The following is a 57,671-nucleotide window of genomic DNA, read 5'->3' as shown; positions in this document are numbered from 1 at the left end:
CACTGCACTTCGTCGACGGCAAACCGGCATTGGATGTTCGGGTCAACGGGCAAGTCAAGCGTTTGCAGTCCGGTGTCGCTGTCTCGGGAAAGATCGAACTGACCGCAACGCTGTCTGCCGAAACGATGACGCTGGCCATCAACGGCGATTCGCCGATCAGCGTCGAGTCCCCCGGATTGATTCCAGTTCAACCAGTCGACCGCCTCAGCGTTGGCTTCGACGATCAAACCTCCGCAGGCAACTACTCATCCCCCAACCGTTTCAACGGACAAGTCCTCCGTCACAAGGTTCGGGCATTGAAGATTGAACGGGCAAAAGATGAATGAGCGACCCGAAACGTACTTCCTCTAATACTTCCCCACGACCATCACCCAGCTTAGCGAGTATCCCCCATGCGACCCCTCTTATTTTTTTGCCCCCCAATTTTTTTGCCCCTCATCTTCCTAACCTCCACTCTCGACGCCCAAGAGATCGTGGACACGTGGAAATACAAGCTCAGTGGTCCGGCCAAAGAGTGGCGAGCGGTTGACTTTGACGACTCGGGATGGAAGGAAGGTTCCGGCGGGTTCGGCGTTCGTTCGACGCCGGGGTCACGAGTCGGGACGAACTGGGCGACGAAGCAGATTTGGTTGCGGAAATCGTTTGAATTGGGTTCGGTGCCCGCCAAACCAGCGCTGCTAATCCATCACGATGAAGACGTCGAGGTTTTCATCAATGGCAAACTGATTGCCAAAAAACAGGGATTCACCAAGCAATACGAAGTGATGCCGATCCCAGAGAACAAACGCTCGGTGCTCCAAGAGGGAAAGAACGTGATGGCCGTTCGTTGCATCCAAAAAACGGGCGGTCAGTTCATCGACGTGCATTTGGTTGACGCCGACCACGTGCCCAAGTTGCCGCCCGGCCAGCGCAACACGAAACCATTCGAGTCCGAATTGATCACCGAGTGGGGCGCGGAGGTCACGGCCGAAAACGCGTGGACTGAATACCCGCGTCCGCAAATGAAACGCGACAACTGGACGAACCTGAACGGCAACTGGGACTACGCCGTCACTCCGATCGAGCAAGCCGACGCACCGACAAAGTGGGATGGCGAAATTCTTGTGCCCTACTGCTTGGAATCAAAACTCGGCGGCGTCAAGCGGTTGCTCGATGCGACCGAAGCCCTTTGGTATCACCGCACGTTCGTCGCCAAGAAATCGGACGATCAGCGATCGTTGCTGCATTTTGAAGCCGTCGATTATCGCTGCGAAGCGTTCGTCAACGGCCAGAGCGTGGGCACACACATTGGCGGCAACACGCCGTTTTCATTCGATGTCACCGATGCGATCCAAGATGGCGAAAACAAATTGGTCGTTCGCGTAGAAGACGCCACCGAAGCGTGGCAACTTCGCGGCAAGCAAGTCTTGAACGCTCGTGGCATCTGGTACACGCAGGTGTCAGGCATCTGGCAAACCGTTTGGATGGAACAAGTCCCCGCCAACTACCTGCAAGACGTCAAAGTCTCCACCGACGCCAAGGCAGGCAGTATCACGGTCAAGCCAATCGCAACGACTGGCGGCAAAGCCAAAGTCGTCCTCAAAGATGGCGACAACGTGGTCGCCGAATCAACAGGCTCCGGCACCATCACCGTCACGGTGCCCGACGCCAAACTCTGGTCGCCAGATTCGCCGCATCTTTACGACATCGACGTCACGTTGCTCAGTGATTCAGGCGAGGCACTTGATCAAGTCACGACCTACGCTGGTATCCGCGATGTCGGCAAAGTCAAAGGCGCCGATGGTCACTGGCGATTCACGCTCAACGGCGAGACCATCTTTCATTGGGGACCGCTCGACCAAGGTTGGTGGCCCGACGGTTTGCTGACGCCGCCATCGGACGAAGCGATGTTGTTCGATATCGAGTGGCTCAAAGAAGCCGGGTTCAACATGATCCGCAAACACATCAAGGTCGAACCGCGTCGTTACTACTACCACTGTGATCGGCTGGGCATGATGGTTTGGCAAGACCAAGTCAGTGGCGGCGTCGGTCGCAATCAAGGCTGGCCCGAATGGACGCGACTGAAACCGAATCCGGTCGACGCGAAGTGGCCGCCCAAACAGCACCAGCAGTACATGGCCGAACTCGAGGAGATGATCGGCTCGTTGGAAAGTCATCCTTCGATCGTGTGCTGGGTTCCGTTCAATGAAGCCTGGGGGCAGCATCAAACAGTAGAGGTTGGACAGTGGACATCCAAGCGTGACCCAAGTCGTTTAGTCAATGTGGCCAGCGGCGGCAATTTCTGGCCGGCCGGTGACATCGTTGACCACCATCAATACCCACATCCCGGATTTCCGTTCGACCTGAACACCAACGGCCGCTTCGACGATTACATCAAAGTCGTCGGCGAATTCGGCGGCCACGGGTTCCCCGCGCAGGGACATCTGTGGGATGCCAACACGCGGAACTGGGGCTACGGCGGATTGCCAAAGAACGAAGCTGAGTACAAGCAGCGGTATCAGACTTCGATCAAGATGCTGGATGAGTTACAGAGCAAAGGCATTGCCGCGGGCGTCTACACACAGACCACAGACGTCGAAGGCGAGATCAACGGCTTGATGTCCTACGATCGCAAGGTCATCAAAATTCCAGCCGACGAGTTGGCCAAAATCTCAAAGCAATTGTTCGATGATCAACCGCCGACCGAAAGCGACAAACAAGCCGCGATGGCGGACCAGTTCAAACCGTCGGCCTTCATCGAAGTGCCAACGGATCGCAAGCCGAAACCGGTTATGAATGCCGAGACGATTCGTGCTGGACTGCAATCGCACGACAAGGCTCTTTACATCAAATCAGGTTGGATCCGCGATCCTTACATCACGCTGGCACCGGATGGTTATTACTACCTGACCGGGACTCAGCCCAACGAAGGCGATCCGCGAGAGCAGACTAATCCTTACAACATCGGACTTGGTGATGCGAGCATTGTCGGCAATCAAGTTCGCGTCTATCGCAGTCAGGATTTGATCGAATGGGAATCGCTCGGGGCGATCTTCGATGGCGATTCGATCTATCGAGGTGACAAACGCAAAAGGAAATCCGCACAGCGCATTTGGGCTCCCGAAGTTCACTGGATGCCGCAACTGAGCGAGAGCGGGCGTTGGGCGTTGGTTCATTGCCCGAAACAAGTTTCAAGCCTCGCGTTGTCGCCCGGCGAGACACTTCAAGGTCCGTGGACACACCCGATGAACGGCGACATGGGCCAACGGCATGACCCGTCATTGTTCACCGACGATGACGGATCAGTATGGATGCTCTGGGGGAACACTTATGTCGCCCCGTTGAACAAAGACCTGACGAAATACATCGGCAAAACCGTTCGCATTGATCCGTCGGGAACACGTCCCGGGCCTGATGGCGTGGACATTCGCCGGATCGGCCACGAAGGTGCAACAATGATCAAAGTTGGTGGCAAATACGTTCACTTGGGCACCGCATGGTCGACCGACCGCGGGCGGCAAGGTTCTTACAATTTGTACTACAGTGTCGCCGACAAGATCACCGGACCGTACGGCCCGCGAAAGTTCGCCGGTCGCTTCATCGGCCACGGTACGCCGTTTCAAACCAAGGATGGCAAGTGGTGGTGTACCGCGTTCTTCAACGGCAACGTTCCGCCGCTTCCTCGCGAAGGCATTGAAACCACGGACATCGGCGACAACGCCAAAACGATCAACGAACAAGGCGTCACGATCGTGCCGATGGATGTTCGCATGCTCGACAACGGCGAAGTCTACATCCGCGCCAAAGACCCCGCCTACGCCACCCCCGGCCCCGACGAAGCTCAGGAGTTTTGATGATGGACCTCGGAAGATTGGGCAAAAAGATTTGCGGGCAAAAAAATTCAGAACCGAGTTGTCCGCTAACCCCTTCACTTTCGTCCCTCCCATTTTTTGCCCTAAATGCTTCCTGACAAACACTCCCCCGACCGGACCGCCTCGATGACTCGATTGAAAATATTCCATCTACTACTTCTCGCACTGATCGCGGCGATGTTGCCCAGCAATGCGACCGCGGCGGAACAACCCAACATCATTCTCGTGTTCATCGACGACATGGGATGGGGAGACTTTTCGTGCTTCGGCAACGACGACGCTGATACGCCGCACATCGACCGGCTGGCCACCGAAGGCATCCGCTTTGAACAATTCTACGTCAACTCGCCGATCTGCTCGCCCTCACGAACCGCGATCTCCACCGGCCAGTATCCGCAGCGTTGGCGGATCACGTCGTTCTTAAACAACCGCAAGGACAACAACCGCCGCGGCATGGCGCAGTGGCTTGATCCGACGGCACCGATGCTGGCCCGATCGCTGCAGCAAGCCGGTTACGCAACGGGACACTTCGGCAAGTGGCACATGGGCGGCCAGCGCGACGTCAACGAAGCCCCCGCGATCACCGAATACGGGTTCGACGAATCGTTGACCAACTTTGAAGGCATGGGGCCGAAGTTGTTGCCGCTGACGCTAAAGCCAGGCCAGCAGGAGCCCGGTAAAATTTGGGGCAAAGCCGAGAACTTGGGCGAGGGCTATCGCTGGATGCTTCGCAGCGAGATCACCACCGGATTTGTTGACGCAGCATTGCCGTTCATCGACAAAGCGGCCGATGCTGGCAAACCGTTCTACATCAACCTTTGGCCCGATGATGTTCACGCACCGTTTTGGCCACCGGTGGAAACGTGGGGCGATGGTTCCAAGCGACGGCTTTACTTGTCCGTCTTGGAGTCAATGGACCAGCAATTCGGCAAACTGTTCGATCGGATTCGTGACGACGAGGCTCTTCGTGACAACACGTTGATTCTTGTTTGCTCCGACAACGGCCCTGCGCAAGGCGCTGGCGAAGCCGGACCGTTTCGCGGTTTCAAGACCCAGCTTTACGAAGGCGGCATTCGTTCGCCGCTGATCGTTTGGGGGCCAGGTATGGTCAAGAAGCAAAACCACGTCGACAAGCAATCGGCGTTCTCCGCCATCGACCTCGTCCCGACTCTGCTGAAACTGACAAACACTCCGTTTCCCGATGATGCCGCATTTGATGGCGAACCTCTCGTCGACACGTTGCTCGGCGAAGGAGGATCACGTCAGGCACCGATCTTTTTCCGCCGCCCTCCAGACCGCGATGCCTTCTACGACGACAAAGACCTGCCAGATTTAGCCGTCCGATCGGGCAAGTGGAAACTACTTTGCGAATACGACGGCAGCGACGTGCAACTGTACGACTTGAGCGGCGACTCAGCCGAGTCGATAAACGTTGCGAGTCAGCATCCCGAGGTGGCCACCGACCTGAGCAAATCGCTTTTGGATTGGCATCAATCCATGCCGCCGGACAACGGCCCCAACCTTTAACGACAACTTTTTAACAACGCTTTCTATACAGAACGACTGTGGTTCCCAACGGAAAACTATGAGCACTTTGAATCGACGAGACGCCTTGAAAGCGACCGCTGCCACGATCGCAGCCCCGATGTTCATTCCCGCGAGCGCACTGGGCAAAGACGGCGCGGTCGCTCCCAGTGAACGGATCAATGTTGGTTTGATCGGGCTGGGGGCTCGCTGCCGGCGTATCGCCACTGACACACTCAAGAATGTGCCAACGATTAACATCGCGTCAGTAAGTGACTGCCTTCCTTCGCGGTTGGACACGTTTACCGCTGCGGTCAGCCCCGATGCGACCTGGAAGCGTTACACCGAGTTCCGCGAAATGATCGAGAAGGAAAATCTCGATGCGGTGATGATCGAAACGGCCACGCACCAACGGGCTTGGATCGCTTGCAATGCCATGGCTGCCGGGATGGACGCGTGCATCGAAAAGCCGATGTCGCTGACCATCGCCGAAGGTCGCGAGATGGTTCAGTGCGCTCGCAAGCACGACCGCGTCACACAAATTGGAACGCAACAACGTTCCAACCCCATGACCAACTGGGCCTGCGGCTTGATTCAAGACGGCAAGATCGGAACCGTTCGGCGGGTCAAGACGATGAACTTTGTCGGCCCGGTTCCCATTCCCGGCGGCATGCCGAAACATCCGATGCCCAAAGGTTCCCAGGGGCCCGAAGGTTCCGATGGCACGAAGTGGTGGGACACGTGGACCGGCCAAGCCGATTTCCACGAGTACAATGCCAACCTGTTTTACAACTGGATCAACTACGTCGACTACGACGGCGGCGGGCGCAGCTTCGGCGTCACCGGTTGGGGTGCTCACGCGTATGACCAGATTCAAAACGGTTTGGGAACCAGTGACACCGGGCCGGTCAGCATCACGTTGATGGAGAACGTTCGTGATTTCGATACTGGCATGTCGGACTTCCATCGCCCGACCGACGATGATCCGGCCGCAGCACTGGCGGGCGAACCCAAAGAGATCGTCGGACCAGTCGGTCGCTGTGTGATGCGTTACGAAAATGGAACCGAGATTGATTTTGGTTTGACCAACGATCAAGGCCCATCGTTTGGTGCGGTCTTTGAAGGCACGCAAGGTAAAATCGAGATCAATCGCAACAAGGTTGCGTCGAACCCGAAAGAGTTGACGGCCAGCGACGAGAATCCGGGTTTGCTGAAAGGATCGCAGAACAATCCGCACATCCAAAACTTTGCCGATTGCGTGAAGAGTCGCAAGACGGCCAACGCGGACATCGAGTTCGGTCATCGCAGCACGACGATCTGCTACTTGTTGAACATCGCCCGCGCCGTCGGCAAGGTTGGCGAGGAGTTGAAGTGGGATCCGAAAACGGAACGCTTCACGAATTGTGACGAAGGCAACCAGCTGCTCAGCCGTGAACGCCGCAAAGGTTGGGAATTGCCGTCGTAATTCGCCAATTGATTTCGCTAGCGGAAGTCGTCGAGACTTTTGGTCGGCAGAGATCGAATCTTTTGACGAGTTCCGCTACATCATTGGTTAACCCCGCAATTTAGAATAACACGTCCCCTGAGCCAGCCACATCCATGACACGATCCCACACCAACATCACCCGTTTCTCCGCTGCGGTTTGCCTCACGCTGCTGCTCTGTTTCGGATCAACGCTTCAAGCGTCCCAACCCAACATCGTGTTCGTCTTTACCGACGATCTGGGCTGGGGCGATCTCGGCGTCTTCTATCAGAACGAATCCAAGCACGACAAAACGCACCAAACCCCACACTTCGATCGACTCGCCGCGGGCGGCTTGCAAATGCGAGCCCATTACTGCCCCGCACCGGTGTGTGCTCCCAGCCGTTCGTCGCTGTTAACCGGCGTTCATCAAGGCAACGCGGTGGTGCGGAACAATCAGTTCGATAAAGCTCTTGAAGACAACCACACGCTCGGTTCGGTGCTCCGCGAAGCCGGTTACCGAACTTGCATGATCGGCAAATACGGTTTGCAAGGCGGCCCGAAAGAGAAGCAACAAAACGGCACGCCGGCCGATTGGCCCGCGTATCCGACCAAGCGTGGGTTCGACGAGTTTTTTGGCTACGTCAGCCACTACGCCGGGCATCTGCACTATCCCAACGACCCGTGGGAACTGGCCAACGAAGGACACCAAGGAACGCCCGACTTGTGGCATTCGGACGAGTCAGGCGACCGCGAAATTAGTGACTCGTAGTCGAAGTGTTACACGACGGACCTGTTCACCGCGCGAGCCAAACATTTCTTGAAGACACATGTTGAAAGCCGCCCCGATCAACCGTTCTTTTTGATGCTCAACTACGACACGCCGCACGCGGCGCTACAGATCCCGACCATCCCGTATCCCGACGGCGGCGGAACGGATGGTGGGCTGCAATGGACCGGCGGGAACGACCCAACTTCGATTGACCAACCGGCGATCAACACAGCTGATGGCGAAGTCGACACCTTCATTCATCCCGACTATGCCGACCAAGATTGGTCGGACGCGGAAAAGCGTTTCGCGACGATGGTCCGTCGGATTGATTCCGCCGTCGGTGATTTGAACGAGACTTTGGAAGAACTCGGTCTGGCCGAAAACACGCTCGTCGTTTTCACCAACGACAACGGGCCGCACCACGAAGCCTATTTCAAAGGCGAATCGTGGGGATCGTCCAGTTACACGCCGCAAGCGTTTCAGTCCTACGGTCCGTACGACGGAACCAAACGAGATTGCTGGGAAGGCGGCATTCGGATGCCGACGCTGGTTTGGTGGAAGGGCAAGGTTGCCGCCAACCGAATCGACAACACACCGTCTCAGTTCCATGACTGGATGGCGACGTTGTGTGATGTCGCCGACGTCCCCGCACCAGCACGATGCGATGGCGTGTCGCTGTTACCCACGCTGACGGGAAAGGGCAAGCAACCCGAAAGCCTCGTTTACATCGAATACCTCAACGGCAGTAAGACCCCGGACTACGAAGACTTCCTGCCATCGCGACGATCCACACCTCGCAAAGAAATGCAAGTGATCCGGATGACGGCAGGCGATGGCAAGTCTTACAAAGGTGTTCGCTACAACATTCAATCCGCCGAGGATGACTTTGAAATCTACGACGTGGAGGCCGACGTCGATGAAGCGAATGATCTGGCGGGATCGTCCGAAGCGATGAAGCAGTTGCAGCGGCGAATGAAGGCGAAAGTGCTGCAACTTCGCAGCACGAATGATTCAGCCGTGCGACCTTATGACGACGCAGTGATTCCCGCATCGCAAAACGCATCGCCGGGCTTTCAGGTTTCCCGGTCGGACCTGCCCGACAACGTTTCGTATGTTCCGGCACCACGAGGCGAATCGCAGCCCGTCGCGGGCGATGTGATCCGTAACAATCAAGGAAAGCTGACGTTCGTCGCACCGTCCGCCGGTGTTTACGAAGTTCGAGGTGTCTTCGCGATCGCCAACAAAGGGGCGAACACAGTCAACGTGCAAACCGAATCGGCGTGTTTCATGCGGTTGCACGAAGCACACGCGATTGATCTGCCCAGCGGCGGTGAAGCGACCAGCACCAAACGCATCCTCGCCGTGGGCGATCATCCTTACACCCTGATGATCCGAGCAGAGAATGTTGGTGCAACGACCGTTTGGTCGATGAACTGAGATCACATTGCAGCCTGCTAACCACAATCCACTTAACAGAAAACACCATGCAACCGATGACCAATATCGGTTCTGCCGGTCGTACGGACTAGAGACAGCGTGAACGTCAGATAACCTCGACTATGTCGTGAAGGATTGCGGATTTTGTCGCATGCTCGGATTGTTCGAATCATCGGCACCAGCGCGAAACTCTCTCTTTTTGGAATTTTCGTGTAAGGATACAGAAACCGTGTGTTTAACTGCTGTCGGGTAAAATTTTGATTTCCCACAGCAGTTGACGGCTCCGTATGACACAGTTCCCCGAAACACGCGAAAGCCTGATCATTCAGGTCAAAGACCCGGACAATCGGGTTGCGTGGGAGCAGTTTGTCGCGATCTATCGGCCAGTGATCGTTCGGACAGCAGCGAAGCGGGGCATGCAAGCCGCCGATGCCCAGGATCTGGCTCAGCAAGTCTTGTTGGCAGTGGCTTCGGCAATTGGTGACTGGGAAAAGCGAGACGAGTCGACGCGATTTCGTCATTGGCTGGCCCGAGTCACACGCAATGCCATCGTCAATGCGCTCACTCGTGGAGCGAAAGACCGGGCGGCGGGTGGCTCATCGGTCCAAGAGTTATTGGCGCGGCATCGGCAACCCGATCCCGAAACGGAATCGCTGATCAACTGGGAATATCGCCGCCAGGTTTACCCATGAACTAAGCCAACCAATGAACACAATACGCCCCATATCTCTATCGCCGTAGAAATAGCGATTGGCGCACCGCTGTTCCTGGCGCTACAATTTCTATTGCTATAGATATGCAAGCCACCCCCGGAATCAGCCATGCCTCCGCTTACGCCTACTCAACCTACCGAGCTTGAGCTTCGAATTCTTAAAGTCTTGTGGTGCGATTCTCCAAAAACCGCCCGTGAGATTCGAGAGGCACTGGCGGCGCACTGCCGACACTTGGCGCATACGTCTGTGATCACGACTCTGCAGAAGATGGTCGCGAAAAGCCAGTTGACGCAGCTTGATCCAGTCGAGGGAAAGGCGTTTCGATTCGAGCCGTTGGTTTCCGAGGCGTCGGTGTCGAAAAAGATGCTTGGCGATTTGGTTGATCGTGTCTTTGATGGGTCGGCCGAAGCAGTTCTGCTGAATTTGTTTGACGTGTCGGAACTTGACCCGGAGTCCCTGAAGCGGCTGCGTCGTGCGTTTAATCAGAAGATGCGGGAGAAACAGCAATGAATGGTTTCTGGCATCATTGGCTTGACGGAAATTGGACACATGTCTTCGCTCTTTCGCTCGCCCATTTTCTCTGGCAAGGTGTGTTGGTTGGCTTGGTTGCGCTGGGTCTGGATTGGATGGCGCGTGGAGCATCGGCAAGTTCTCGATACCTTTTGCACTTGGTCGCGTTGGTCAGTTTGCCGGTGTGCTTTCTTTTGACGTTGAGTATTGTGGACCTCCCCGAGTCGATGCAAGCCGTTACCGTCGCGAGTGCAGGTGTATCAAACGATTCGGGGTCTTTTCCGTCAGAAATCAACCGTCCACCTGCAGCACAGTCGACCGGAGCGTATGAAATTCCGGATAACTCGACGGTCCAATCCACGATAACTGCCGTACCGGAAGAGTCTCAAGTAACCGTAGGCTCGCCGGCAACAACCGAGGCCCACCGCATCGGCTCCGCACTCGTCGCTCGAAACCAACATGCTTGGCTGCCGAGTCTTGCGCCGGCGATTGTCGCGACTTACCTGCTTGGAGTCGTGGTGTTTCTCATTCGACTAACGCTTGCCGTCTGGGGCGGGCATCGATTGAGATCGACCTCGCAGCCGATTGATGATGCGAATTTGTTCAACATCGTGGTCGATCAAGCACATCGTGTTGGACTGCGAATTGTGCCCGTCGTCGCGTTATGCGAAAGAGTTGCCGTGCCGACCGTCATCGGTGTCGTGCGACCGATGGTGTTGCTACCAGCTTCGATCATTACGGGACTTACTCCGGATCAGTTCTCCACAATCATCAGCCATGAGCTGGCACACATTCGACGTTATGACTTGCTAGTGACTTTGCTTCAACGCACCATTGAATCGTTTTTCTTTTTTCACCCGGCCGTCTGGTATCTAAGTCGGCGGATCAGTCGCCAGCGCGAAGTGTGCTGCGACGATCTGGTGGTTTCAACCGGGCATGGACCGATGGACTACGCCGGAGCCATGTTGCGAATGGCTGAATTGTGTGTGGCGGCTAACCCAACCGGAGCCATCGCAGCAACCGCGACGGGAACTGACGGTTCGCAATTCGAGTCTCGGGTAACAAGGTTGATGACAATGACACAACGAACGCAACTCCGATTGACACGCGTCGGCGCCGTTCTGATGGGGCTGTTGCTCATTCCGCTGATGACTGTGCCGCCGCTGATTGTGGGAGTTGTTCAGGCGGAGGAAACCGAGGATACGGACACCGTAACCGGGACCCTTCAGGTTCAAATGACGGTTCAGACGCCCAGCCCAAAATCGGACGAAGATGTTAATTTGGGAAAGTGGCAAGTTGCGGTCGACTGGAGGGTCCCGATCCGATCCGATGGCGGCCCCGGGAACGTGATCTCACAAGTCGACGGTGCAATCCTGCGAATCGAGTGGCAGGCCGTTCGGTGGCGCAACGGCGGACTTCAGTTTGATGGATTCAACTGGTCGATTGACAATCCCATCGATCGGCGTGACGGCGTTTCTCTAGGAGGCATTGGTGGCCGCGCAATTGCTCCTCAATTGTCGTGGTTCGGAGATGACTTTGAATCTCTGGCGTCGATGCAACTTGATACTGCGGGCGGAAAAGAATCGGATCGCACGTTGGTTTTTCGTGCGAGGAGTCTATCGAGAAATGTACTCCATAAACGACTGAACATTGCGGAGCTTACAGAATCGGAGAGGCAAAAATCAACTTTGCACGATGCTGAGGACGAGGCGAGATTTCAACGGCAAATGAATGAGCTGCAGACGCTGCGAACCAATCGAAAACCAACGGTTGACGAAGTGGACGGTATCGTTGAACGTTTGCTCGCATCGTATCCTCAGCGTGCGGGCGAAATACATGCTCAGGCGGCACATGTGCTGGGGCAAAGCGGCATAAAAATGTTCGCTGAGGATGTGTGCCACCACGCTTCAACGTCTTTGGCGACAGTGAGAGATCCCGTTCGACGCGCCCGGATGTTTATGTACCTCAGCAACGCGAAAGAGGTCCAGGGCCGGTTGGACGATGCGAACTATTGGGCTTTACGGGGTCTATTGGAACTCCAGCCGATGCAACTGCCTCAAGTCGCCCCGGAACTCCCGGGGCTGGGTGCCTATCGCGAACTGCTGGCTCCTAACGCGGATGCGGCGGATTCTCAATTGAGGAATGATCTTTTCCAGCGACTTGCGGAATCCGAACAGCAAGTCCGAGAGACTGCCAGGCGAACTCAACAGTTGGTGCAATTCCGAGATATCTACATTCAGATTCTGCGGAGGCTCAACAAGACTCCTGACGAGCAGGAGCGTTTACAGGAAACCCTGCGTCGGCGAATTGGTCTCAGCCTTCCTCTGAGTCAACTTTTGCAAGCAACATTCGAGACTGAAGTTACTGAGGTGCGAATCGATGACTTGCAGCCAGCTGTTACACCGGAACGAAACTCGCCTGCAGAATCGGGCTCGCGATTTCAAGCGGCCTACGATAGCGATCCATCTTTCGGCCGTGCGTCCATCAAATACACAGACCAGCGGGGAACGATCGCCAATTGGAATCTCGCACTACAGCAAGACGATCTGACGCGCGAGCAACAGGTCTTCGCCTGGTGGCGCATCGGGTCGCTGGCGTCATACAACTTTAACGCTGGCCATGGTGAAACGGCAGACAACGATCTGGCTGCCAAAGCGTTTCGAAAGGTCCTTTCCATTGGCCATGATCTGATATGCAGGGAAACGCTCAACGCCGCCACTGTGTATGCAACACTCGGCGGAGGCACGCGAGAAGATCAAGCCAGTCGCATGGAGTTTGCCAAACAGTGGCTGGCGACGCGAACCGACGCGATGGTTGTGCAAAGCGCATGGCTGGTCAATCACAACGGATATGCCATTGATAGACGCTTGATGCCCGGCGGCATGAACATGCAGACGGAAGCTGAAAAGGCGGAGTACCTCACCAAAGAACTCGCCAATGCTCGCGAGAGTGTGGCCGCCCGCGCAGCGATGGCAGTCGCGGAAGAAGACCGCCCAATGTTGCGCGATGCAGCTCTCAAAAGACTCGCAGATCGCCTCGTGGCTGCTGCTGGTTCACCGACATGGAAGCTTCATCATGTCGACAAACTACCAACGGTGCTGGCAGACGATTCACTCGGCTACCGGATCACGCTTCGCCGAACGTGGGAGGAATACTCGAGTCTGCCGCAACAAAAAGAAACGCCACCGGATGAGCTTGGACCGTTTGAACTCAAACATGAGGACTGGGAATTCGTGCTATTCCCCCGTGAGCGGCAAGACGCTAGCCGCCGGTCCGATGCGTCAACACCCGCAGCTAGCGGCTCGCGGCTTACGCAGTCGTCGCCGGCGGTTCTAGGATCAAAAATCCTCCGGAAAACCGCTTCCAGCCCTTATCACACTCAAGCCGTTTGCATAGGCGAGGACCATGGTTTCGTCTGGTACTCGCTCGGAACGCTTTTCGGCCAGGAGACGATCCGCGAGAAACTCAAACTCACCGGAGGCGACGATCGAATTGACTTGTTGATCGTTGGAACGCAGATTGAAGACGAGGGCAACATCACTGCCAACTCATGCGCACGACTGATGGAACGGTTTGGAGATGAAGCACTCGGACGAATTGAAACAGCGATCGAGCAAACGCAGGAGCCCACCGCACTTCGTAGGCTGATCGGATCACTCGCTTCCATTCGTACCGATGCTGCCACCACGCTGCTGATGCGGCTGCACGAGTCGGACAACAAAGACACAAACGCAGCAGCCGACTATGCCCTGGTTCATCGACCGTTGCGTCCGGCGGCAAAGTCCGCGTACTTGGATATGCTCATGCAGCATCGGCATGTCGATGTCGCTTGTGAAGGCGTCATTCACTTCAGGTGGAAGGAAGCATTGCCGATTCTCGTGCATATGACCTCGCATCCCGAAAGCTTGCGAGAGTTGTCATGGACGATTCCCGCACGCCGTGAATTAGAAGGCAAACCGATCGAATACAAGCTCATCGGAGCAAAACGAACGATCATTGCCGCCCGGACCGATCCCAATGATGTCCGAGACGCATGGCAAACACTCTCTGACTCCGAGGACTTCGAGGCGGTTGTCCTGATCGGCATCGAACTGGCAACCTACACCGCCAAAGGTCCCCAAAAGCGAATCAATGACTTCGGACTTCGGGTGCTGCTAACCCGACCTCGCGATGAGCTAACCGCGTATCTGAAAGGCATTGGCAAGGTCATGCCTGCAGAGAACGCCAAACAAGTGCAGCAGTTGCTTCGACAGTTGCAGCAATCGGAGCAACTTCAGCGTTTACAGTCTCACGGCATCCTCGTGACTCCCGGCGGGATCGGTGGTGCGACTCACCGGTATGTCGTCCCCAGCGATTTTCTGGGCGGGTATGCGATTGACGATTTGTTGCAGTACTGCGTGAGCTTTAGCCCCAAGTCAGAAATCGTCTTCTTAGGACCGGTGATTACGGATGATCAGTTCCGTCAGTTTCACTTGTTGCTGCCCGAATCGCACGTTCGTCGCATGGCGGCCGTTTGGTTGAACATCGTCGCCACCGTCTCCGACGATGAACGCGAACGCAAAATCCTGCGAGTTTCTGACCTCGGTTCACCGGCGCGAGAGATCGGATTGCAGGTCGATGACGTGATCGTGGGCATTGGTCCGTTCCGTTGGCCCAAGTCCGATTCTCGCGACGCCTACAACGCGGCGATGCTTACGCAGCGTCCTGGACATGAATCAAAGATTGTCGTGGACCGCGATGGAAAGCTCCTCACCTTTCCCGTCAAGTGGGAAGAGTCCATGGCACATCGCTTGTTGTGTAGCGATGGCATGCCCACGACGCAACGCGGTGCAAGTCAATCTGCAAACCCCGACGTTGATGAAGCTTCGACGACCAACAACATTCAGGGACTCACAGGAAAGTGGCAGGCGACAGAGGAATCACGCCATTTGCTTGATTCAAAATTGGTCGAAGCAAACCAGACGGGTTTTGTCATCGCGATCGACAAGCAATTCGGCGAGTCTTATCGAAAAACGTCGGACACATACGAGAATCAGTACCGGGAATTCCTAGAACAAAAAGGACATTCTGCCGTTGTGTCGGGAATAATCCGGTTTGATTACGGGGGCGAATCGGAACTGATGATCTCCAGGAAAGACGGCCATCTCTATCTCTGGTACGGAGTCGTCGCCGGCGGTAATCCACGCATCTTCCTGCGCGGCGGAGCCGACACGACTTCCGTTGATTCCCTCGCAATCGAGTGGACTTCATCGTGTAGTGACAGCCCCTTGGATTTGGACACAGACTACGCGATGGTCGTCTATCAGCGACCTCGCCCGACGCCCCCCAACCAAACAGAAAAACCGAGGAAACTGAAATGAAAAGTATCAGTGCTGCCATCATCGTCGTTGTAGCCGCTGCTTTGTTGTTCGGAAGTGCTTTCATTGCTCACGACGACACGGCTCTGTTTATTCAAGTCGTCGGCTGTATTGTCGGCATAGCCGGGATTGCCGGCTGGTTCGTTTCATTGCAAACGACAAAGCTTGTTGACGATTCCAAGTGACGTCCTCACGCTTCAGCGCGATCGCCGTCCTGCCACTCGGGTAACCAACAGAAAAGGAACCACCATGAATGTCCTGCTTAGAATTGCACTTTCAATGTTTGTATGTTCCGTCGCAATTGCGGAGGATGCTCCGAAACACACGCAGGCCTTGCAAGGCACGTGGGTGCTTTCGCATGGAGTCTTCAGTGGGAAATCTCTAAAGCAACAATTGCTTAAGGAGGGCGTTGGCAATCTTGAGGTCAACTTCTCCGATGACGTCATGACCATGTCTGGTGGTGGCAGCCCCGATCACACCTATCAGTTTACGCTCGATCCGGCTACGGATCCGAAATCGATGCAACTTGTCACGATTGAGACTCGCGGCAAAGCACCGAAGGGGTCGAAGCTTCGTTGCATCTATAAGATCGATGGCAAGGAGTTGACTCTCTGCATGCCAGCCGACTCCTCTGTTGATCCTCCGAAGGATTTTAGCGCCCCTGAAGGATCTCGTCTGACATTCCTTGTCTTGGCTCGCGATGCCGCAGGCACGGCTGTTGCTGCGAAACCGATCGCGGAGGAAGATGCCAAGGCACTGCAATTTGCCAATCAGGCCCTTGCCGCACTTGATGCTGAAAGGTTGAGTATGGAAGCAGGCGCGAAAGCGGGACTCGTCTCAAAGACGCGAATCGACGAGCTTCGTTCCGAATTGTTCGATGCCCGGCTTATTCTGCTTCGGCTTCAGGGAGATGAAGCGGGAATCACCATGCTCCTGCAAGATGAAATCAAGCTTGAAAAGGCGCGATTCGAACGATTGAAAGCCCTGGCTTCCCAAGGCTACGTCGGCGCCGGAAAGCTGCGCGAGGGTGAGTTGCGGTTGCTCAGCGTGCAACAGCAGCATGCACTTCACGAAAGGAATCAGACGAAAGCTGACGAAGTATTGCGTCGAGCCCTCGAGATCGAACAACAACACCTGCAACGACTGGAATCACTATCTTCGCAAGGAGTCGCAAATCGATCCGTGATTGCTCAGCACAAGCTTCGCATCGCTCGTCTGCTCGCGGATCGGCAGATTGAAACAGCCGAATGCCAGTGAACGTCGCCGACAGGCTGCCCCCGCAATCAATGGATACTGACGTGGGAAGTTTTCTTGAATTTTCGTGTAAGGATCTCCAAATCGAGTGTTTAACTGCTGTCGGGTAAAATTTTGCTTTCCCACAGCAGTTGATGGCTCCGTATGACACAGTTCCCCGAAACACGCGAAAGCCTGATGATTCAGGTCAAAGACCCGGACAACCGGGTGGCGTGGGAGCAGTTTGTCGCGATCTATCGGCCAGTGATCGTTCGGACAGCAGCGAAGCGGGGCATGCAAGCCGCCGATGCCCAGGATCTAGCTCAGCAAGTCTTGTTGGCGGTGGCTTCGGCAATTGGTGACTGGGAAAAGCGAGACGAGTCGACGCGATTTCGTCATTGGCTGGCCCGAGTCACACGCAATGCCATCGTCAATGCGCTCACTCGTGGAGCGAAAGACCGGGCGGCAGGTGGCTCATCGGTCCAGGAACTATTGGCGCAGCACCGGCAGCCCGATCCCGAAACTGTCTCTTTGATCGACTGGGAATATCGGCGCGAACTCTACCTGCAAGCGGCCAGGATCGTTCAGCAAGATGTCCAGCCCGACACTTGGCGGGCGTTTGAGCTGACGGTCATCGACGGGATGAGCAACCGGAATGCTGCGGAGCAACTCGGCAAATCCCTTGGAACTATCTACACGGCTCGTTGCCGCATCATGCAGCGACTGCGTGACGTGATTGCCGAACTGGAGGTATCAGAAGTATGAATCAGCAAATTTGTGATCCGAATCGACTCTCGTCGTTTGTGCGTGGAGAACTGAGCGACCAGGCTGAGCGGGAACTCGCTTCGCATCTGGACGAATGCGAATCGTGCGGTCAAGCACTTGAGCAGCAAGTTGCCGAGGCCTCCGCATGGCGCGAAGCCAGCGTCTTTCTCGGTGAATCAGTCGCACAGGCACACGAAGCCGAGTTTTCAGACACTCAATCGCGTGACGCGCAGATCGAGCTGGTCTTGTCGCAGCTTTCGCCCACTGACGATCCCGATTCACTGGGGCGCATTGCAGGCTATGAAGTCACCGGCGTGGTTGGCAGCGGTGGGATGGGCGTCGTGCTGAAGGCTCACGATCAATCGCTCGATCGCGTGGTGGCGGTCAAGGTGATGGCTCCGCATCTGGCGGCCAGCGGATCGGCTCGCCAGCGTTTTGCAAGGGAAGCGAAAGCGGCCGCTGCCGTGCTGCATCCCAACGTGATCGCGATTCATGGGGTCTCCAACGAACAGGCGTTGCCTTATCTGGTGATGCCGTACGTGGGTGGCGAATCACTTCAAAAACGCATCGACGTTCAGGGACCATTGCCACTGGTCGATATTCTGCGGATCGGTGCTCAAGTTGCCGCCGGCTTAGCCGCTGCTCACGAACAGGGCCTTGTCCACCGTGACATCAAGCCCGGCAACATTCTGATGGAACAAGGCGTCGAACGCGTCACCATCACCGACTTTGGTCTGGCCCGCGCAGTAGATGATGCGTCAATGACTCGCAGCGGCGTGATCGCCGGGACGCCGCAATACATGTCGCCCGAGCAGGCGCGTGGTGAACCGATTGATCATCGCAGCGACCTGTTTTCGCTTGGCAGTCTGCTGTACGCGATGTGTACCGGCCACTCGCCATTTCGAGCGGAAACCAGTTTCGGAGTCATGCATCGCATCATGCAGGATTCACCGAGACCAATCACAGAAATCAACCCGGAGATACCGGTTTGGCTGGAAGGTGTCGTGAATAAGTTACTATCCAAGGGCCCTGGCGGTCGGTTTCAATCGGCGGAACAAGTTGCCGAACTGTTGGAAGCCTGCCTTTCACACACCCGGAATCCCTCCACCGCACCTCTTCCCGACGCCGTCGTCCAATTAGCATCAAAGCCGCCCAGGCACCGCAGGTGGACGAAGTCCATTGCCGCAGGTGTGCTGCTACCGCTGCTTCTGCTGGCCGGTGTATTGATTGTACTGCGATGGAACACCGGCACGCTGCGTATTGAAAGCGAGGCCGACGACGTTCCGATTCGCGTTGTCCAGGGCAAAGACGTTGTCGAAGAACTAACCGTCTCGAAATCTGGCAAGACCGTTCGCATCGCGGCCGGGAATTACAAAATCGAGATCGGCGGCCAGATCGACGGGCTGGCGCTCGACGACGACTCGGTTACGTTGCAGCGAGGTGGAAACGATGTTGTCCGAATCGTAAACGTTGCTCCGGTAGCAAGTGCCCTGGGCGATTGGCCCTACGGACGCCTGCGAAAGAATCTTCAAGAGATCAAACCGCCCGGAGGCGCGCCTGTCACTGCACCCGGGTATCCAATTAGCGTTGCCATGGGCGCCGAACTAACAAGACGTTTGGAGGCAGTACCTGATGGGGAACTGGACAAGTGGATTGCCGAGTTAGAGCGGGTCACGGGTGACAAACTGAACGGCGAGATGGCACGCCAGGCATGCCGGACATACATCGTCAATCGTATGAGTGTCCTGTTCGAAGATGGTGATTGGAACACGAATACTGCGAGCCGATTGTTCAAACAACTGCAGTCATTGAACCCATCGGAGGTTGAGGCGTGGAAGAACGCGTTTGAATCCTTGATGAAGGAAACAATCGGGCAGAATGATCGAGAAGTGTTTGACGGTGGCCCCAGCTATGCGGTGCCACTGGTTTTGATTTCCGTTGACGCGTTGTTTGATGATGAAATTGAAGAGCTGTCAAGCGGAACCACCGATCTGTCGCTTGCGTCAGGCATGACCGAATCCTCCATCGCGCAGGATCTGGCCATCAAGTATCAAAAGCGACTCAGCCAACTTGCGAAACAAGACATTGCATCGTGGCGAAGCAAAGTCGATCGCTTCGGCGGAACCAAGCTCGACGCCGCCATGAACATCATCCTGCTGGATGACTACTTCGTCGATGAGAAATTCCAAGACGGTGATTTTGCCGAGACGCTCGGCGGGACGAATCCAAAGGATTCGGCTGGGCAGGTTACTGATTCCGCCGGAGGTACCGTTGCCCCTTCTGCGAACCAATTCTCCGTTTCCCCGCGCGGAGAAACCGTCAACAACCTGACTCACATCATCAATGCACTGCATCACTATCACGAAGTGCACGGGCATCTTCCTCCGGGAACGATCAGCGGCAAAGACGGCAGGGGTGGGCCGCCGCATAGCTGGCGAGTCGAACTGTTGCCGCTGTTGGGACATCAGGAGCTTTATGACCAGTATCATTTCGATGAACCCTGGAATAGCGAGCATAACAAGGGACTATTCGCGAAGATCCCCGACGTTTATCGCTCGCCGCTGGACAAAGCTGATTCGACCAACACGTCCTACTTTGGAGTCGTTTCAGACGACATCTCCAAACGGGCGGCACAGCTTCAAGAAATGCGGGACCAGCGGGACGGCGGTCCGAATGACTTGGATGAGAGCGCATACATTGGTGATGATGATCCTGCCACATTGCAAGCTCACTTCGAACAATACACGCCCGAAGCCACCGTATTCTGGAAACAGCGTGGGGCGTCCTTCAGGGACATGCTCGACGGAACGTCCAACTGCATCGCGGTGATTGAAGCGAAACGAGACATCCCATGGACCAAGCCAGAAGACATCGAATACTCGGCTGATCAACCGCTACCCAAGTTCGGCGGCTGGTTCGAGCAAGGCGTGCACGCAGCATTCGCTGATGGCACTGTCAAGTTTTTGGCGAACTACAACGATGAGCAAACTATTCGCAACCTGCTGACGATCTCCGATGGCCAGCCCGTCGAGCCGCTGTTGGTCCGGCGATTGCGGATTCATGGAGCGGTCGCAGTTTCGGAAGACGAGCCAGAAGTGGCCGCTGGTCCAAGAATTTACCGCGTTCCCGATGGACCACTGCTGAGAATTCTGTCCGACCAACAATCCATCATCACCGAAGCCGACATTGCCGAAGTCGCTGCCACGATTGATCCGAATAGTCCGTCCGTCGGAGACATCGTCGCCATGACGTTGACTGAAGAGGCCGGTAAGCGGTTTCTGGAAGCAACATCGCGGCTGAGTGAGCAGAATGTAAACGGCTACATGTTAATCACGCTCGACCGCAAGGTTTTGATCGCTCCGAGAGTGCTCTCGCCGATCGCAAATAAACTGACGATCACCGGCGACATCGACGCGAAGGCCCTCGCTGAAGAGATTCAAGCGGCGATGAAGGATTTGGAGCTTGGAAAAACGTCTCCTCCAGTGATGGTTGAGGAAGCTCTAGCACCTGCCAAAGAGGTGTCCCAACCCAACGAGACGAGCCGGCGCATCGACGCCCGCTCGGTTGTCGAGACTTACATTGCGGCAGCACTTGCAGGAGATGTCGCGAAAGCTGCGGCCATGGCGACGGGCTCGCCCGCTGATCCGAAGCAGATAAAGGAAATCCCCGAGTTTCTGAACGTTCAACGTTTGAACATTTCGACCGTGTACGTCAGTGATCCAGCGAATCCGACCGAGGCGCTGGCCATGTCTGAAGCCGTCCACCTCGACGAAGAACACAAGCAGCCTAACGGCGATCAAGATGGCTTCCTGGTCTTGACGCTCAAGTTGGTCGAGGACGCATGGCTTGTCACAGATATTGATTTCGAAACAGAATCGGGGACCGAACAGGAACAAAAGCGTTTTCTTGAAGCCAACCCGAATTCGATCGGCCTGCCGCCCGCCTATGAACAAGGCACGTCGATCCCCGATACGCCCACGATTGAGGAAGCCACCAGGCAATTCAATCTGCAATCGGCAGCCGATCGCAGAAATCTATTTGATCCGCCGATTGGTGAATTGTCGGTTCAGCAAATGCGCGATGCGTTTGCGAAAACCGCCAGCGAGTATCGAGAAATCGGTGAACACACTATCGCCGATTCTCTGCAAAACATCGCTGAGACGGGAAAACTACCCTCCGATGCTATATCGCCCGTCTATGCTTCCGGCCCGTATGGGAAGGACGAAGATGGAAAGCTGACTCAAAAGCAAATCGCGCCCATGCTGGTATTACCAGATGGCCGTGGCGGCGCTCGACTCGTTCCCCTGCGGTCTGCAGAATTGATCTACAACAAGCACGGTCGTTCGTCGAAACGCTACGGTGACTTGTTTGAAGAGTCTCAGCAAGAGAAGGCTAGCGGTCAGCTATCCGACCGCGTCATGCAGTCGTCAGTTCAGGCGGTGCCACAGGAAGAAGGCGAGTTCGTCACGGTTCCACTGAAGGTGGAGTGGCATTCCGCGACAGCGATGGAGCAGATTCTCGGCCAGCGTCATCTGACGATCCTGGCTGACGGAGTGATGAAGGATGACGATCATTCCAACGCGGTCAATCGAGTGCTGCGAAGCGTTCTCCATGATTGCCGGCTGGATTCCTACAAGTTGGTGGCAGGTGACGGATCCGACTACTGGGACGCTCGACTGTTTGTGCCGCGCAAACCTGAGTACGCGATTGGGGCTTTGTGGTACAGCGACCCCATCCGCACGCTTCGTATCGGAGATCGCCACACTCCGGTTCCCGCAGATACACTGACGCAGAATGAGCCACAGGCGAAGCTCGATGCGGAGCTTGAAAACGGCTTTCAATTGCGACTGGACAACTCGACGAAGGGAGAGCCTCGGTTGTCCCCTGCTGGCGTCTCAGAGGGTACCCCGTCTGCAAAATTCGAATCACGGATTACCGGGCAGTACGGTTTCCTTACGGCAAGGCAAGCGGCATCAGTTAACGATGCTGTGGCCGCATTCAATTGCATGGCGGGTGCAAACGAGATCGGCAAGAAGCAACAGGAACTCACGTCCGAGGAAGTCATCGCCTCGATACGAAACTGGATCGATCAAAACAAAAGCAATTCCGCCACACGCAAGGAACTCCAGGAGATCATCGAAACCAACACTCTTCGACCAGGGCACCAACTGTCCTTTACCTCCCGGTATATTAGCCAAGGCCATGTGTTCGATGTCTGGGAAATTCGATTCGGCGACGAGGCCTCGGTTCCATGGCTGAAGATCCGCGACATCCTCCTTGCGTCACGCCCGAAAACTCCGCAGGAAGAAGAGTTGTGGAAACAGATCAGGGCGGAGATGGCGAAAAGCTTTGACCACGTGAGGCTTGGCGGACTCGGCGCCTCACACGAGCGTTTACCACGAGAACAGAGCAGGCTTGAGCAGCTACTGGAGCAGGCCTATCAGCCATCGGCGGACGTCTCGGACGCGCGCTCACCGACCGACGAGGCAACTCTTCACAAATTTCGACCCTACCGCGCGACTCGACGAGCCCAAGTGGAAGAGCGTATTCACGAAACGCTTCGGCAGCCGACATTGAAATCGTTCAAGAAATTGCGGCTGGACGACGTCCTCAAGCAGCTTGCGAACTTCCATGGTATCAAGCTGAACTTCGACCCATTGTGGCTTGAGGACGCAACGCCAGACCGCGAGCAGCCAGTCTCGGCAGACCTGGGCGGCCTTTCGCTGGGAGCGGCACTCGACTTCATTCTCGAACCGCTGGGAATGTCGTACATCGTCCGTGAAGACGAAGTGCGAATCACTTCACTCGAAAGAGCAGCCAGCTACCAATACGAACGGGTCCACGAACTACCTCCGCCGCTGAAAGGTAAGGAGTCTGAGATCATCCAAGCTCTGACGACCAAGATTTCGCCAGACAAATGGTGGCTCGCCGGAGGCGATTATGTTGCCTCGGCAAACGACGGGTGGTTGACCATCAGCGCAAATCGGGAGGTTCACGAGGCAGCCGCCGCTTTGTTGGAGGAATGGCAGACGCCGAAGCAACAACAATCATCGCCGGAGTTAGGCGTCCCATCAAGCCAAGACGAATAGCGGGGAACTGCAAAAGATTTATTGAGGTCCGTGACAACTGAATCTTCGGGTTGAGGCCGTAGCGAAAGTCGTCAAGACTTTCGGTGATTTACTGCCGAAACTCTTGGCGAGTTTTGCTACCCTAAAATTCAGCCGTGACAGACCTACTAACAGCAGCCGACTTGATTTCGCAAACCAATTCTCAATCCAAATCTGGCGTATCCATGATGTGCAAATCAAGAGTTTCAATTGTCGTCCTCGCCTTTTTGGCGTTGAGTTCCACCGCTTTCGCGCTCTATTCGGTTTCCGATACAGGAAATTGGCCGAAAGAGTGGCCGAGTGAACTGGAACCACTGCGCAAGCAATCACGTACTTTGGTCGGCCCGACGTTGGAGGCACAGCATTTCGCAATGAGCTTCAAGACTCGAGAAGAGTTTGAGGCCGCCTGGCCGTTCATCCTGAAAGTCAAGAGCGAAGGGGCCCCCATCTTTCTGATGAAAGCGCCCAACTTCTTTCTCGGCAAAGACCATGCGGGCGTTGTCGTTCATTGTCCTCCCAAAGGACAGTGGGACAACCCAAAGACGCCCGAAGCGCCCATCGAAGGTTACCCCGCTGAATCCCGATCGCGCTGGCAATGGACCAACTACATCGAATTGGTCGTTGACGGACAAATCATTGACCTGAATCGCATTCGGCTGCCAGCCAATACGCCCATCATCGACGAGCGTTTCAAGGCGGACAAGACAAATGAAGACGCGAAGTCACCGTAGCCCGCAAACATCAGGTGCCTGCGGACACCATCACTTAATTTCCCGGAGAGAATGTCATGCCAGTTAGCGTTTCCCGCGTTGTTCTAAAAGGGTTGCTCGCCTTGCTAATGATGACTGCGGTGACCCACGGCGACGAACCACAGACCTCGCCGGGGCAGACGTCAGTGGTCAATATCTGTTGAAATCCATCAGCCCGAATCAATGGACTCAAAACGGAGGCGAATATTCTGCATCGGCAGGCGATGGCCTACTGACCCTCAATGCAAACCGGGAAGTGCATACCGCATCCATGATGACGTTGGAAAGAATGCGGCGGATGCACGAGATCCGATCGTCGATCGAGCCCCGTTTGCGTGGTGACATCACGGCACCGCAAAAGGACCCGTTCGCCAAGTGAGGAAACCAAATGGTGATGAAGTAGCAAGGAAATGGTGAGATTTCGCGCGCCCTTGAAGATCCATCGGAATGATCGTGGATACGGCAGCGTGACGGTCGAATCGGAAGGCTACGGTCGCTGAATAATCACCCTGACCACCGTCTTCAATCCTCACGTTCTTTGGCGGTTCGGGGGCTCTCTTGGCAGCATCGTCATCGCTATCTGCCAACGCCAAAATACTGGCATACGCTGGCTTAACGTTGTTGTTGCCGTCAAAAAGAAGAGGATGTTGCCCCCGCCTCCAGGTTCGTCGATCGTTCAGGCCCCAAAATGTAACGCGTTCGATGACGTCTTCATGCTTCTTGAAGATAGCGAACAGCCTTGCGTAGTCGTCGGCCTGAGCGTTCAAATCGTCAACGGTAGGGGGAGCACTGTTGCGAAACCGTCGTCTTCCGAATTGCCCGCCGGATTCACCACGGATTGTAACGTCGAGTTCCGTGATACTGACTTTCAGTCCAAGCGATGCATAGTCGGTGATCGCCTTTTCGATGTCTTCGAAAGGAACCCGCCCGCTTCGCCAATGCCCTTGGATGCCGACGGCATCGATGGGAGCACCATCGGCAAGCAGTCGTTCAAGCAGCACCATCGAACTTGCATGCTTGGGTCCCGATTCGATGTTGTAGTCGTTGTAGTAGAGCACAGCATCGGGATCTGCCTGTCGAGCAAACTTGAATGCCAAAGTGAGAAACTCGGGGCCGAGCGTTTGCAACCAATTCGAGTTGCGTAGATTTTCCGTCTTCGCGGTTTCAGAATTCCCACCATCATTGATGGCTTCATTGACCACATCCCAGCTCTGCAACTTCCCTTTGTACCGTCCCACAAGCGTTTCAATATGTTGTTGCATTCGCCGCTTGACCGTCTCGGGATCGCGTTCCTCGAAGAACCAATTGGGCGTCTGCGCATGCCAAACCAAGGTGTGGCCGTGGATGGTCATGTCGTTCTTTTCGGCCCACTGCACCAAAGCATCGGTCCGCTCAAAATCCCAACGATCTTCGGCCGGGTGAACTCGCTCGGGCTTCATGCAGTTTTCGGGAGTGATCGCGGCGAAATGCTCTGCCGCTAGTTTCAACTCCTCCTCTGAATAACGCGAAGGAAGGTCACCGGCCATGCCGACCAAGAATGAATCTTTAAACGCGTCTTTGATGAGACAATCTATTTTGACTTCGACCACCGGAGCAGGATCTTCCTTCGGTGGTGGCTTGGGAAGCTCACGCGTGGCAAGCGACTCTTGGCCGCCCCGCTCTCCAAACGACCTCGTTATCGCGAGGTCCTTTCCTTTGCGTTCGCCGCTGTACTCAATACGAAACTCTCGGTCGCCGAACTGGCGGACCTCCGCAAAGCTGAGTGAATCGTTGTCGACCTTCACGTCGACGAACTCGACTTTCCGCACTTCGTCGCGAGTATCTACTTCCGCGTGCGCTGTTGCATCGCCGGCGTCATTAATCGCAATATGGAGGTGGTAAGTCTGCAACCCGAACGGTGAATCGAATTGGCAATGCCACGTGCCTGTCAAACTTTCGGAGCTTTGCTTTGGCGAAGTATTTTCTTGGCCCAGCGTGAACGTGGCGGACAACGCGATGCAGCAAAAGCAAACAATCGATTGAAATGACATACGGCGATATCCGATGTGGGTTTGGAAGTTGCAGTGATCTATTGGCGAGATGGCTTGTTCGGCAACAACGCTCTCTGAAGCCAACAGTGAGAGCGACCATTGACTTCAGCTCTCGCCGTTGCGGAGAGTTCGCCGCTTTCCTTGCCAAAGGTCATTGCATAGCTTTGGACGCCAATTTGAGTATCAAAGTCGACCTTCCAGTTGCCTAACAGGCTGTCCTCAGGCTGAAACAACAGAGGGGCGAATTCCTTCAAGCTGCGTCGCCAAGTCTGCCATTCGTGGGCGGTTTCGGGAGACAGGTAGTAGTGGGCATCGATTCCCATCTCTTTCAATTGCTTCACTGAGTCGGCGGGATTGCCACCGCGACGCGTTCGCCCGCCTCCAACCTCTTTGCTTCCGTAGCTAACGAACACGAGTTCAACTTTGTCTTTGAACCCTTCCGTGTTCTCGACATCTTGTTTTCCAATCGTGGCTCCACTAAAAAGCCCGATGTGCGAAAACTTGTCAAGGTTGCGTAGCGTGATTGATTTCGTTTCCATGCTACCCATCGACAGTCCGGCCATGGCACGATTGGGTTGATCGGTCAAAGTGCGAAAGTTCTGATCGATGTGGGGAACGAGTTCATCAACGAGGACCGTTTCAAAATCCTTGATATCAAAGTTGCGAAGTCCGCCCATGCGAACTTCGTTGGTCATGCCATAGGTCATGACGATGATGAAGGGCTTCGTCTTTCCTTCCGCGATCAAATTGTCCATGATCAGACCCGCGTGGCCTTGGACGCTCCAGCCATATTCGTTTTCTCCCCAGCCGTGCTGCAAGTACAGCACTGGGTAGCGTTCGTCTTGATTGCTGTCGTAGCCCGGTGGTGTGTAAACGAAAGCTCGCCGCTCGGAATCCGTGCTCTCGGAATGGAAGTAGATCTCTCGAACCTGGCCGTGGGGAACGTTTTTCAGCGCGTAGAATTCACGATCGTGGGCAGGAATTTCGATGCCGCTCCCCCAACGCATTGCTCCGAAATAGTATTTGCTGTTGGGATCAGGTACGTGGGCACCCTCGATGATCAATTCATAGTAGTGGAAGCCTTCGTCAAGCGGACGTGAGTAGCCGACCCAAGCCCCATCTTCACCTTTTACGAACTCAGTACTGTCACGAAATGTCGTTGCCACGCTTTTTGCTTCCGGCGCGACGACTCGAAACTTGATTCGGCCTTGGGAATTGACCTGCGGGTAGTCCTTTCCAGCTTGATTGGTAGGTGCCGGCTGGAAATCGTCTTTGATGCCTTCAGGAACATTAGTTCCAGCAGCCGCGTTCTCATCTTTGTTCGCTGAAGGTTGTTCGTTTGAATTGGTCGTCGTGTCTTCCTGCAGCTCTGAGGCCTTCGAGGTCTCCTGAAATACCAATTGAGCAAAATAATACAGATTGTTTCGCCAGTGGGTCGGATCGTGTCCGTGCGAGTCGACGTTCCAGATGTGTGGAATGTCGTTCTCATTCAAATAACGCTGCAGACGTTGACTGATTCGGATCAATCCGTCTTTGTTTCCACATGACAAGTAGAGTAGCTCGAGTTGTTCCTTCGCCTTTTCTGGATCGGGGACCAATTCCTCTGGGGCCTTGGTATTGGGCGCGGACGAGAATCCGCCGACCCAGGCAAACGTGTCCAGGTTGGTCAGTCCAAAATTCAGCGACTGGCCACCGCCCATCGACAAGCCGGCCAGGGCTCGATGTTCTCGATCGGCCTGAACGGAATAACGCGACTCGATGGTGGGAATGACGTCATCGAGCAAGTCTTTCTCAAAAACGGCAAATGCTGGAGCACTCGACATCACATTGCCTTCGGCGCGGTCATTCTTCTGCGCGCGGCCGTTCGGCATCACCACAATCATCGGAACCGCTTTGCCATCCGCGATCAGGTTGTCAAACAACACATCAGGTGTCGCAAAACGCTGCCACTCGGTTTCGTCGCCGCCAATGCCGTGCAACAAATACAAGACAGGCAACTTCTTCTCGCTCGAGTACCCCGGGGGCGTGTAGACGTTCATCTTGCGAGTCGTGCCGACCGTCTTCGACTCATAGTCGATCATCTCCAACTTGCCGTGCGGAATGTCTTCCCGCTTTGCAACGATGCTATCTGCAGGATCGGGATAAGTTTGCTTGTCGTCGGGGCCAAGTTCGATCGGGCCGCCGAATCCGCCTCCGCGACGACCTTGGCGAGGACGTTCCGGGTTTTGCTCCTGTGCTTCGGCAACGGCACTGGCGAACTGCAGCATGCCGAGCAGGACTAGAACAACTAATTTTCTCATGAGAGGGTCTCGATACAGAAGAAGAGGAGAAGGAACGTCAACGAATCACCGTCAGGTCTAGTGACCTTCACCTGAAAACTCGATGGTCACTGCAAACACAAGCGGAAGCGAAAAGTCACCGCCTTTCAAGAATTCGATTTTCGTAAGTGCTTTGTCAGCTTCGGCAGGAATCTTCAAGTAGCGGATTTGCTTGCCGCTGGCTTCAATCGCCTTCTTCGATTCCGGCACATCCTCGCCCGCTTGGTAAGTCACGATGTGCTTGCCGTTGACCAATTCAAAGTCACTTGTGCTTTCGTCAGCGTAATGACGACGGACGATCATGCTGGTCGTTTCATCCTTGAAACGCGGGTAGGCAGCCCAGGCGACACCCCCCAACATGTGAATCATTTTCACGTTTCCAGCGCAGTCGAGGCTAGCCGATTCTGGCAACGTGCTTGGGAATCGCGATGATTGACGTTGCAAACCGATGATGTTGGCGATCCGATCTCCCTGGGGATCGACCAATTCAAAGGGAACGCCTTCGACCTCCACACGCCCGTAGGAATCGAGTACAAACTCGTCTCCAGGTCGTCCGCGGAATCCGGGGAGGCCTTTTTTGCTGTTGATGGTCGCAGCGCTAGAGATGTTCAGCGGCGCGTACTTGCCACGTTTGGCGAGAAACGACAGGAGATCCGCCATTTCAGTTTTACTGATCGAGCTTTCAAAACCCTCTGGCATCAATGACTTGGACGACGAAGTCAATTGCTCGATGTCTTCGCGAAGGACCAGTTTTTCTTTGCCTTGCGTGTCGATGATGCGTAGCGAGTTTGCCGACTCGCCGGCTAGCATTCCGGAGAGCACATTTCCGTCGACGGTCAAAATCTGGTATGTGCGAAAATTGCTTTCGACGCTTCGCGATGGATCGAGGACGTTCATCAAGATTTCTTCTTTGGGATGAACCGCCATGCCCGTCAAGTTAGGACCGATTTCTTGTCCGATCTCGCCATGGATGTGACAAGCTGAGCAATGTTTCTTGAACATCGCCAGGCCATTCGTCACATCGCCTTCCACGGCAGCGACCGGTAACCATTGATCGACCAATGCTTGGCGATTAGATGTTACCATCGCACCTCGCGTTTCCATCAACTCCTTTGCTCGTGATGCTATCGATGAGGTGGGGTGGTTCAGTAAGGCTTGGCGTTGATCGAGCTGAAGATCATTGAATTGCACTTGTCCATCGGCAATGGCGTCCAGCAAATCTTCAGTGCCATCGGCTCGGGATAAAAGCAACGTCAGAACTTGGCTACCGAGTTTTGGCCCCAGCGAGGATTTCATGTCCAACAACGTTTCGGAAAGACCATTCACGCGGGCGGCCTGCAGTGAGTTTAGTGCCGCGACCCCGGTTTCTGGAGCCAATTGCGGTGTAAAGAATGCCTCAATCGCGTCGAGAATCTTTGGACTCGTTGGTGCAAGGCGAATCGATTGATCCCAAGCACTCAGACGTTTCTCTGAATCGGCATCCGCGTCCAAAGCGGTCGCCAGCAGTTCGTCCTGAATTTCACTGACAATCTCGTTTAGGTTCGTGATCGACCACTTGTCGGCTACCGCCAGGATCGCGGCTTTGCTTTCGACCGAAGTGTCGCCTGCTAAGAACCGGTCACGAACAATTTTCTGCGATGACTCGGGAAGATTAAGAACCAGATCTCGCGGCCAACCCTTTGCCAAGCCTTCCCAGACCGTGACGGCGACAGGTGAATCGGGCGTGATTTCAAGCAGCTCGCTGATTTGCTCAGCCGTGGGATTGCTCCTCGCGAGGTGTTCGGCCAGAACGGAAATTCGTTCATTGAGCGAATTCACGGCAGACGGATTCATCTTGCCGAGCGCCACGATCGTCGCGGCAGGATCGGTCGAAGCAGCAGAGGTCCATGCGTCCAATAGAACGCTATCGTCTTCGATCGAAGCTACCAAGCCAGCAAGCTCGTCACCATTGATCGCAGCGTTCGCTTTTCCTTCGGCAACGCGCAGCAACAAGGTCACCCGCACCTTGGGGTCGGCGTCGTTTTGCAGACCCGCTTCAATCGCCCCGGCGACCTGCTCGCTGCCGCAACTCGCGATCGCCGCGTTGCGCACTGGGCTGGATACATGACCGAAGCCGGCGTCACACGCCTTTGCCAGTGCAGCGACTGCTGATTCGTTACCCGATTTCGACAAGCCTGCGAGCGTCCAAATCGCATGCATCGCGGCTGGGTTCAATCCGATCTCGTCGACTTGATCATTTTCGACCAATGAAACAAGAGCACTGAGCGTCGCATCGTCAGCCGCCCCACGTTCCACGATAAGACGTTGTGCCGTTCGACGCCAAAAGAAATTGTCACTGCTGAGTGCCGTAACCAACTCGGCGTTCTCGGCATCAGCGAGTTGTAACGTTCGCGTCGCGGAGCCGCTGCCTGCCTCGTCGGTCACTAGTCGATAGACTCGGGCGAAACGTTTGTCTCGCAGATCACTTTCATAAGCAGCCCCTTTGCCGGTTTGGAAACCGTTGGGCGTTGGGTTGTGCTGAACAATGTAGTTGTACCAGTCCAAGACCCATACGTTGCCATCGGGGCCGACCTCCGACATGATCGGAGCTGACCAGTCATCGATGCTGGCAACCGTGTTGAACGCATTTCGAGAACGATAGTTTGCACCGTCCTTCTCCAGCACGAAAGAACCGACGAGGTGTCCCGTCGGACCGCAGACCATTTGAATTCGGTTCCACCAGGTCGGTGGATAGTTGCGGGCAGTGTAGATTGCTGAGCCGCAACCGGCTGTAAATCCGCCGTGCCAGTCCACCTGGCGAATGCGATCATCGATCGGATCGAACCGATGGGACTGGGCAATATTTTGAAGAGTCTCGGGCGACCAGCCGGCGACTTGATCGTAATACCGATTGGGAATCGGCATGTGAACGCTCGGGCAACCGTTTGCAGTTGAACCAAAGACATAGCCTTCCTCGCTGAAACCCAGCCCCCAAGTGTTGTTGTTCGTGCCTCGCATGAACTCCAATGCATCGACACGGATTGTGTGCTGATCGAAGTCGCTTGATTGGTTGTCTGCGACTTTGCCCGTTTCTGTGTCGATCGCATAGGCTGGTGCTGTCTCGTCCGACGCCCCCGCTTTGACTTTGAATCGCCAGAACCCTTGGCGGAAACGCATTTGCGGTTCGCCGTTGATGATGGGCTGGGAATTGTTGTAGCCCTGCATGCCCCAGATCCAGTTGTCGGGGCCATACTGGAAATTGCTAACGCCGCCGTGCGTGTCGCCCAGCGCCCAGCCGGTAATCAGCGACTGTCGAAAATCGGCCTTGTCGTCGCCATCGATGTCCTTCAAATAGATCGTCTCTTCGCCGTCCTGGACGATCACGCCACCCCGGTAGCAAACCAGTGTCGACGGAATGCTCAAGTTTTCTGCAAAGACCGTGAACTTATCGGCCTGGCCATCGTTGTCCGTATCTTCGCAAATCTTGATGCGGTCGCGGCCGACGGCTGATTCTTCTTTCAGTTCATTGGGGTAGTCGACAGTTTCGCAAACCCACAAACGCCCGTCCTCATCCCAGTTCATTGCGATCGGCTTGCCCTTTAGCCCTGCAGTCTTGTCGTTTTGCTGGGGATCGCCGGGCCAGTTGTCGGTCGACTCCTTGGCCCAGATTGCGAGCTGCGTTCCTGCCGGAGTCGCGAACGCTTTGATGGACTGTTCCGCTGGGAGAGGGTCTTGCATCTTCGAGAACGGTTCGGCCTGCGTTCCCCACTGAGCACCCGGCGTGTAGTTGGGGATCTTCGCCCCCACGTCTGTCGTTGCAAATTCTTCATCGTCGACCGATGGCGGATTCATCTCCGGCGAGGAAAAGGGACGATTCGCAGCGATGACCGCTTCCGCTTTTGGATCTGTAGGCTTGCCGCTGTCGGTCGAAGCTGCGGTGAGCGTCTGGCCACAGGCCCACAAAACACCGCGTGCGAGCAATTTTTGAAAGTCAGCGTTGGACCACGTCCGATGATCGTGCCCCCACGCGGTATAGAAGACCCGTCCTTGTCCGCTCGTTCGGATCCATGTGTAGGGTTCACCATCGGGATCGCTCACGGGACCGGATTCGTCGCTCCGTGTCTCAAGAACGGTCATGTCTGGGTTGAGCTTACTGTGACGGTAGCTTTCGTCCATCGACCGAACCGGTTTCAGCCCCCGCATGATCTCATGGTCGGAAGCCACGATCTTGGATTCAAAGCGAGTGAACCCGTGACTTCGAAACTGACCACCAACCAATTCGATGTACTTATCGGAATTGAGAAAACAGAACGACGCGCAGTGAACGGGAATCAGGCCTCCGCCATTTTGAACATAGTTCAGCAGAGCCGACTCGGCCTCCGGTGTGATTTGTTCAATGTTTGCGAAGACCATCAGCCCCTCATATTTTGCGAGATGATCTTCGTTGAGGTCGCTCAGCTTCTCCGTGTAAACAAGTTCGATGCCTTGCTCTCGGAGCGGCCCTGCCAAATGCCGATAGAATTCGGATGGCCTATGGAATCCTCTGTCGCCAAGCATCAATACCGAGACTTGCGATTCCTGAGCCGATGCAAAACCGCAGGCGAGAAGTAGAACGACGAGCAGATTTGCAGTTGCAAAGCGTTTCAATAGAGCAGTCATCTTGTTTCTGGTAGGCCGATTTGGTTGACGGTGCAAACTCCACCAGCTTGATGTCCATCTAAGCAGATGAAGCTGGATTCTCGGTGGACAACTTGCCGCCGTCAGGATCAATAGTGGGACGAGATATCGCGAATGATGGAGTGGCGGTACTGTGCTTTATAGCCACATTGAGTTCAATGAAAATGAGGAATTGCGCACCCCTGCGGAGATATTTCACAAGTTCGCAGCAGATCCGCTCAGCAGATAACCGTGCGTACACGCATAAACCCCAGGCCGGTCTAAAAGTTCTGCAAATCGGTGAGCCAATCCATTATTTTCGGGGATGTTTCGATTCCATTGGGCGAATTTAAGGAAACGACGCGCCACCTCTTAATGAGCGATTAATTTGAATTGTGCAGCAGCAGCGGGCCATTCGCTAGAATTGGCGGCGCTGCGTCATTTGGGACAGCATCCACTTGCCAGGCAGCGCGGACAGTAGCGATGTGGACCGCCATTGCAAAGAGCCGCCCCTCAATGCACGTGGAATGGTTGCAAAAGTTGGGACTACGTCCTCCTGTGTTTGTTGTGTACACTCTGCCGAAGTGGAGGTATTTCACGGCCTCATCTCGAAGATCTCGTCAGAGAATCCGGCTCGCGTGCAGGGAAGACGCAAGCATCGCAAGAATTATTAACACAGGCACTTCATGCGATTCAGATCTTTGCTCGTTTTTCTATCTTTCACACTCTCCTTGGTTGTTGTGGGTGGTTCAGTCGCCATCAGGCATTTTCTTGCGCGCAGGAGTCGCTTGAATAGATGAAGGAATCCACACAGCAAGAGCGAGAGTTGCCGTTAGCATTGCGTGCGGCCTACATGGCGCTTCACCGCAACACGGAAGCAGCGTTTGCTCAGCATGGCGTGACCGCTGACCAGTTTGTGCTTCTATTGGCACTCTCGGAGGGCCAAGCATTAACGCAGCGTGAACTGGCCGACCGAATCTCCTCTGACCCGAGTACGGTCCGAGCGATGCTGGTGTTACTGGAAAGGATGGAGCTGCTCCAAAGGGCAAGCCACCCAACCGATTCCCGCGCCAAAACCGTCACGCTGACCGCCAGCGGAAAACGAAAGCTGCGCAAGCTTTGGAAAGCCGGGCAATCCATCCGCGATGAAATGTACGGGTGCATGACGCCGGATGAGGCGGACACCCTGATCCGCCAGTTAAGAAACATCACTTCCACGCTCAATCAAGAAAACTCACTTGTATAGCGTCCGTCGATAAGATCGCCGATTCTTAGGAATTCATCACGCACAAACTGGATTGACCGATTACTCCGGCATCAAATTCTCGGCTCACTACGGAGCCATATCCGCGGGCGCCCCTGAGGAGGAACGCGTGCAAGAGGCCTGTCGCCGACTCGGGAGAAGGTTGTCGGAGTGGACGGCAAGCATGATTCATGGGCGAACGGAGGCACATCCTTTGAACCAGTCCTATGAACGCTTCAAAGACCTAGGCAAATAGATCCCAAGTACGATTTCTACATTTCCCGTTCCTTTCCCCGCTCTCTTAACGAGGTTCTGCAATGAAGTCGCAAACAAGATTCAACCGACGTGATTTTCTTCAAACGGCAACCGCCGCCACTTCAGCCGGCGTCTTTATAGGCACCAGCTCCGCTTCCCACGCGCAAGACTCGCCGAATGAACGTCCCGTTTTTGCCACGATTGGACTGCGAAACCAAGGGTGGACGATCACGGACAAGTCGACCAAGTTCGCGGACTTCGCGGCCTTTGCCGACGTCGATGCCAATGTGCTGGATGCGATCAACGAAAAGCTTGAGAAGAAAACCGGCAAGAAAGCCGAGGGGTACAAGGACTACCGCGAAGTGCTCGACCGCAAAGACATCGATGCGGTGATGATCGCAGCTCCAGATCACTGGCACACCAAGATCTCCGTCGAAGCGATGCTCGCTGGCAAAGACGTGTACTGCGAAAAGCCGCTGACCTTGACGATCGACGAAGGCAAGTTAATCGAAAAGATCGTCAAACAAACCGGGCGAGTGTTCCAAGTCGGAACCATGCAGCGGACTGAAAACGAACACCGATTCCTCAAAGCCATCGCACTGATCCGCGAAGGACGAATCGGGGAGATTCGCAAAGTCACCTGTGGAATCAACGGTGCTACCGGTTCGCCCGTAATCCCAGCCATCAATCCTCCTGAAGGTCTCGATTGGGACATGTGGCTCGGCCCAGCCCCCAAGGTTCCGTACAGAGCGGGGACCGAAATGCGTCGAGGCTATGGTGGCGGCGTACCGCTTTACACCAATTGTCACTATGCATGGCGTAATTGGTACGAAACCTCCGGTGGCCAAATGAATGACTGGGGTGCTCACCACGTTGACATTGCGACGTGGGCACTGGGCGCGAGCGAAACCGGTCCAAATAAAGTGACGCCGGTCAGCTACTCATTGCCGGTCGAGTACAAGGATGGCTATCCGACGGTCAGCGATCAATACAACTCGCCAACAAAGTTCGAGATCCACGTTAACATGCCGGGTGACATTCCAATGATCATCACTAGCGAAGGTGACAACGGCATTTTGTTTGAAGGAACCAAGGGTCGATTCTTCGTTAATCGCGGAAGGCTGGCGGGCAAGCCGGTCGAAGATCTGGAAACCAACCCGTTGCCTGAGGACGCAGTGGAAAAAGTCTACGGCGGCCCTGTCAGCGAGAATCATACCGCCAACTTCATCGAAGGCATGCGCTCGCGTGAACAACCGATCTCCGATGTTTGGACACACAACCGGATGCTCGAAACCTGCCACTTGGCAAACATCGCGATCCGCTTGGGGCGTGAACTGAATTGGGATCCGACCAAGCGTGAGATCATCGGCGACGACGAAGCCAACTCGTTCCTTTCACGAGAAAGTCGCAAGGGTTACGAGATCAACATGTAGTGGTTTGTAGCGCCGGACGCCTCCGTGAATCGATACGGTTCCGGAGGTGCGTTCCAGGTTGATGCCGGCATTTCACAATTACTCTCCCAGTTGTTTTGTAGCCAATGGCTCGACGATCTGTCGCCCTGCTGATAGAAACCTCAAACGGCTACCAAACGCACTGGATACGAGGCAGCAAGTTTGCTTGACCGAATGATGTCCGGAGAGGTTTTCACAACTGAAGAACCGCTGATCACTCAACCGCTAGGGATTCAGCTTCGCGAGTCGACTGATACAGTTGCGATTGAAGACGAGCAGATCGCGGAGCCCGAGAGTTGCGCGGCGGTGCGGCCCCACCGCGGCCCACAACGGACCAACTGCCGAGGCTGTCCCGGCTAATGGCACTCGCCATCCACTTCGACCACGCTTTGGCATCGGGCCGCCTCCGATCGCAGGCCGATTTAGCGAGAGCCGGCCAAGTCAGACGAGATCGCCTTAGCCAAATCATGAACCTCTGCAACCTCGCCCCGGATCTTCAGGAAGAACTACTTTTCCTGAAGCCGTACTTCAGCGGCCGAGCACCGATCACCGAGCGTGAAATCCGCCCCATCGCCGCCGAACCCAACTGGGAAAAGCAGCGCCGCCTCTTCGCCAAACTTGCAGGTTCTGCCAAGCTTAGCGATCGGTGATAGCCTGTCAGTGCGGTAAAATCAGCTACGCCGCGAAGGGGGCGGGTTTTGAGGGTGTCTAGCCTGGATGTCGGTAACAGTGGACAGGAGCGTGAAGGTTGACGGCCTTATTTCAAAATCACGTGACTCGTGCGTCATCGTCCATGTTGCATGCCGCTGAATTCATTGAGAAGCTTCCGTGCGGCGTCTCGAAAACCGCGTATTCAGAATGGGAGAATGCCATCGGCGACACAAACAATCCCTATCAACCACCGCAAAGTGCGAAACAGAGCGAAGATGGCTCGCTCGAAGCAATCGCGGCACCGTTGCATCTAGTCGTTTCCGTTCTCATTGGCATTTCTTTCGGCGTTGCTCTGAGTGTCGTCTTCGGAATTGCCGTGGGGATCACGATTGCTGTTCTGGCCGATCGTGGACCACTGAGCTATCTCGGACCCTATTCTGGAATGGCAGTCGCCATGATCCCACTTTGGTCCTTACCCAGTGGAGTTTTGGGCGGGCTCGCTTGCGGAATCACTCGGGGAGCACGTATGTACTTTGCCTGCCTGATTGCATGCATAACAGCCGTTGTCGTCGCTTTGGGCGGCCTGCAAGGGGTCGATAATTTTGACCTTCTTACGATTGGTGGATCGTTCGTTTTGGTCGCCTTGTCAAGCACGACGACGTGCTGTCTGTTGATTCGCCGAATCTCTCGCAAGCGTCACGCGGTTATCCAGGCAATGCGCGATGATCCAGCCACTTCTCCCGGCAAGACGCACTCGTTTCTGGTTACCGTGATTGCCATGGTGTTGATCGCAGGTGGTGTAACGAGCCTGTTTTTTCCTGGTCGGCCCGTAGCCGACTACATACTCGGTTTGGTTGCCGGCGGATGCTGGATCAACATGCTGTGTGGTCTACAGCTCTTAGGAACGTATCCCAATCGAGCTCGCATTGGTTGGGCTGTGACAACCATTTCATTTCTGTCGGCTTTGCTCGCTGGCATCGTGGTTGCGTTGCGACCCGTTTTGCCGTAGCCAGAATGAACGAGATCGAACCCGTCGGGAACGACTTTTTTGCTGTTTGCGGAGCGATGCGGTATCGCACGGTGCATGCGGCTAATCGGTGATTCTTGGCGTCTCTGCCGTACGAAAAAATTCAGCGATCGCTCGCTCGGAATCCATCAGTAACCGAAGACTTTTCTCCGTCATCTCCAAATTGCGCAAGTCGCAATTCAACTGTCGTACTTTGACGGTTGGCTGTCGCGCCGCAATCAGGAATAAACCGCCGGCGGCCAAGTCGTAGCTCTTGCCTGCGACGACCACCGTGCCGGACGACCGGCCGGTCATCTCGTAATGAAATTTGATTTCTCCGAAGTCCGCGTTGATAAATTGACCGCCTCCGCCAAGGTGATCTCTTTCGCTTCCGTAGGCGATGCTGGTAGCTGTTGGAGTCGGGAAATCGCTCCAGAAAACAACGAGCCCCTCGAGGTACAAAACTTGCGCTTCATCGATGCCCGGCGTCTGCTCACCGTCCTGTTCGGAGGACCAACTGATTGCTCCCTCGGAGACTTGTGAAAAATTGAAATTGGATCTTGACGATTTCTCGCCGCAGCCGGCAGCCCCCACCATCATTGCGGCGAGCAAAGCTACCGCCAGTTTCATGTTGCGTCTCGAAATCATCGCCACGTGCACGACGAGCATCCTCTTGAAATGAGTCTTGCAATCGCCACATCGCGATCTCACCTGATCGAAGAAAATCATCACCGCGCGAGCCACCCCCGCGATGAGATGGCATACTTTATACTTACTCTCCCTTTTTGGATTTCACAGCTGTATTCATCGTCACAATACAAACCCCAGCAGAAACGTCGTTAGGTTGGCAAATAGCGACGCTTGCAAAGCAATCGGCCATGGCAGCCGCGACGTTTTACTGGACGCGGTGAGAACGCCGCTGTAAAAAATTGCTTCGATCACAAAGGCCATCACCTCCAGCCCTAGAAATGCGGCTGTCCCCAGCCAGAATCCAAACTGGTAAAGAAACTCGCCACCGAAGAACCAAACCAGTGGTAGTGTGAGAAGATTCACGAGCAAGCAAACGCGAATCAATCGCGTTTTACGGCGGGCAGGCTCGGCATTCTGGTCTCCATCCTGCTCGTCACGGCTACGCACGACCCGAACCACGATCAGGCATTCGACCATCAAAGTAATTAGCAACGCTTTCCAGAAATCGAGTCGATGCCAAAACGGGATAGGAACGCTCGTCAGGTCTCGAAGTCCATCTGAGCTGAACTCGGCCCGCATCAGCGCAAAATATTGTCCGGGGCTGGCGGGATCTGTCACATACAATCGCTCAGTCTGAGAATCGTACACGGCCAAGCGAACGATCGAGGGCAGTCCTTGTATAGGCGGTTGGCGGAATTTGTAGTCCATGAACCCGTGGAACGTCACCGCGCCATCTTTGAACTTACCTCCCCACAAGTAACCGGCGTAATTCCATTGTTTGCCTGAGTCATCCGTCCAGGGAATGACAAGCTCAGGAACTCGCGCCGCAGCATTGGCTGGCCCGCCACTTGACCAAGGCGAAGGTGCGAGCAACGCAGCGTTTGTGCCGTCGGGTAGAGGGTGCCCATCGAGTTGCACAGCAATTCGAACTCTCGACATCAGTTTCGGACCGAAGTCTGCCGAAGCAGACTGAGCAGTCCAAAGCAGGCTCAGCACGGGCAAGACTGCAAGAACACGGCAAACGGTTGTCGATCCAGATTCCGGCATCGTTACTTGGGGGACCCTCGAGTGAATTTGTACTGCGGCCCCGCTTCGATTCGAAGAACACCGGTGAACATCGTGCGGAGAGTCCTGGGTGGCTGATCAGCGAGTTCGCCATCCGCCTTGATCTCCGTGAAGGTGATTTTGTCTTTATCTACCGTCCACTTGCCTGAGATCTCAGGGGCTTCCAAACCCTCGGGAAGCAGCCTGCCCGCCAAGACGGGTGGCAAGCCGTTCTGGCCCGCTGTGATCAGAAACGTTTTATCTTGGAACACCCACTGAAGATCATCATACCGCCGGTCTCGTCCGGTACGGCTGGTGAATTTCGCTCCGGCTAACATGTCATGGGTGACTTCGTAGTCTACTCCAGTGACCCGAACTTCTTGCGGGTTGAACAGATCACAACCGGTTAGAGCCAGACCGATGCACAGGGATATCCACAACCATGACTTCAGCTTTTCAGCGAAGTTCTCTCTTACGCAACTAACGCTCTCGCTATTTTTCATGTTGAGCCATCCGCCTATTTAGTTATCTTCGTCGATGCATGGCACCTGCGATTTCGCTTCTTGATCATCTGCCTTGCTCCTGTTTCGCAGCTTGTAACGGGATCGCTTTCGCCATGCGATTGCCAATTATTGAACGCGGATCTTTTTGTCTGGATGTCGACGTTCGATGATCTTTCGGATCAATTCGTTGGCAAACTTGGCGTCATCCAAAGTCTTGGCTTTGAATCGAAGGCGGTCATACTTGGGGGATGAATCGAGTTCACTGTTTGGTTCAAAAAGTGTGTGCGGTACGTAGCCGTCGTAAATGAGATCGCTTGCCCAGTCTGCGCCGCGGCTGGTCACCCCGATAACGACCAATTTGCGGTCTCCAAGTTTGATGCTCTGCCCGACGGGGTTAGTGTCAGTGAAGAGTTTTTCAGCCAGCGTTTCGCTCAACACCAGCACATCCTTCTTGTTTTCGATATCGCTCGAATCCAGGAATTCCCCCTGCTTGACCTGCACGCGGGCTTGCTCTGCCAGCAGACGAAGGTAATCGGGCACGGTGCCGCAGATTTTCGCGTCCACTTCCCCGTGGTCCGTCGTCAGTGTTCCCGTTTGGACGCGTTCGGTGATCGCAACGGAAAGGGTCGGGACCTGAGCCGTGATGGCGTCGACATCTTTTTGATCAAGGACCGTTGGGCCAGTTTCTTCGAGCCGTTCTTCGGGTTCGACGGAAATCCAGCGCGACGGCATGGCCTTTCCTTGTTCTACCTGAGATGGCGGCGACAGCGGGCACCCGCAACAAATCAGTAAGATCACCGAAAAGAGTGGTGCAATAAGATTCTTCGGGTCATTTCGCAATTTTTGGAGGAGGCTCATTGGCGGTTTCCGGAAGCGGGCGATGGAGGTCTATCATGCGCTTGCCACCTGCTCAAGCAGTGCTCGATCATTGAGAAACTGACCGATCTCCTCGGAAAACTTGGGAAAGTCTTTCGCAAGAGCATTACGATCGATCGTTTCGCCGCGCTGCAGTGACTCCAACCAACCAACAGCGATTGGAACTCGGGATCGTCAAGGAATTGGGAATCGGACGGATTGGCCATGAACTCTCAGATTAGGTCGGTTACAAAGCGAGGCATTCCATTTCAGCCTATCGATGACAGCGGGCTCCCATCCAACCGATGACGGTGATTCTTGCCAAATTTGATTGTTTTGACCGTATTCCGCGAGCAAAAAACGCTGACCTACTTGGAGGATCCCGTGTCACAGGAATATTTTCGTTCAATAGACGGCGTACGGCCCGTTCAGTCCTTACGGCTGCCGGTTGTCGCTTTTCGACTCGCTCCACTTGCGGTACTCCGCCCTCGTGATGAGGTCGTCGAGCATGTAGAAGTTGAGGCCGTTACGGAATTCTTGTCGACTGTCGCTTGACACGCTGTGTATCACTCCATTGTCGTCATATACAGCCGCGAACACTGGGCCATGATGGCCTTGAAGTGTGTCGAGAGTCCTGCCGGTGACCGTGTCCAGCAGATGTATTCGGCCTTGCTCGGTGGAACATGCGAGCCGTGAGCCGCGTGGTGAGAAGGCCACGTGATGAATCAGTGCGTTGGTCAATTCTTTCCGGAACTCCAGTTCACCCGACTTGTTGTCGCGTACTTCGACCACACCGTCCCGAAAGGCAATTGCCAAACGAGACTCATCGGGCGAAAAACACAGGGCAACCACCGCGATTTGATCATCGACGTCGTTTGATCTTGCTGTGGGCGCGTTCGAATCTGTCCCTTCATCGTCCGCTGTAGACGCTTGCGGTTTGACCGTGATTGCGGCGCCAGCTTCGGCATCGGGCTTGAACATGTCGCTCGTCAACTGCCACCATTGGACTGTGCCATCTTCCCGTCCGGCTGCCAGTAGGTTGCGGTCATGGCTGAATGCCATCTGGACTGCGGGGGACATCTTCGACGACAGCGTCTTCCGCTGGCGAGTCTTCACATCAAACAACTGAACCTCGCCTTCCTCGAGACCGCACGCAAGCAGCGTGGCATCATGACTCAAGTCGAGCGCGCGGACCTTTGACTCCATTTCGGCGAACACAGTCCGCCGCTCATCGGCCGTTGACTGTAGGTAGAGCTGATTGATGCCATCCCATGGACCCATGGCCCACGCCACGGTCACCCCTTGATCATGAAAGACAGCGCGCGCGTTCCTTGCCGATTGAAACATCGCCTGTTGCAGCTGCCGACCTGTCGTAAGGTCCCAAACCGTGACCGGGGCGTCATCGCCGTAGGTCGCCAGCCGCTTGCGGAATCGATCCAGCGTCACTCCGAGCTTACCGTCGGCGTAAGCCGTCAAAGGCAAAAACTGTTGAGGCCGATCGGCCATCCAGCGTCGCACGGTGCCGTCCTTGCTGCTACTGAGCAGCGTGCCGTCGGTAGAAAACGCCAGCGATTGTATCTCGTCCTGATGACCGGTTAGCATTAGGAGCTGAGTTCCAGTCGTCCCATCCCATACTCGCACCGTCCGATCGCGTGAACTGCTGAAGAGTCGTTGCCCACTTGGTCCGAACAGCACCGAGGTGGCGGGCCGGTCATGACCGTTGAGCACTGCGACCGACTTGCCCCTGAGCGTGTCCCAAATTTGCAAGCCGCCATGATGGCTTGCGCTAACCAGTTGGGCGCCGTCAGGACGGAAGGCGACGGCGACACTTGAGTTTTCGCCTGTCAGTCGCACACGATGCGCTCTGGCGAATATTTCTCGGCCGGTTTCCGCGTTCCACAGCTGAACCTGTCCGCCTCCTGTTGCAATATGTTTACCGTCTGGGCTGATCGCAATGCTGTTCACGACGCCGTCGATGTCGCTGACGACGAGTCGCTCGGCGCCGGTCTCTGCATTCCAAAGACGCCACTCTCCGGGCCGCACGGCGTCTTCGTCGGGTCGGCGTCGATGCTCACCACCGCTGCTTGCGATCCATCGTCCGTCGATGCTCCATGTGACCGACCGCACGGTGACCCGATGCCCCTCGAGCGTTAGCAGATCGTTGCCCGTGTCGGAGTCCCAGAGACGAACCATGCCGTCTTTGCCCGTGTAGCCTCCGGCAGTAGCGAGCCGCTTGCCGTCGGGACTGAATGCCATGCTCCAGATCGTGTTCGGATGAGCGTTGAATTTGCACAGCCGCACGTCTCGTCGCCGATCCCAAACCTCGACCGAGCCCTCCGGCCCGACCACTGCCAGCCGACCACCGTCACTGCTGATCGCGATTTGGCCGACAGGCTCGTCTCGCTGCAGCTCATAAGGCTCGGGCAGCATCGGCCAAAGCCGTACGAGACCGTCGGCCCCGCCGCTGGCCACACGTTGTACATCAGGTGAAATGTCAACGCTATGGACGGGGCCGAGATGACCGCGGTGTAGGGCCATGGGTTCGCCCGTCGCGAGGTCCCAGATCCGTACGGTGCCGTCCTCGCCGCCGCTGACCAACAGCCGCCCATCACGGCTGATTGATAACGCCAGGATATCATCGATATGTCCCGTCATGACTCGCAGCATCTGGCCGGAGTCCACGTCCCAAACACGAACCAACCCGTCGGCACCTGCCGTCACGAGACGCTCGCCTTTGTCGTCAAACCGCACAGCGTGAACCGCTTGCTGACCGGCCTCCAGCCGAAGCTGCTCCTCGCCCGACTCGGCGGACCAAACCAGAACCTCGCCGTTCTGCAGCCCGGCGGCCACCTGCTTGCCTTGCGGCGAGATGCAAGTCGTCAGCGCAGCGACATCTGTGGCTTGACTCCAAAGCGCCTCGCCGGTCGCGGCGTCGCACCACTGGACCTTGCCGTCTGGCCATCTTGTGGCCACGGCCAGCCGAGTTCCGTCCTGGCTGATCGCCAGGGCGTCGGCACGCAGCCGACGCGTGCCGGCGGTTGTCATCACACGCTGCATCTCGGCACCATTCCAAAACTCCACCGCACGGCCGTCGCCAATGGCAATCTTTCTGGACGATACGTTGGCTACCGCTGCCGACAGTCTCAGTTTGGTCGTTGCGGTCTTCAGAAGACGCCCTTCGGAAACATCCCACGTTCGCAACGTTTTGTCGGTGGCCGCGCTGATCAGTTGCCGGCCTTCATCAGCGAAACCGACGAACTTGATGGCACCCTTATGGCCACGTAAGGCTCGTCCGTGTGTGAGCTGGGTATGCAGAAAATCGTGTTCCCACCCGCGCAGGTCCCAACGACAGCTATCCAATGCGGACCAGGCCGAATGCACGCGGTTGGACTGCAGACTTTGGAATGCGTCGCCGATCCGCATTGCGTACACCTGCCGCTCCGCTTTTTCCTGGGCAGCAGTTGCCTCGGCCGCCCACTCTTCGGCCTGGACTTGGAGTGATGCGGACCTCTGCGAAGCCTCTTCGGCGAGTGCCCTCTGTCGTGCTTCTTCGTAAGCGCGGCTGTTTGCCAGGATGGCGAGCGAGCTGGAAACGGCAAGACCAATGACCAGCGACAGGCCGAGCAAACTCAACAGCGACGCGACCAGTGGATTCCGCCGACACCATCGCCAGCCTCGTTGCACGCGACCGATAGGCCGAGCCCGCACGGGGCGACCATCCAGAAAGTTGCTCAGATCTTCCGCCAGCAGCGCGGCTGTTCCGTACCGCTTGTGCGGTTCTTTCTCGAGGCACTTTAAACAAATCGTCTCCAGGTCCTTGGGCACGTTGGGATTCAGAGTCGCTGGCCATACCGGTTCCTTGTGAATGACCTGCAACAGTGTGTCGACTGCGGAGTCGGCGACAAATGGCGCGCGACCGGTGAGGCACGCGTAAAGCACGGCGCCGAGCGCGTAGACATCCGCGGCGGGGCCAACGAGGTTTTGTCGGGCTGCGGCCTGTTCCGGCGACATGTAGCCAGGCGTTCCCAAAATTTGACCGCTAGCGGTCAACTCCTCCTCACCTGCGCCGCCATTTTCGTCCTCTAGAATTTTGGCCAATCCGAAGTCCGTAACGTGCGTCTGATTCTCCGCGTCGACCAAGATATTGGCCGGCTTCAGGTCTCGATGGAGCGTACCCTGTTGATGAGCGAAATGGACGGCCTCGGCCACCTGCCGCACGAGCGTGGCGGCGCGAATGGGCGACAGCGTCTGATCCCGAACTTCTTCCGAAAGACCATGCCCGTTGATATAGTCCATGGCGATGTAGTGATGACCATCATGCTCGCCGACTTCGTGAATCGTAACAATGTGAGGATGCTGAAGACGACCGGCTGCCCGAGCCTCGCGATAGAACCTTTCGACATCACTTGCTCCCGCCAGACGACCAGCCAGGATCATTTTCAGAGCAACCGTTCGCCCCAGTTTTTGCTGGCGTGCCTTGAACACGACGCCCATGCCACCGCGAGCGATCTCATCCAGGATTTCGTACTCGCCGATGTAGCGAACCCTTTCACCAAGCGAAAAATCCTTGGGGCCGGACGCCGAATCCATCGTGTTGGCATAAGCAGAGATGGCGACTCGCGATGGCGGGACATCACCAAAATCCGACGCCACCTGTTCGAGCATCTGGCGGTCATTGAGAAACCGACCGATCTCATCGGCATACTTGGGAAAGTCCTTGATGAGTGCGTCGCGATCGATGGTTTCACCGCGCTGCAGCGACTCCAAGCAACCAACCAACAGCGATTGGAACTCGGGATCGTCAAGGAATTGGGAATCGGACGGATCGGCCATGAACTCTCAGATTAGGTCGGCTATAACGCGATGCATTCCATTTCAGCCTATCGATGAGAGCGGGTACCAAACAAATCGATGACGGCATTTTTCGTCATTTTTCCTGAAACCACCGTATTCATCGTGCGCAGAAACCGCTGACTCATCTGGAGGAGCCCATGTCTAATGAAATGATTCCCTCGGAATCCGCCACGCGGCCTGTCGACGCTTTGGCCAAAGCTCTCGATGAATACAAAATCACGACTCCCGCAATCTTGTCCATCTCTTCGTGTTTCATCACGTTGATCGCGGAGTTCATCATGATGTTGCTGACGACCAACAAACCATCGTCACTCGGATTGTCAGACCTTTTGATACTCATATACGTGATGGGCCCAGTGGCCGTGTTATTCGCTATCGCGTGGGTCACGCGACGCACGCGTAAAAACGCTTGGGCACTCACGTTGGTGATTGTCGCGATTTTGAGCTGGGGGCTTTGGACGATGGGAGAGCACACGTATCAATTTCTGAGCGATCCGGAATATCGCAAGTTGCAAGCGATCGGCATCTTCGCTGTGCCACTGGGACAGTGGTTGGCAAGTGGAAGCCTGGCTGCGGGAGCGATTTTCGCACGTCAACGCCAGGGCCTGGGGAACGAGTAGAATACGACCTGACTCGTTGCGAGAAGTAAGATGACTGCCGAACAACAACCGAGTGATTGGTCCCACAGCTATTGGGTTCTATTGATCAACCAAGTGATTGTCACTGATAATGGTTGCTTTTCGAAAACGACTGATCGCCATCGTCATCGCTTCAATTGCATTTTTCGGCTGTGCGATCTTCTTGTGCGGCGCACGGTTCTCTTCGATCGCGCCCTTGTTAGTTGCGATTCGGGACATGCTTCCTCCCGAAGACCAATGGTGAAGACTGGATGTTGGATCAATCCAAAAACTGGTTAATTGCTGGGTCTCGCTCGGCAAGCGTCTCACGAAGGGCTTTTGCCGTTCGTAAGATTTCGTCGCGAGTTTCCAATTTCGCCGGTACCGGGGGCATCGTCACATTCACTTGGCGACAGCTGTGAGGTTCGACGGTAAGATCGACCAGGAAGACACGGCCTGCCGAGGCATCGTACGACTTTTCGCCGACAGACAATGTTTCTGTCGCTACTTCTGTCAGGGAATCGTCGAGCTCGATGTAGTACTTCGCATCGAATGGTGTTTCTCCGACTGAGAACCCAACGCTGACCTCAGTCCATTTACCGTCGGGCAATTGAGAAAGAGCGTTAAGTCCCCCCATCGAATTCGGCGTGAAACTGCTATATCTGGAAAGGTCACCGCCATAATCGACAAAAATCAAGAAGGCCAATCGCTCCTGCTCTCCCGGCAGTGTGACAGTGCCAAAAACAACTCCGGCTTCGGATGGTACGATCGCCATTGTCGGTGTGCGAAGTGACAAAGCTCCCGGAGTGATCCGACTGCCGGCTTGAGCCACCGTGAATGGCGGGACGTAAAAGAAGCGAAACCACAGTAGTCCGACAACCGGCAAGAGAATCAAGAGCCCAGGGATGAGCCATAGCCGCTTGGTCCGCCGATCGAGCCCACGAATGGAGCCGAAGAAAACTAAGATCCCCACGAACGTACATGCAATGCCGGAAAACAACAAACGCTCGATCACTTTGTCGGATGCCACCGACATGGGGTGCCACATCGGATGGCTTAGCGCCGCGAACGTAAAGCCAATCAAGATGAGCAAGACAGAACTCACTCGCACGGCGATCAACATTGCTTTGTCTGTGGTGAAATTTTGAATCGGCATGCGAATCGGTCATTGACGGCCTTTGAATCGTTGAATCGCTCTCTGGCTGACACCAGATTCTTCGGCGCGAATGTTACGCAAGTTGGGTGCATCGCTTAGTTGCTCCAGTCCCTCGTCCGTGACCGCCGTCTTGCTGATATCAAGCCAGCGCAGTTCCGGTAATTGGCTCAGGTGAACCATGCCGGCGTCCGTGATTGCCGTTTCGGCGAGATCTAACTCACGCAACTTCTGCAGACCCGACAGCTTGGCCAAACCAGCGTCGGTCATCGTACCGCCCTCGAGTTTTAACGCTTCCAACTCGGAGAACTTGGCGATGAATTCCAGCCCGGCGTCAGAGATTTCACATCCGTCCAATCGAAGCGATTTTAGGTTTCGTAAGCGCTTTAGAGACTGCAACCCGTCCGTGGTGACCGGATAGCCGTTGCCGTAGCCGATGGATAGGGATTCCAGTTGAGTCAGCTTTGTGAGATGTTCGAGGCCTTCTTCGGTACCGTTTCCCGATAGTTTAAGCGATTTGAGATTGGTAAGACCGCTGAGACACGCTTGGCCCGGATTTCCAATCGACGTGGCAAACAGGTCGAGTTCTTCCAGGTTGGTCAAATCCCTTAAATACCGTGCTCCTCTGTCGGTCACGTGGCGACCAGACAGTTCCAATTGTTGAAGCGATTGCAGGCCTGCCAGATGGCGCAGCGTCTCATCGCTCGCGGAATAGAAACCGAGACGAACGATCTCACCACGTTGATTTCTTTTCCGAATGTAAAGATCACTTAATTCGTCTAACGCCGCCCACCAGTCACCATCGTGCCTTATTAAGGCTGGTCCGAGTTCGTCCTCGGGCGCCTGATGATGATCGGAGACGCCCTGCTTGAATCGGACCGGGACCTCGTGGTCATAGCTGTACTCCACCCGAATCAAATCGGGACCCATCTTGATGATCTTTCCAAAGTGAATCTTTTTGGCGATCGCATCGGCATCGATGGTCGACGGTACTTCGTACTCAGTGAGGTTGCCGCCTGAGCCCCAGCTGGACCATGGGAGCCGGCCGGGTAAGATCGATTTGATTTGATCGAGCACATACTCGCCGTCTCCGATGCGATAGGTACCAATGACTTCGATTTTCAAGGCGTCTTGGTCGTCAGGATCGAAGCCATAAACGTCTTGGCCCATAGGAGCAGTTCTCTCGCCCGCAGAAGCCGAACTCTTGGGGGGAGATTTCTGTTTCTGCTTTGATGGAGATTCAACGGAACAACCCGCAGTTGTGGCAAGGATCACGATGACTCCAAAGGCCACCACTCGGAGGGAAAAGTCTCGTGTCTTTGCATGACCCATGCTGCTACTTGCCGAATACTTCCCACATTGATTCAAAGAGTGCGGGTGATCAATCATTGTCGGCTTTCCTCCGTCGTTGCACCTCATCCAAGGACATAAACGCTCGGTCCGGATTTCGTTTTGCGGCAACGGTGTAGTAGCACGCCCAGCAGAGGAGCTCGCGGCCCGTTTTCGTCATTTGGTCAAGTGTTCCGCCGAAACCCCAGAAGAAGAAACAAGGTTCTTCAATCATCAACGGGTAATGTCCGTCGCGTTCTCCTTCCGCAGCAATCGGGTGAATGCCATCGGTCGCGTCATCGAATTGGATGCTGATTCGTTTCGACTTTTCGAAGCATTTGTGGGCTCCGTCGACAGGCGGAGGTCGAAACCCGTCCCAGAAAATCGCTTGCTTGACCGGGCGAACAGACGTCGTCTCGCCACGGCTTACTTGCAAGTTTCCCAGGTCCAGATCAAGCTTGCTCAACAACTTATACCCTCCCTCACCCATCGCTAGGACCGGGAGCTTCGCGTTACGGATCTCGTCGTCTGCCGCTTTGAATCCCCAAACGGGAAGCGTATCGGCGCCGATGATGATCAAATGCTTGTCCGCGAAAAGTTCTTCGCTCAGATCGTTCGCCCGGACAACTTGCGTGTCGATCTGTCGCGATTGAAGCACCTTGGCAAATTCGTCAGCAGCACGTTTGCCGTTCGCGTAGACAAAAACAGCTTTCAGCGGCGACGGCAGGCGGCTTCCATCTTGCGATCGAGCACTACCAGAGAAGGCGATCACGCCGAGAAGCGAAACGAGCCAGTATTTTAACCATTGCATCATTCTTCTCCGCATCGGTTTTCGATTTCGATTGATTGTTTCATCAGTGCACCGGATTCACCTGAAGCCGGCTGGTGATTCCGTCATCGTATCGTGGCTCAAACATCGTTGAGCAACCGTCGTATTTCCGCATCACCCGCGTCCATCGTTCCCGCTCGGCCGACATAATTGACCACTGGGACGTCAAGGAACGTTGCAATTTCTCTAGCAATCTGCCTGATCCTGACCAGATACCTTTGTTGGCTGACGTTGCGTCGTGTCAAATTGGTATCTCGAAACACCAAATTGACTTGATAGTTCAATGTGACTGGGCGACTTCCTTTCTCGTGGTCATAAACGTCGCTCTTTCCGTAGCAGACTTGAATGGCGAGCAGGTCAGTCAAGCGATGTTCCCAACCGCCGAAAAGGCAGCTGTCATTGGATATGGCACCGCGTTTTCGATCCAACCGAATCGGCCGGGTCAAAAGCATCCTTAGTGGCAGCGTGAGGCTGAGAAGTACTCCTAACGACGGGAGTACTGCCACGAGGCACCGGCCGACGGTCACACGCGTGCTGTCCATAATCAGCGGCTGAAGAAGGGACCAATAGAGAAACAGCGAGCTGAATACACCGATTGTTGCAGCAAAGGCGAGTGAAACAATGCGGCTCCAAAGACTCTCTTTGACAATCAAAATGTCCTCCGACAGCCGCTCCACTGCGACACCGCGTGCGTAAACCTGTCGCGGCGGCACGTACTTGTGCAGTAGGGGTGTTGTTTCTGTGTTCTCGGAATCCATCTAAACTGTGTCGTGACTGAAAGGTGCGGTGGAACTTGACTTTTGCGCCCGCTTCAATCTCGAGATTTTCTTCTCGTTGGGAGATTCGGTAAACGCCCACACAAAAAAAACGATGAGGTTCACCGCTGGAATTAGCATTAACAGCCCCGCGGATTGTTCGTATCCGAGACGCTTGGCTAGCTGGCAACAAGCAATGACCAAGGTCACCGCAAGGATGCCGGTGGCCGACAAGACCAGAATTGCCACCACCAAACCGATCACATCGTCTGCGGTGTCGTTGCCCGACGCGAACAATCCGCTGGCCAACGGACTCAACAGGATGACAAAGATCGCGACGAAAAACACAAAACACGCGATCGCGGCAACGATGATTTGCTTTCTGGACATGTTGGCAAGTTTTTTCGTAGGTAGAAGCATTTTGATCAGGCCGGGAAACGACATAGCACTTCACTCTTTCGCGGACGCGTTCTTGGCTTTGCGACGTCTTTTAAGCTCGGCTGCCCGGCGAGCATTGCTGCGCTGCATCCCCCAAATGCAAAAGAAAATGAACAAAAATCCACAGATTACCGATATGAAAACCCAGTGCATTTCCGCCGGCGAGCGTTCAATCACGGCAATCTGAGGACGGTTCGGGTCGTACCAACCCTGAACCTTCGCGCCGACCGGATATTCTTCCAGAATCGCTGTAACCGTGTCTTTGGACTCGCACATTCGGGCTATGTCACACCGCAGGCGACCGTCTCGAAATGTTCGACCCCCGACGGTGTAGGCAAAGCGAATTTCTTCCGAGTACCCGCCCACCTCCATACCGCAGTCTTCCATTTCGCTTTGCACGACGATCCCGGCGACCGGTTCATAGAACCAAGTCTGAACCAGCGGATAAAACAAGACAAACCAAATAACGCCCGTTAGCAGAACGAATGCGGTAATAAACCACGTCATGAAGCTGGAGCCGATCCGCTCCATCGTCTCTCGAGTTGGTTGCTTTATCATCTCGTAACAGCTGGTAAAAACGCGAGGGCTCGTACTGTAGAAGCGTCACGACGATATCCGCTATGACGCCGTTCCTTCCCCATTTGAGCAAAAAGACTATTTGATGCTTCTGCTAGTCCCCCGCGATGTCGCAGCGGGATCGATACGATGACTCTACTATTCGTTATCGATCTTTTCACCGAAGATCTTTTCGGCTGCAAAACTCGCCGGATCACCGAGCATGCCACGCCACCGTTGTCTTTGCTCCACCGTCATCACGGCTTCGATCTTTTGCAGGTACCGACGTTTCAGCTCCCTTCGTGCCGCAGCAGCCTCAGCCCACGCTTCTCGGGTTCGCGGACGTTCGAACGGCTGGGATTCGTATTCACCGATGATCGCTCGTACGTTTTTTATTTGATCTTCGCTCCAGCCAAATACCTCAGGCGGAGGGATGAAGTAGGGAACGAGGTAATCGTAGGATGTACCCGAATTGGGGCGATCAGACCGCCGCCGCGCTCCGGCGTGCTCCAGCAAGACCCGGAAGTCATATCTTGAAAATGCGGTTTGAAGCGCAAGCTCACGCCAACGCTTTATTTGTTGAGGCGAAAGTATCTGTTTCCAAATCCGATCACGTTCCGGCTTGAATTTTACCGCCAACTCCGTGATCGCTTCCCAGCGTTCCAGCATCCGGCGGACGCTTATGGATCGGCTAACGTTTTCTCCCGGTTTCGAAAATTCAAATCGACCGGTGAATTTTGGAAAGGAATCGAGCACCCACCGCGTGTTGAGTTTGTGCAACGCCACATGCTGATCGACCGACAATCGCAACTCGCCGGTTCGGTCGAGTCGAAATGCGTCGCCAGACTGAACCGGTCCCAAAGTCCACAAGGCTAGAATTTCACTGAATCGCTGAAGCTGCGCCTCATCGAGAACACTCGCGATCGAATCGTGTAGCTCCCTGTCACGTGTGGGCGGCCATCCGCGCCGGCTTACTTGATCCTCCGGCGGCAGAGCATCCATCTTCTGTTTCTTGCGTTGATACTCGGTCTTCCATCCCTGCACGATAGGATCCAGTTCCGACACTTGAGTATCGCCAAGATCGATCAATTCCACCAATTCGGGAGATTCCAATACATGGATGTCCGATGGAGCGGCCACGGTACGGAAATCCAGGCTCTCAGGCTGCTGGCCCGCTACCGGCTGAAAGAGCAGTGCAACGAGTAAAAGAAATGCGGAAAATCGCATGATCAGTAACCTATTTCCAATTCAGATTAAAACCGAGTCGGTCAAAACAATAGGACGCAAGAAGCATTGCCTTCGACGCAACATCAGTCGGGCTTTGTCTTGTGCTTTTCCTCGCCATTGACTCGTCGCCATTTTCCGTCCGCTTCGCGTGCGACGTGAATTCCAATCGTTTTCATCTGAAACTCGATCATTTGCCAGCCACGTTCGTCGTTCTTCTTGGCGACGAAGTCAGCGCTGCCTTCGTAGAGATCCGGTACATGAAAATCGAAGGAGCCTCGTGCCGTCTTTCCTTCCACCGTGGCCTCGCACCGCGTGATCCGTTCGGAGTGAATCATGGTCACCGGCGGGACGAACAAAACAACGTTGCCGGCCCCAACCGGACGATACATTTCTTGAACGATTTTGATGGGACGTGGAGAACCGTCGTTCAAGTATCGGAATTGTTCCGCTGACTTACCTTCGCATGGTCGGATCTTGGGGAGCATCAATGCGGCGGTGAGCGAATGTTCGCTAAATGACTTGGCTGTCGGAGCGCCCGGGGATCGCGCGATCACTTCAAACTCTTTGCGATCGATTGCCGTCGCGGCGGGAATGAGCTTGCGAAACCGTTCGTCGATCTTGGTTGTTTCGTCTGCACCATTGGGTGTTTCGTCAGCGTTGAGATGGGACCCGAATGCAAGCACGCAGAATGCGAACGCAGTCAAGAGATGTCGGCACGTTGGCATAATCGATTCCGATAGTCCAGAAAGAGCGTTAATGAAAGGATTAGGTAAATCAGGTTTTCACGATCTCGCCAAGCAACGCCCGACGATACAAAAACCCTCGATTGCTTTAGCGGTTAAACTGAACGTGGATGACGCCAATTTAATTTCGAAAGTTTTCTCGGATTGATCGTAATCCATTGTCACCAAGCCCGCTGAGGTCAACAGAGTGGTTTCCCTGCCAGACGATCAAGCTGCACAACTTGAAGAATACCGCGACTATCTGGGAATGCTTGGCCGACTCCAGTTGGACGAAGCGTTGGCGGGAAAGGTCGATGTCTCCGGTGTGGTGCAAGTGACGCTGCTGGAGGCCGGACGGGCCGACTGGAAAAAAATCGATGAGGACGAACGCGTGCCATGGCTGCGGCGGATTTTCGCCAACAACCTGCTCGATGAAATACGTAAGTTTCGCACTCAGGCACGTGATGTCCAGCGCGAGCTCTCGATGCAGGCAATGGAAGAGTCCGCTTCGCGAGTCAATCAGTGGCTGGCTGCTCAGCAGTCCAGTCCCAGTCAGCGAGCGATACGACAGGAACAGGAACTACGGCTGGCCAAGGCCCTGTCATGTCTGCCAACCGCACAACGAGAGGCAATCGAACTGCATCACCTGAAGGGCTTGCCACTGGATGAAATTGGGCAGCGAATGAATCGAAACAAAGGCGCCGTCGCCGCGTTGATCTACCGGGGGACAACGCGGCTGCGGGAATTGCTGAGCAAAGAAGTCGGGTAACGGAAAGCGCAAAGTGAATCATGACCGGCGACTCCAACAGTCAATCGGATTGGCAAACACGCGATCAAGAAGCCGGGGCGGTGTTTTTGATCGGAGTGATTACAGGCTTGTTACTCTTCTCGCTGTTTGTGGACGATCGGATCACGTCATCATGGGGAGATTGGCTTGGACAGGGTTCCGCGATGATCTTGGGAATTGTGGTCGCCGCCGCAGTTCTACCCTTGATTGTGTCAAGGAACGGAAAGTCGTTGACAATGGCTCCTTACCACATGAAAGGTGCCGTCAACGGCATCTTGCTGATCGCTTCGGTTTTGTGGCGCGGCAGTCACGTACGTCCTGGCGTTAGTTACTTCACGTATCAACAGTACATCCGAGCCGAAAGTATGAGTGACCGAAAAACAGAATCCGCGAGCTACAAGAATCGATTTGCACGCGCATTTGTTGGTGCGCTCGGTGGCACCGTCATAGCCGAGATAGCGAGACAAATGGTCCAGGTCGATCACGTATCGTTAGTGAGACTCGTCGGTCTGATCGTTTGTTCGCTCGTTGCCGGAGGAATGATTGGCTTTGAGATCGCTAACCACAGATCCGGATCGGCCAGCAACGGAGAACCGACAGATTAAAAAACCGACCTCCTGCAGTGACCAACTCAAAATCCCATAGCGTCAAAGAATGAAATTGTTCTGCACTCGTCTTCCAGCCGTCTACCGCAACCGCGTTTCTCAGAAGGCGATTTGGGAACAAGTGCATGGGGATCGAATGCAAGACGTTGACTGGTTACTTTGCGAGATTTGTGAAGCATTCGGCTTTCCAGCCGACTCACGGTACCAGTTTTCACCTGATGATCAGTTAAGTGAAATCTACCGGAGCCGGTATCCCAGATGGAAGTTTTGGGAACTTGGTGATTCACTCGAGCTCGAGACTCTGGCGATGGGACTTGAGAAACGGCTTGGCGACTGCGATGCCAAACTGTTCGTCCGTCCGCTACGAGAAATCGTTGGACGAGCGACGGCCGGAATTGACGCAACCGTGTCACCGTGCAAGTGAACCAAAGGCTAAGGACAGACATGAAACGCTATCTAGAATTCATTGTCGCCGCGACCGCTTTGGTGATTGTTGCTGTCACCATCGCCGCTGTGTTTCGGTTGGTTGACAAATCGCAACTTCAGGAGGCTGACCTCGACAGAGAATTCAAGGAGGCGGATTCAGCCACTGTCGCAGACGTACAGCGGCGACTGAAAGCGCATCTATCGGCTCTGCCTGCCGATGATCCAATTGTCGATCGCTTCGGTTCGTTCGTGGCCATCGAAGGGAGAGGCTATTCTCGATCGGGTGATCCGCTGGAGAACAGACCGATCACAATGAATCGACAGATCAAGTTCCAGAATGCCTCCGTCCCTTGCCTGATCGCCGCACGAGTGGTCCGCTAAGCCATCCTTTCTTCTCGGTTTGAGACATAGCAGTCATGGAATTTCAGCCTTCACCAACCGACGACACAAAGTTTGGCTCTTGCGCAGAGCCCCAAAGCAGCAGTGCGCAGCGCTTTCGCATGAGATTTCTCATGGACCGCCGAACCGACAAAGACACTTGCGGGTACGAACTTGCTGAGCGGTGGATGAGGACATACTGACGTAGTTTGACGCTTGCGGTTGCCGTCATGCCATTCTAGCGGTGTGCTGGTCGTTAGATGACATTCGTTGTACTCAGAATTTCTAAGACACTCCTGTTCCACGGTTTCACTCGTAGAATTGCAGGAAGACCAGAATCAAAACGGCGAGGACGCAGACAATGGTTGTCAGAGTGCCGATGCGAAGACGATTGGGATAAGCAGAAAGCAGGTGCAGTCCGCTCAACATTCCAACGATGCCGGCACCGGCGGTGATCCCAGCGAGATAGTCCGCTGGTTGGCCCGCTAAATTCGACGTGGTTACCATGCCGACAACCATGCAGACCGTGAGGAAAATCTGGAAACCTGCGGTACCCAGCCCCGGGGACGCACTGCTATCGGCTTGCAACAAGTCAACGACCGCGCGGCGTTTACGTACAATCGAACCGATGAGCAAGTGACAGAGAAGAGTGCTACCGATCGCACTCAACAACACCGTGAAAGCGATGAAGATGGTCAACTTCACATTGGTACTGAACAGGGCTCCGTAGATGAGCAAGATCACAGGCGCTAACGATGCAACTGGAAGAGTCACCAGAGGGCGTTGTCCTCTCTTCGCTCCACAAATCAAGCCACTCAACGTTCCTCCTGAAAACGCACAGACGGGAAGAAAGAACTTCCCACCCACTAAGACCCCGCCTTTCACGCCGAGCCAAGCGAAAAGGCCTGACTTGATTGTGATGGCCAGCAGCATGAACGCAAGAAATACAATCAGACAGCTGCCATAGATTGATCCGACTAACGCGCCGAGTCCACGATGCAGCACCGCGGAACCTTCGATCGGATCGGTTCTGCGATTTTCGTCCGGAACCGGTACTGATTTGTAAGGGTTTGGCTTGCTTGTCATGTTTTGATTGATTTTGAAAATTCCCAAACCAGGACGGCATCACGGCAAAAACTTCAGGCGTCAAACTCTCCAATATCGATCAAGCGGTTTACTGCCGTCCTGATGACGAATATTTCCATCGGAATGTCGATTGCGGTCAAGGTGCTTGGTAAAAAACTGATTCGGCTTTGGCGCCGCATCGAAATGTGGCCCTTGAAATCCGATGATTTCCGGTGGGTACCCTAGTTTCAACTCTGTGAAGTGAAAGCCACCGAGTCGTATCGGGAGCCTGCAACACTTGACGCAGCGGCATGAAGGCGGCAATTGGCGTTGCCGAAGCACACGGCGGAGGCTGCAATCAGCGCCGCATCCAACACGACGAGATCACGGCAAAGCGTCAACCGAATTTCTTATTCGAGTCGTCGCGCGACCGGTCGAAAGAGACGCCAATCGCATCGAAGCAGGCACTTCAGGCAGAAAAAGCCTGCAAAATCCGGGGACTCTCTTCGAATTGGTTTTGTACGGGGAGGGCAAACGGAAGTTGCGCTTCACGGCTGAAATGAGCAAGACCCTTTGCATAACGCAGGTGTACCGCGTACTCGGTCCGGAACATTCTCGCATTCTCCAAAGGGCGGAGGCTAGGTGAAATGGATGGTGGTGAGGTAGGGCGTTCGTCAGCGCACCATCGCTATTGCACAGTTCCACAGGCCAAAAGATGGAGTTGGTGTTCGGCGACAATTGGTTCTCCGCTTAGTTCCAGTTTTGCACT

39 protein-coding genes and 2 pseudogenes (1 of these 41 running past the window's edge) are annotated in these 57,671 nt (G+C 55.1%); 23 read left to right on the top strand and 18 right to left on the bottom strand.

Annotation, left to right across the window (positions count from 1 at the left end; genetic code table 11):
* The 15 genes and pseudogenes from NZK35_RS19025 to NZK35_RS18955 all read left to right on the top strand — a co-directional run.
* Window positions 1-326, top strand: the 3' portion of a protein-coding gene (locus NZK35_RS19025) for a hypothetical protein (RefSeq protein WP_259634110.1). It extends 70 nt beyond the left edge of the window; only the last 326 of its 396 coding nucleotides appear in the window; its start codon lies off the left edge, out of view; it ends in the stop codon at window positions 324-326.
* Between the two features lie 102 nt (window positions 327-428).
* Window positions 429-3,833: a family 43 glycosylhydrolase gene (locus NZK35_RS34725; protein WP_323379646.1), complete on the top strand. Its 3,405-nt coding sequence runs from the start codon at window positions 429-431 to the stop codon at window positions 3,831-3,833.
* Window positions 3,834-3,977: 144 nt separating this feature from the next.
* The gene (locus NZK35_RS19010; RefSeq protein WP_259634107.1) at window positions 3,978-5,378 is read left to right on the top strand and encodes a sulfatase-like hydrolase/transferase; all 1,401 of its coding nucleotides are present in this window, start codon (window positions 3,978-3,980) and stop codon (window positions 5,376-5,378) included.
* Between the two features lie 58 nt (window positions 5,379-5,436).
* Complete coding sequence (locus NZK35_RS19005) at window positions 5,437-6,840, top strand: Gfo/Idh/MocA family protein (RefSeq protein WP_259634106.1); 1,404 nt, start codon at window positions 5,437-5,439, stop codon at window positions 6,838-6,840.
* Between the two features lie 134 nt (window positions 6,841-6,974).
* A pseudogene (locus NZK35_RS19000) lies at window positions 6,975-9,047 on the top strand (sulfatase-like hydrolase/transferase).
* A gap of 287 nt (window positions 9,048-9,334) precedes the next feature.
* Window positions 9,335-9,739 carry an RNA polymerase sigma factor gene (locus NZK35_RS18995; RefSeq protein ID WP_259634105.1) on the top strand — a complete coding sequence of 135 codons (405 nt, stop codon included), beginning with the start codon at window positions 9,335-9,337 and terminating at the stop codon, window positions 9,737-9,739.
* 129 nt (window positions 9,740-9,868) lie between these two features.
* On the top strand, window positions 9,869-10,270 hold the full coding sequence (locus tag NZK35_RS18990) for a BlaI/MecI/CopY family transcriptional regulator (RefSeq protein ID WP_259634104.1): 402 nt from the start codon (window positions 9,869-9,871) through the stop codon (window positions 10,268-10,270).
* Window positions 10,267-11,322: pseudogene (locus tag NZK35_RS34945) on the top strand (M56 family metallopeptidase); the annotation flags it as partial. The gene NZK35_RS18990 and the pseudogene NZK35_RS34945, both read left to right, overlap by 4 nt.
* Before the next feature lie 24 nt (window positions 11,323-11,346).
* Window positions 11,347-15,630, top strand: coding sequence for a hypothetical protein (locus NZK35_RS18985; RefSeq protein WP_259634103.1), 4,284 nt, complete (start codon window positions 11,347-11,349; stop codon window positions 15,628-15,630).
* Entirely contained in the window at window positions 15,627-15,812 is a 186-nt protein-coding gene (locus tag NZK35_RS18980; protein ID WP_259634102.1) for a hypothetical protein, read from the top strand. The genes NZK35_RS18985 and NZK35_RS18980 overlap by 4 nt, the downstream gene beginning before the upstream one ends.
* Before the next feature lie 64 nt (window positions 15,813-15,876).
* Window positions 15,877-16,884 (top strand): TIGR03067 domain-containing protein, encoded by a 1,008-nt coding sequence (locus NZK35_RS18975; RefSeq protein ID WP_259634101.1) that lies wholly within the window; start codon window positions 15,877-15,879, stop codon window positions 16,882-16,884.
* A gap of 141 nt (window positions 16,885-17,025) precedes the next feature.
* Window positions 17,026-17,625: an RNA polymerase sigma factor gene (locus tag NZK35_RS18970; RefSeq protein ID WP_259634100.1), complete on the top strand. Its 600-nt coding sequence runs from the start codon at window positions 17,026-17,028 to the stop codon at window positions 17,623-17,625.
* Entirely contained in the window at window positions 17,622-23,714 is a 6,093-nt protein-coding gene (locus tag NZK35_RS18965) for a protein kinase domain-containing protein (RefSeq protein WP_259634099.1), read from the top strand. The genes NZK35_RS18970 and NZK35_RS18965 overlap by 4 nt, the downstream gene beginning before the upstream one ends.
* Window positions 23,715-24,103: 389 nt before the next feature.
* Window positions 24,104-24,463: a hypothetical protein gene (locus NZK35_RS18960; protein ID WP_259634098.1), complete on the top strand. Its 360-nt coding sequence runs from the start codon at window positions 24,104-24,106 to the stop codon at window positions 24,461-24,463.
* Between the two features lie 56 nt (window positions 24,464-24,519).
* Window positions 24,520-24,645, top strand: coding sequence for a hypothetical protein (locus NZK35_RS18955; RefSeq protein WP_259634097.1), 126 nt, complete (start codon window positions 24,520-24,522; stop codon window positions 24,643-24,645).
* A 180-nt stretch (window positions 24,646-24,825) separates the two neighbouring features.
* Here the strand turns inward: NZK35_RS18955 and NZK35_RS18950 are convergent, their stop codons facing one another.
* The 3 genes from NZK35_RS18950 to NZK35_RS18940 form a co-directional block, all read right to left on the bottom strand.
* Entirely contained in the window at window positions 24,826-26,472 is a 1,647-nt protein-coding gene (locus NZK35_RS18950; RefSeq protein ID WP_259634096.1) for an endo-1,4-beta-xylanase, read from the bottom strand.
* Window positions 26,473-26,549: 77 nt separating this feature from the next.
* Complete coding sequence (locus NZK35_RS18945; protein ID WP_259634095.1) at window positions 26,550-28,811, bottom strand: alpha/beta hydrolase; 2,262 nt, start codon at window positions 28,809-28,811, stop codon at window positions 26,550-26,552.
* Window positions 28,812-28,868: 57 nt separating this feature from the next.
* Window positions 28,869-33,467, bottom strand: coding sequence for a PVC-type heme-binding CxxCH protein (locus tag NZK35_RS18940; RefSeq protein WP_259634094.1), 4,599 nt, complete (start codon window positions 33,465-33,467; stop codon window positions 28,869-28,871).
* A 793-nt stretch (window positions 33,468-34,260) separates the two neighbouring features.
* On the opposite strand from NZK35_RS18940, the gene NZK35_RS18935 reads away from it, so the two are divergent.
* The 4 genes from NZK35_RS18935 to NZK35_RS18920 all read left to right on the top strand — a co-directional run bounded on the left by NZK35_RS18935 (window position 34,261) and on the right by NZK35_RS18920 (window position 38,073).
* Window positions 34,261-34,710, top strand: coding sequence for a MarR family winged helix-turn-helix transcriptional regulator (locus tag NZK35_RS18935; RefSeq protein WP_259634093.1), 450 nt, complete (start codon window positions 34,261-34,263; stop codon window positions 34,708-34,710).
* A 314-nt stretch (window positions 34,711-35,024) separates the two neighbouring features.
* Window positions 35,025-36,395 carry a Gfo/Idh/MocA family protein gene (locus tag NZK35_RS18930; protein ID WP_259634092.1) on the top strand — a complete coding sequence of 457 codons (1,371 nt, stop codon included), beginning with the start codon at window positions 35,025-35,027 and terminating at the stop codon, window positions 36,393-36,395.
* Between the two features lie 485 nt (window positions 36,396-36,880).
* The gene (locus NZK35_RS18925; protein ID WP_259634091.1) at window positions 36,881-37,063 is read left to right on the top strand and encodes a hypothetical protein; all 183 of its coding nucleotides are present in this window, start codon (window positions 36,881-36,883) and stop codon (window positions 37,061-37,063) included.
* 98 nt (window positions 37,064-37,161) lie between these two features.
* Entirely contained in the window at window positions 37,162-38,073 is a 912-nt protein-coding gene (locus NZK35_RS18920; RefSeq protein WP_259634090.1) for a S8/S53 family peptidase, read from the top strand.
* Window positions 38,074-38,154: 81 nt separating this feature from the next.
* Here NZK35_RS18920 and NZK35_RS18915 read toward each other — a convergent pair whose 3' ends face one another.
* The 5 genes from NZK35_RS18915 to NZK35_RS18895 all read right to left on the bottom strand — a co-directional run bounded on the left by NZK35_RS18915 (window position 38,155) and on the right by NZK35_RS18895 (window position 45,995).
* The gene (locus NZK35_RS18915) at window positions 38,155-38,700 is read right to left on the bottom strand and encodes a hypothetical protein (protein WP_259634089.1); all 546 of its coding nucleotides are present in this window, start codon (window positions 38,698-38,700) and stop codon (window positions 38,155-38,157) included.
* 180 nt (window positions 38,701-38,880) lie between these two features.
* A complete protein-coding gene (locus tag NZK35_RS18910; RefSeq protein ID WP_259634088.1) occupies window positions 38,881-39,633 on the bottom strand; it encodes a hypothetical protein in 753 nt (250 codons plus the stop codon).
* Between the two features lie 176 nt (window positions 39,634-39,809).
* Window positions 39,810-40,307 (bottom strand): hypothetical protein, encoded by a 498-nt coding sequence (locus tag NZK35_RS18905; protein WP_259634087.1) that lies wholly within the window; start codon window positions 40,305-40,307, stop codon window positions 39,810-39,812.
* A 126-nt stretch (window positions 40,308-40,433) separates the two neighbouring features.
* Window positions 40,434-41,039 (bottom strand): ABC transporter permease, encoded by a 606-nt coding sequence (locus NZK35_RS18900; RefSeq protein WP_259634086.1) that lies wholly within the window; start codon window positions 41,037-41,039, stop codon window positions 40,434-40,436.
* A 558-nt stretch (window positions 41,040-41,597) separates the two neighbouring features.
* Window positions 41,598-45,995 (bottom strand): WD40 repeat domain-containing serine/threonine-protein kinase, encoded by a 4,398-nt coding sequence (locus tag NZK35_RS18895; protein ID WP_259634085.1) that lies wholly within the window; start codon window positions 45,993-45,995, stop codon window positions 41,598-41,600.
* Between the two features lie 158 nt (window positions 45,996-46,153).
* Between NZK35_RS18895 and NZK35_RS18890 the strand changes: the two genes are divergently transcribed.
* Window positions 46,154-46,636, top strand: a complete 483-nt coding sequence (locus NZK35_RS18890) for a hypothetical protein (RefSeq protein ID WP_259634084.1) — start codon at window positions 46,154-46,156, stop codon at window positions 46,634-46,636.
* Between the two features lie 78 nt (window positions 46,637-46,714).
* Here NZK35_RS18890 and NZK35_RS18885 read toward each other — a convergent pair whose 3' ends face one another.
* From NZK35_RS18885 to NZK35_RS18845, 9 genes are all read right to left on the bottom strand, one after another.
* The gene (locus NZK35_RS18885; RefSeq protein WP_259634083.1) at window positions 46,715-46,873 is read right to left on the bottom strand and encodes a hypothetical protein; all 159 of its coding nucleotides are present in this window, start codon (window positions 46,871-46,873) and stop codon (window positions 46,715-46,717) included.
* A gap of 40 nt (window positions 46,874-46,913) precedes the next feature.
* Window positions 46,914-47,789 (bottom strand): hypothetical protein, encoded by an 876-nt coding sequence (locus NZK35_RS18880; RefSeq protein WP_259634082.1) that lies wholly within the window; start codon window positions 47,787-47,789, stop codon window positions 46,914-46,916.
* A gap of 9 nt (window positions 47,790-47,798) precedes the next feature.
* Complete coding sequence (locus NZK35_RS18875; RefSeq protein WP_259634081.1) at window positions 47,799-49,175, bottom strand: leucine-rich repeat domain-containing protein; 1,377 nt, start codon at window positions 49,173-49,175, stop codon at window positions 47,799-47,801.
* Window positions 49,168-49,926 (bottom strand): hypothetical protein, encoded by a 759-nt coding sequence (locus NZK35_RS18870; protein WP_259634080.1) that lies wholly within the window; start codon window positions 49,924-49,926, stop codon window positions 49,168-49,170. The genes NZK35_RS18875 and NZK35_RS18870 overlap by 8 nt, the downstream gene beginning before the upstream one ends.
* Window positions 49,927-50,024: 98 nt before the next feature.
* A complete protein-coding gene (locus NZK35_RS18865) occupies window positions 50,025-50,702 on the bottom strand; it encodes a hypothetical protein (protein ID WP_259634079.1) in 678 nt (225 codons plus the stop codon).
* Window positions 50,703-51,089: a hypothetical protein gene (locus NZK35_RS18860; protein ID WP_259634078.1), complete on the bottom strand. Its 387-nt coding sequence runs from the start codon at window positions 51,087-51,089 to the stop codon at window positions 50,703-50,705.
* A gap of 60 nt (window positions 51,090-51,149) precedes the next feature.
* Entirely contained in the window at window positions 51,150-51,695 is a 546-nt protein-coding gene (locus NZK35_RS18855; protein WP_259634077.1) for a DUF3592 domain-containing protein, read from the bottom strand.
* Window positions 51,696-51,851: 156 nt separating this feature from the next.
* Window positions 51,852-52,832 (bottom strand): hypothetical protein, encoded by a 981-nt coding sequence (locus NZK35_RS18850; RefSeq protein WP_259634076.1) that lies wholly within the window; start codon window positions 52,830-52,832, stop codon window positions 51,852-51,854.
* A 170-nt stretch (window positions 52,833-53,002) separates the two neighbouring features.
* A complete protein-coding gene (locus NZK35_RS18845) occupies window positions 53,003-53,623 on the bottom strand; it encodes a hypothetical protein (RefSeq protein ID WP_259634075.1) in 621 nt (206 codons plus the stop codon).
* A 226-nt stretch (window positions 53,624-53,849) separates the two neighbouring features.
* On the opposite strand from NZK35_RS18845, the gene NZK35_RS18840 reads away from it, so the two are divergent.
* From NZK35_RS18840 to NZK35_RS18830, 3 genes are all read left to right on the top strand, one after another.
* The gene (locus tag NZK35_RS18840; RefSeq protein WP_259634074.1) at window positions 53,850-54,410 is read left to right on the top strand and encodes a sigma-70 family RNA polymerase sigma factor; all 561 of its coding nucleotides are present in this window, start codon (window positions 53,850-53,852) and stop codon (window positions 54,408-54,410) included.
* Between the two features lie 20 nt (window positions 54,411-54,430).
* Window positions 54,431-55,033 (top strand): hypothetical protein, encoded by a 603-nt coding sequence (locus tag NZK35_RS18835; RefSeq protein ID WP_259634073.1) that lies wholly within the window; start codon window positions 54,431-54,433, stop codon window positions 55,031-55,033.
* A gap of 414 nt (window positions 55,034-55,447) precedes the next feature.
* Window positions 55,448-55,840, top strand: coding sequence for a hypothetical protein (locus NZK35_RS18830; RefSeq protein WP_259634072.1), 393 nt, complete (start codon window positions 55,448-55,450; stop codon window positions 55,838-55,840).
* Between the two features lie 306 nt (window positions 55,841-56,146).
* Here NZK35_RS18830 and NZK35_RS18825 read toward each other — a convergent pair whose 3' ends face one another.
* A complete protein-coding gene (locus tag NZK35_RS18825) occupies window positions 56,147-56,923 on the bottom strand; it encodes a hypothetical protein (RefSeq protein WP_259634071.1) in 777 nt (258 codons plus the stop codon).
* Window positions 56,924-57,671 lie beyond the last annotated feature (748 nt).

Origin of the sequence: Stieleria sedimenti, from assembly GCF_025060895.1 — a bacterium.
GTDB lineage: Bacteria > Planctomycetota > Planctomycetia > Pirellulales > Pirellulaceae > Stieleria > Stieleria sedimenti.
This window is presented reverse-complemented; position numbering and strand designations above follow the sequence as displayed.

What these genes read in the sequence shown, in the direction of transcription:
- NZK35_RS19010 (WP_259634107.1), top strand. Translation starts at nt 3,978, where the DNA reads ATGACTCGATTGAAAATATTCCATCTACTACTTCTCGCACTGATCGCG.
- NZK35_RS19005 (WP_259634106.1), top strand. Translation starts at nt 5,437, where the DNA reads ATGAGCACTTTGAATCGACGAGACGCCTTGAAAGCGACCGCTGCCACG.
- NZK35_RS18995 (WP_259634105.1), top strand. Translation starts at nt 9,335, where the DNA reads ATGACACAGTTCCCCGAAACACGCGAAAGCCTGATCATTCAGGTCAAA.
- NZK35_RS18990 (WP_259634104.1), top strand. Translation starts at nt 9,869, where the DNA reads ATGCCTCCGCTTACGCCTACTCAACCTACCGAGCTTGAGCTTCGAATT.
- NZK35_RS18985 (WP_259634103.1), top strand. Translation starts at nt 11,347, where the DNA reads ATGACACAACGAACGCAACTCCGATTGACACGCGTCGGCGCCGTTCTG.
- NZK35_RS18980 (WP_259634102.1), top strand. Translation starts at nt 15,627, where the DNA reads ATGAAAAGTATCAGTGCTGCCATCATCGTCGTTGTAGCCGCTGCTTTG.
- NZK35_RS18975 (WP_259634101.1), top strand. Translation starts at nt 15,877, where the DNA reads ATGAATGTCCTGCTTAGAATTGCACTTTCAATGTTTGTATGTTCCGTC.
- NZK35_RS18970 (WP_259634100.1), top strand. Translation starts at nt 17,026, where the DNA reads ATGACACAGTTCCCCGAAACACGCGAAAGCCTGATGATTCAGGTCAAA.
- NZK35_RS18965 (WP_259634099.1), top strand. Translation starts at nt 17,622, where the DNA reads ATGAATCAGCAAATTTGTGATCCGAATCGACTCTCGTCGTTTGTGCGT.
- NZK35_RS18960 (WP_259634098.1), top strand. Translation starts at nt 24,104, where the DNA reads ATGAGCTTCAAGACTCGAGAAGAGTTTGAGGCCGCCTGGCCGTTCATC.
- NZK35_RS18955 (WP_259634097.1), top strand. Translation starts at nt 24,520, where the DNA reads ATGCCAGTTAGCGTTTCCCGCGTTGTTCTAAAAGGGTTGCTCGCCTTG.
- NZK35_RS18945 (WP_259634095.1), bottom strand. Translation starts at nt 28,811, where the DNA reads ATGAGAAAATTAGTTGTTCTAGTCCTGCTCGGCATGCTGCAGTTCGCC.
- NZK35_RS18940 (WP_259634094.1), bottom strand. Translation starts at nt 33,467, where the DNA reads ATGACTGCTCTATTGAAACGCTTTGCAACTGCAAATCTGCTCGTCGTT.
- NZK35_RS18935 (WP_259634093.1), top strand. Translation starts at nt 34,261, where the DNA reads ATGAAGGAATCCACACAGCAAGAGCGAGAGTTGCCGTTAGCATTGCGT.
- NZK35_RS18930 (WP_259634092.1), top strand. Translation starts at nt 35,025, where the DNA reads ATGAAGTCGCAAACAAGATTCAACCGACGTGATTTTCTTCAAACGGCA.
- NZK35_RS18925 (WP_259634091.1), top strand. Translation starts at nt 36,881, where the DNA reads ATGAACCTCTGCAACCTCGCCCCGGATCTTCAGGAAGAACTACTTTTC.
- NZK35_RS18915 (WP_259634089.1), bottom strand. Translation starts at nt 38,700, where the DNA reads ATGAAACTGGCGGTAGCTTTGCTCGCCGCAATGATGGTGGGGGCTGCC.
- NZK35_RS18905 (WP_259634087.1), bottom strand. Translation starts at nt 40,307, where the DNA reads ATGAAAAATAGCGAGAGCGTTAGTTGCGTAAGAGAGAACTTCGCTGAA.
- NZK35_RS18900 (WP_259634086.1), bottom strand. Translation starts at nt 41,039, where the DNA reads ATGCCGTCGCGCTGGATTTCCGTCGAACCCGAAGAACGGCTCGAAGAA.
- NZK35_RS18895 (WP_259634085.1), bottom strand. Translation starts at nt 45,995, where the DNA reads ATGGCCGATCCGTCCGATTCCCAATTCCTTGACGATCCCGAGTTCCAA.
- NZK35_RS18890 (WP_259634084.1), top strand. Translation starts at nt 46,154, where the DNA reads ATGTCTAATGAAATGATTCCCTCGGAATCCGCCACGCGGCCTGTCGAC.
- NZK35_RS18885 (WP_259634083.1), bottom strand. Translation starts at nt 46,873, where the DNA reads ATGTCCCGAATCGCAACTAACAAGGGCGCGATCGAAGAGAACCGTGCG.
- NZK35_RS18880 (WP_259634082.1), bottom strand. Translation starts at nt 47,789, where the DNA reads ATGCCGATTCAAAATTTCACCACAGACAAAGCAATGTTGATCGCCGTG.
- NZK35_RS18875 (WP_259634081.1), bottom strand. Translation starts at nt 49,175, where the DNA reads ATGATTGATCACCCGCACTCTTTGAATCAATGTGGGAAGTATTCGGCA.
- NZK35_RS18870 (WP_259634080.1), bottom strand. Translation starts at nt 49,926, where the DNA reads ATGCAATGGTTAAAATACTGGCTCGTTTCGCTTCTCGGCGTGATCGCC.
- NZK35_RS18865 (WP_259634079.1), bottom strand. Translation starts at nt 50,702, where the DNA reads ATGGATTCCGAGAACACAGAAACAACACCCCTACTGCACAAGTACGTG.
- NZK35_RS18860 (WP_259634078.1), bottom strand. Translation starts at nt 51,089, where the DNA reads ATGTCCAGAAAGCAAATCATCGTTGCCGCGATCGCGTGTTTTGTGTTT.
- NZK35_RS18855 (WP_259634077.1), bottom strand. Translation starts at nt 51,695, where the DNA reads ATGATAAAGCAACCAACTCGAGAGACGATGGAGCGGATCGGCTCCAGC.
- NZK35_RS18835 (WP_259634073.1), top strand. Translation starts at nt 54,431, where the DNA reads ATGACCGGCGACTCCAACAGTCAATCGGATTGGCAAACACGCGATCAA.
- NZK35_RS18825 (WP_259634071.1), bottom strand. Translation starts at nt 56,923, where the DNA reads ATGACAAGCAAGCCAAACCCTTACAAATCAGTACCGGTTCCGGACGAA.